Origin of the sequence: Microbacterium oleivorans, assembly GCF_023715745.1 — a bacterium.
GTDB lineage: Bacteria > Actinomycetota > Actinomycetes > Actinomycetales > Microbacteriaceae > Microbacterium > Microbacterium oleivorans_D.
Window position 1 is genome coordinate 169,942 of sequence record NZ_JAMBOV010000005.1, and the last position, 56,148, is coordinate 226,089.

The 56,148-nt window shown below is 69.9% G+C and carries 56 protein-coding genes (2 of these 56 cut by a window edge); 41 read left to right on the forward strand and 15 right to left on the reverse strand.

From position 1 onward, the window contains the following. Positions 1 to 2,042, reverse strand: the 5' portion of a protein-coding gene (locus tag M3190_RS13200) for a S9 family peptidase (RefSeq protein ID WP_439958036.1). 58 nt of this gene lie to the left of the window's left edge; the window shows 2,042 of its 2,100 coding nt (coding positions 1-2,042); the start codon lies at positions 2,040 to 2,042; its stop codon lies off the left edge, out of view. A gap of 185 nt (positions 2,043 to 2,227) precedes the next feature. Here M3190_RS13200 and M3190_RS13205 point away from each other — a divergent pair, with 185 nt between their 5' ends. The 7 genes from M3190_RS13205 (at position 2,228) to M3190_RS13235 (ending at position 8,217) form a co-directional block, all read left to right on the forward strand. Continuing rightward, positions 2,228 to 3,481, forward strand: a complete 1,254-nt coding sequence (locus M3190_RS13205; protein ID WP_251582459.1) for an inorganic phosphate transporter — start codon at positions 2,228 to 2,230, stop codon at positions 3,479 to 3,481. Further along, positions 3,478 to 3,813, forward strand: coding sequence for a peptidase (locus M3190_RS13210; RefSeq protein WP_251582461.1), 336 nt, complete (start codon positions 3,478 to 3,480; stop codon positions 3,811 to 3,813). The genes M3190_RS13205 and M3190_RS13210 overlap by 4 nt, the downstream gene beginning before the upstream one ends. Before the next feature lie 36 nt (positions 3,814 to 3,849). After that, a complete protein-coding gene (locus M3190_RS13215; RefSeq protein WP_251582463.1) occupies positions 3,850 to 4,752 on the forward strand; it encodes a phosphodiesterase in 903 nt (300 codons plus the stop codon). Positions 4,753 to 4,794: 42 nt separating this feature from the next. Beyond that, complete coding sequence (locus M3190_RS13220) at positions 4,795 to 5,184, forward strand: MerR family transcriptional regulator (protein ID WP_251582465.1); 390 nt, start codon at positions 4,795 to 4,797, stop codon at positions 5,182 to 5,184. After that, positions 5,181 to 6,164, forward strand: coding sequence for an aldo/keto reductase (locus tag M3190_RS13225; RefSeq protein ID WP_251582467.1), 984 nt, complete (start codon positions 5,181 to 5,183; stop codon positions 6,162 to 6,164). The genes M3190_RS13220 and M3190_RS13225 overlap by 4 nt, the downstream gene beginning before the upstream one ends. A gap of 71 nt (positions 6,165 to 6,235) precedes the next feature. Continuing rightward, a complete protein-coding gene (locus M3190_RS13230) occupies positions 6,236 to 7,693 on the forward strand; it encodes an aspartate ammonia-lyase (protein ID WP_251582469.1) in 1,458 nt (485 codons plus the stop codon). A gap of 80 nt (positions 7,694 to 7,773) precedes the next feature. Further along, positions 7,774 to 8,217 (forward strand): DUF4190 domain-containing protein, encoded by a 444-nt coding sequence (locus M3190_RS13235; protein ID WP_251582471.1) that lies wholly within the window; start codon positions 7,774 to 7,776, stop codon positions 8,215 to 8,217. Between the two features lie 55 nt (positions 8,218 to 8,272). Here the strand turns inward: M3190_RS13235 and M3190_RS13240 are convergent, their stop codons facing one another. Next, a complete protein-coding gene (locus tag M3190_RS13240; protein WP_251582472.1) occupies positions 8,273 to 9,142 on the reverse strand; it encodes a fumarylacetoacetate hydrolase family protein in 870 nt (289 codons plus the stop codon). A 74-nt stretch (positions 9,143 to 9,216) separates the two neighbouring features. Here M3190_RS13240 and M3190_RS13245 point away from each other — a divergent pair, with 74 nt between their 5' ends. The 5 genes from M3190_RS13245 to rpsO all read left to right on the forward strand — a co-directional run bounded on the left by M3190_RS13245 (position 9,217) and on the right by rpsO (position 13,595). Next, a complete protein-coding gene (locus M3190_RS13245) occupies positions 9,217 to 10,374 on the forward strand; it encodes a PrsW family intramembrane metalloprotease (RefSeq protein WP_251582480.1) in 1,158 nt (385 codons plus the stop codon). 222 nt (positions 10,375 to 10,596) lie between these two features. Next, positions 10,597 to 11,160, forward strand: a complete 564-nt coding sequence (locus tag M3190_RS13250; protein WP_251582488.1) for a YceI family protein — start codon at positions 10,597 to 10,599, stop codon at positions 11,158 to 11,160. 41 nt (positions 11,161 to 11,201) lie between these two features. Continuing rightward, a complete protein-coding gene (locus M3190_RS13255) occupies positions 11,202 to 11,570 on the forward strand; it encodes an FKBP-type peptidyl-prolyl cis-trans isomerase (protein WP_251582490.1) in 369 nt (122 codons plus the stop codon). A gap of 79 nt (positions 11,571 to 11,649) precedes the next feature. After that, on the forward strand, positions 11,650 to 13,200 hold the full coding sequence (locus M3190_RS13260) for a M15 family metallopeptidase (protein ID WP_251582492.1): 1,551 nt from the start codon (positions 11,650 to 11,652) through the stop codon (positions 13,198 to 13,200). A 125-nt stretch (positions 13,201 to 13,325) separates the two neighbouring features. Next, positions 13,326 to 13,595, forward strand: coding sequence for a 30S ribosomal protein S15 (rpsO, locus tag M3190_RS13265; protein ID WP_018187174.1), 270 nt, complete (start codon positions 13,326 to 13,328; stop codon positions 13,593 to 13,595). An 82-nt stretch (positions 13,596 to 13,677) separates the two neighbouring features. On the opposite strand, the gene M3190_RS13270 is transcribed toward rpsO, so the two are convergent. Further along, entirely contained in the window at positions 13,678 to 14,688 is a 1,011-nt protein-coding gene (locus tag M3190_RS13270) for an isopenicillin N synthase family dioxygenase (protein WP_251582494.1), read from the reverse strand. A 59-nt stretch (positions 14,689 to 14,747) separates the two neighbouring features. After that, positions 14,748 to 15,257 carry an Lrp/AsnC family transcriptional regulator gene (locus M3190_RS13275; RefSeq protein ID WP_251582496.1) on the reverse strand — a complete coding sequence of 170 codons (510 nt, stop codon included), beginning with the start codon at positions 15,255 to 15,257 and terminating at the stop codon, positions 14,748 to 14,750. A gap of 119 nt (positions 15,258 to 15,376) precedes the next feature. On the opposite strand from M3190_RS13275, the gene ald reads away from it, so the two are divergent. Then, a complete protein-coding gene (ald, locus tag M3190_RS13280; RefSeq protein ID WP_251582498.1) occupies positions 15,377 to 16,474 on the forward strand; it encodes an alanine dehydrogenase in 1,098 nt (365 codons plus the stop codon). Here the strand turns inward: ald and M3190_RS13285 are convergent, their stop codons facing one another. Continuing rightward, positions 16,475 to 17,599 carry an acyltransferase family protein gene (locus M3190_RS13285; protein ID WP_251582500.1) on the reverse strand — a complete coding sequence of 375 codons (1,125 nt, stop codon included), beginning with the start codon at positions 17,597 to 17,599 and terminating at the stop codon, positions 16,475 to 16,477. Between the two features lie 143 nt (positions 17,600 to 17,742). Here M3190_RS13285 and M3190_RS13290 point away from each other — a divergent pair, with 143 nt between their 5' ends. Both M3190_RS13290 and M3190_RS13295 read left to right on the forward strand, forming a co-directional pair. Next, positions 17,743 to 18,939, forward strand: coding sequence for an LLM class flavin-dependent oxidoreductase (locus M3190_RS13290; RefSeq protein ID WP_439958037.1), 1,197 nt, complete (start codon positions 17,743 to 17,745; stop codon positions 18,937 to 18,939). Then, entirely contained in the window at positions 18,936 to 19,580 is a 645-nt protein-coding gene (locus tag M3190_RS13295; protein ID WP_251582504.1) for an FMN reductase, read from the forward strand. Before M3190_RS13290 ends, M3190_RS13295 begins: the two co-directional genes overlap by 4 nt. Before the next feature lie 5 nt (positions 19,581 to 19,585). Here M3190_RS13295 and M3190_RS13300 read toward each other — a convergent pair whose 3' ends face one another. Then, positions 19,586 to 20,182 (reverse strand): DedA family protein, encoded by a 597-nt coding sequence (locus M3190_RS13300; RefSeq protein WP_251582506.1) that lies wholly within the window; start codon positions 20,180 to 20,182, stop codon positions 19,586 to 19,588. Between the two features lie 151 nt (positions 20,183 to 20,333). Between M3190_RS13300 and M3190_RS13305 the strand changes: the two genes are divergently transcribed. Then, positions 20,334 to 22,292 carry a glycosyltransferase gene (locus M3190_RS13305; protein ID WP_251582508.1) on the forward strand — a complete coding sequence of 653 codons (1,959 nt, stop codon included), beginning with the start codon at positions 20,334 to 20,336 and terminating at the stop codon, positions 22,290 to 22,292. Here M3190_RS13305 and M3190_RS13310 read toward each other — a convergent pair. Together M3190_RS13310 and M3190_RS13315 are read right to left on the reverse strand one after the other, a co-directional pair. Continuing rightward, positions 22,289 to 22,981: a response regulator gene (locus M3190_RS13310; protein WP_251582510.1), complete on the reverse strand. Its 693-nt coding sequence runs from the start codon at positions 22,979 to 22,981 to the stop codon at positions 22,289 to 22,291. The two genes, M3190_RS13305 and M3190_RS13310, sit on opposite strands and share 4 nt — an antisense overlap. Then, positions 22,978 to 24,243 carry a sensor histidine kinase gene (locus M3190_RS13315; RefSeq protein ID WP_251582512.1) on the reverse strand — a complete coding sequence of 422 codons (1,266 nt, stop codon included), beginning with the start codon at positions 24,241 to 24,243 and terminating at the stop codon, positions 22,978 to 22,980. Before M3190_RS13315 ends, M3190_RS13310 begins: the two co-directional genes overlap by 4 nt. A gap of 127 nt (positions 24,244 to 24,370) precedes the next feature. Here M3190_RS13315 and M3190_RS13320 point away from each other — a divergent pair, with 127 nt between their 5' ends. Then, positions 24,371 to 25,810 carry a cation:dicarboxylate symporter family transporter gene (locus M3190_RS13320; protein ID WP_251582514.1) on the forward strand — a complete coding sequence of 480 codons (1,440 nt, stop codon included), beginning with the start codon at positions 24,371 to 24,373 and terminating at the stop codon, positions 25,808 to 25,810. A 91-nt stretch (positions 25,811 to 25,901) separates the two neighbouring features. On the opposite strand, the gene M3190_RS13325 is transcribed toward M3190_RS13320, so the two are convergent. After that, positions 25,902 to 26,084: a DUF5302 domain-containing protein gene (locus M3190_RS13325; RefSeq protein ID WP_251582516.1), complete on the reverse strand. Its 183-nt coding sequence runs from the start codon at positions 26,082 to 26,084 to the stop codon at positions 25,902 to 25,904. Positions 26,085 to 26,379: 295 nt separating this feature from the next. Between M3190_RS13325 and M3190_RS13330 the strand changes: the two genes are divergently transcribed. The 6 genes from M3190_RS13330 to M3190_RS13355 all read left to right on the forward strand — a co-directional run bounded on the left by M3190_RS13330 (position 26,380) and on the right by M3190_RS13355 (position 32,621). Next, positions 26,380 to 28,644, forward strand: a complete 2,265-nt coding sequence (locus M3190_RS13330; RefSeq protein ID WP_251582518.1) for a polyribonucleotide nucleotidyltransferase — start codon at positions 26,380 to 26,382, stop codon at positions 28,642 to 28,644. Positions 28,645 to 28,845: 201 nt separating this feature from the next. Next, complete coding sequence (locus tag M3190_RS13335; protein WP_251582520.1) at positions 28,846 to 29,865, forward strand: aldo/keto reductase; 1,020 nt, start codon at positions 28,846 to 28,848, stop codon at positions 29,863 to 29,865. Between the two features lie 65 nt (positions 29,866 to 29,930). After that, positions 29,931 to 30,530, forward strand: a complete 600-nt coding sequence (locus M3190_RS13340) for a histidine phosphatase family protein (RefSeq protein ID WP_308222257.1) — start codon at positions 29,931 to 29,933, stop codon at positions 30,528 to 30,530. A gap of 1 nt (position 30,531) precedes the next feature. After that, positions 30,532 to 31,353 (forward strand): TSUP family transporter, encoded by an 822-nt coding sequence (locus M3190_RS13345; RefSeq protein WP_251582528.1) that lies wholly within the window; start codon positions 30,532 to 30,534, stop codon positions 31,351 to 31,353. Positions 31,354 to 31,362: 9 nt separating this feature from the next. After that, positions 31,363 to 32,175, forward strand: a complete 813-nt coding sequence (gene dapB, locus M3190_RS13350) for a 4-hydroxy-tetrahydrodipicolinate reductase (protein ID WP_251582537.1) — start codon at positions 31,363 to 31,365, stop codon at positions 32,173 to 32,175. Further along, positions 32,172 to 32,621, forward strand: a complete 450-nt coding sequence (locus M3190_RS13355; protein WP_251582538.1) for a tetratricopeptide repeat protein — start codon at positions 32,172 to 32,174, stop codon at positions 32,619 to 32,621. Before dapB ends, M3190_RS13355 begins: the two co-directional genes overlap by 4 nt. Before the next feature lie 4 nt (positions 32,622 to 32,625). Here the strand turns inward: M3190_RS13355 and M3190_RS13360 are convergent, their stop codons facing one another. From M3190_RS13360 to M3190_RS13375, 4 genes are all read right to left on the reverse strand, one after another. Continuing rightward, positions 32,626 to 33,516: a TIGR01777 family oxidoreductase gene (locus M3190_RS13360; protein ID WP_251582540.1), complete on the reverse strand. Its 891-nt coding sequence runs from the start codon at positions 33,514 to 33,516 to the stop codon at positions 32,626 to 32,628. Continuing rightward, positions 33,509 to 33,934, reverse strand: coding sequence for an OsmC family peroxiredoxin (locus tag M3190_RS13365; RefSeq protein ID WP_251582542.1), 426 nt, complete (start codon positions 33,932 to 33,934; stop codon positions 33,509 to 33,511). Before M3190_RS13365 ends, M3190_RS13360 begins: the two co-directional genes overlap by 8 nt. A gap of 94 nt (positions 33,935 to 34,028) precedes the next feature. After that, complete coding sequence (locus tag M3190_RS13370; RefSeq protein ID WP_251582544.1) at positions 34,029 to 34,595, reverse strand: DUF4395 domain-containing protein; 567 nt, start codon at positions 34,593 to 34,595, stop codon at positions 34,029 to 34,031. Next, positions 34,588 to 35,025 carry a TlpA family protein disulfide reductase gene (locus M3190_RS13375; RefSeq protein ID WP_251582546.1) on the reverse strand — a complete coding sequence of 146 codons (438 nt, stop codon included), beginning with the start codon at positions 35,023 to 35,025 and terminating at the stop codon, positions 34,588 to 34,590. Before M3190_RS13375 ends, M3190_RS13370 begins: the two co-directional genes overlap by 8 nt. 84 nt (positions 35,026 to 35,109) lie before the next feature. Between M3190_RS13375 and thyX the strand changes: the two genes are divergently transcribed. The 17 genes from thyX (at position 35,110) to dapF (ending at position 52,074) form a co-directional block, all read left to right on the forward strand. Beyond that, positions 35,110 to 35,853 (forward strand): FAD-dependent thymidylate synthase, encoded by a 744-nt coding sequence (gene thyX / locus M3190_RS13380; protein ID WP_251582548.1) that lies wholly within the window; start codon positions 35,110 to 35,112, stop codon positions 35,851 to 35,853. Between the two features lie 21 nt (positions 35,854 to 35,874). Next, positions 35,875 to 36,627 carry an SDR family NAD(P)-dependent oxidoreductase gene (locus M3190_RS13385; RefSeq protein WP_251582557.1) on the forward strand — a complete coding sequence of 251 codons (753 nt, stop codon included), beginning with the start codon at positions 35,875 to 35,877 and terminating at the stop codon, positions 36,625 to 36,627. A 364-nt stretch (positions 36,628 to 36,991) separates the two neighbouring features. After that, entirely contained in the window at positions 36,992 to 37,969 is a 978-nt protein-coding gene (gene dapA / locus M3190_RS13390; RefSeq protein ID WP_251582559.1) for a 4-hydroxy-tetrahydrodipicolinate synthase, read from the forward strand. After that, positions 37,966 to 39,642 carry a ribonuclease J gene (locus tag M3190_RS13395; RefSeq protein WP_251582561.1) on the forward strand — a complete coding sequence of 559 codons (1,677 nt, stop codon included), beginning with the start codon at positions 37,966 to 37,968 and terminating at the stop codon, positions 39,640 to 39,642. The genes dapA and M3190_RS13395 overlap by 4 nt, the downstream gene beginning before the upstream one ends. A 21-nt stretch (positions 39,643 to 39,663) precedes the next feature. Then, positions 39,664 to 40,155 carry a GNAT family N-acetyltransferase gene (locus M3190_RS13400; RefSeq protein WP_251582563.1) on the forward strand — a complete coding sequence of 164 codons (492 nt, stop codon included), beginning with the start codon at positions 39,664 to 39,666 and terminating at the stop codon, positions 40,153 to 40,155. 68 nt (positions 40,156 to 40,223) lie between these two features. Continuing rightward, positions 40,224 to 42,920, forward strand: coding sequence for an FtsK/SpoIIIE family DNA translocase (locus M3190_RS13405; protein WP_251582565.1), 2,697 nt, complete (start codon positions 40,224 to 40,226; stop codon positions 42,918 to 42,920). 34 nt (positions 42,921 to 42,954) lie between these two features. Continuing rightward, entirely contained in the window at positions 42,955 to 43,521 is a 567-nt protein-coding gene (pgsA, locus tag M3190_RS13410; RefSeq protein ID WP_251582567.1) for a CDP-diacylglycerol--glycerol-3-phosphate 3-phosphatidyltransferase, read from the forward strand. Continuing rightward, the gene (locus tag M3190_RS13415; protein ID WP_251582736.1) at positions 43,521 to 44,057 is read left to right on the forward strand and encodes a CinA family protein; all 537 of its coding nucleotides are present in this window, start codon (positions 43,521 to 43,523) and stop codon (positions 44,055 to 44,057) included. The genes pgsA and M3190_RS13415 overlap by 1 nt, the downstream gene beginning before the upstream one ends. Before the next feature lie 149 nt (positions 44,058 to 44,206). After that, positions 44,207 to 44,527, forward strand: coding sequence for a helix-turn-helix domain-containing protein (locus M3190_RS13420; RefSeq protein ID WP_064003188.1), 321 nt, complete (start codon positions 44,207 to 44,209; stop codon positions 44,525 to 44,527). Positions 44,528 to 44,533: 6 nt separating this feature from the next. Next, positions 44,534 to 44,755 carry a DUF3046 domain-containing protein gene (locus M3190_RS13425; RefSeq protein ID WP_251582569.1) on the forward strand — a complete coding sequence of 74 codons (222 nt, stop codon included), beginning with the start codon at positions 44,534 to 44,536 and terminating at the stop codon, positions 44,753 to 44,755. Positions 44,756 to 44,981: 226 nt separating this feature from the next. Continuing rightward, positions 44,982 to 46,040, forward strand: coding sequence for a recombinase RecA (recA, locus tag M3190_RS13430; RefSeq protein ID WP_251582579.1), 1,059 nt, complete (start codon positions 44,982 to 44,984; stop codon positions 46,038 to 46,040). A gap of 2 nt (positions 46,041 to 46,042) precedes the next feature. Continuing rightward, positions 46,043 to 46,753 carry a regulatory protein RecX gene (locus M3190_RS13435; protein ID WP_251582581.1) on the forward strand — a complete coding sequence of 237 codons (711 nt, stop codon included), beginning with the start codon at positions 46,043 to 46,045 and terminating at the stop codon, positions 46,751 to 46,753. A gap of 84 nt (positions 46,754 to 46,837) precedes the next feature. Further along, positions 46,838 to 47,758, forward strand: a complete 921-nt coding sequence (locus M3190_RS13440) for an ABC transporter ATP-binding protein (RefSeq protein ID WP_251582583.1) — start codon at positions 46,838 to 46,840, stop codon at positions 47,756 to 47,758. Further along, a complete protein-coding gene (locus M3190_RS13445; protein WP_251582585.1) occupies positions 47,755 to 48,633 on the forward strand; it encodes an ABC transporter permease in 879 nt (292 codons plus the stop codon). Before M3190_RS13440 ends, M3190_RS13445 begins: the two co-directional genes overlap by 4 nt. A gap of 48 nt (positions 48,634 to 48,681) precedes the next feature. Further along, positions 48,682 to 50,238, forward strand: coding sequence for a tRNA (N6-isopentenyl adenosine(37)-C2)-methylthiotransferase MiaB (miaB, locus tag M3190_RS13450; protein WP_251582594.1), 1,557 nt, complete (start codon positions 48,682 to 48,684; stop codon positions 50,236 to 50,238). Positions 50,239 to 50,242: 4 nt separating this feature from the next. Further along, on the forward strand, positions 50,243 to 51,169 hold the full coding sequence (gene miaA, locus M3190_RS13455) for a tRNA (adenosine(37)-N6)-dimethylallyltransferase MiaA (RefSeq protein ID WP_251582596.1): 927 nt from the start codon (positions 50,243 to 50,245) through the stop codon (positions 51,167 to 51,169). 38 nt (positions 51,170 to 51,207) lie between these two features. Continuing rightward, positions 51,208 to 52,074, forward strand: a complete 867-nt coding sequence (gene dapF / locus M3190_RS13460; protein ID WP_251582610.1) for a diaminopimelate epimerase — start codon at positions 51,208 to 51,210, stop codon at positions 52,072 to 52,074. A 13-nt stretch (positions 52,075 to 52,087) separates the two neighbouring features. On the opposite strand, the gene M3190_RS13465 is transcribed toward dapF, so the two are convergent. Beyond that, positions 52,088 to 52,729: a class I SAM-dependent methyltransferase gene (locus M3190_RS13465; protein WP_251582613.1), complete on the reverse strand. Its 642-nt coding sequence runs from the start codon at positions 52,727 to 52,729 to the stop codon at positions 52,088 to 52,090. Positions 52,730 to 52,807: 78 nt separating this feature from the next. Between M3190_RS13465 and hflX the strand changes: the two genes are divergently transcribed. Beyond that, positions 52,808 to 54,322, forward strand: a complete 1,515-nt coding sequence (gene hflX / locus M3190_RS13470) for a GTPase HflX (RefSeq protein WP_251582620.1) — start codon at positions 52,808 to 52,810, stop codon at positions 54,320 to 54,322. A 12-nt stretch (positions 54,323 to 54,334) separates the two neighbouring features. Here hflX and M3190_RS13475 read toward each other — a convergent pair whose 3' ends face one another. Further along, on the reverse strand, positions 54,335 to 56,148 hold the 3' portion of the coding sequence (locus M3190_RS13475; RefSeq protein WP_251582622.1) for a prolyl oligopeptidase family serine peptidase. It continues 76 nt past the right edge of the window; only the last 1,814 of its 1,890 coding nucleotides appear in the window; the start codon falls outside the window, past its right edge; its stop codon occupies positions 54,335 to 54,337.

The window sequence follows — 56,148 nt, forward strand, 5'->3', positions numbered from 1 at the left end:
TCACGCCAGGAGTTGTACCGCCCGCTGACACCACCGTGACCCGCGACCATCTCGCACTTGAGCAGCGCGTCCGCACCGACCTCGCGCAGGCGCGCGACCCACTTCGCCGGCTCGACGTAGAGGACACGCGTGTCGTTGAGCGATGTGACGGCGAGGATGCGGGGATACCGGACACCCGCCTGCACGTTCTCATAGGGGGTGTACGACTTCATGTAGGCGTAGACATCCGCGTCGTGGAGGGGGTCGCCCCACTCGTCCCACTCGATCACGGTGAGGGGCAGTGACGGGTCGAGGATCGTCGTCAGCGCGTCGACGAACGGGACGCCGGCGAGGACGCCCGCGAACAGGTCGGGGGCGAGGTTCGCCACCGCCCCCATCAGCAGACCACCGGCGGAGCCGCCCTCGGCGACCAACCGGTCGGGGGAGGTGTAGCCCCCGGCGACGAGGTGGCGCCCCACCGCGACGAAGTCGGTGAAGGTGTTGCGCTTGTGGAGCAGCTTCCCCTCCTCGTACCACTGACGTCCCATCTCGCCGCCGCCGCGGACGTGGGCGATCGCGAAGATCACGCCGCGGTCGAGCAGCGTCAGGCGGGCGACGGAGAACCCGGGCTCGATCGAGTGCTCGTACGAGCCGTAGCCGTAGAGGTGCAGGGGTCGAGGCGACGATGCGGGCTCGCCGAACGAGCGCTTCCAGACGAGCGAGACGGGGATGCGCGTGCCGTCGTCGGCGGTCGCCCAGACCCGCTCCTGTCCATAGTCGGTCGACTCGTACCCGCCGAGGACGGGCTGACTCTTGCGCAGCAGGAGCTCGCCGGTCGCCACGACGTAGTCGTAGACGGTGCCGGGTGTCACGAACGACGCGTAGCCGAGGCGGATGACGGGCGGTGCCCACTCCGAGGACCCGCTCGCACCGACGGCGTACAGCGGCTCCTCGAAGGCGATCTCGGTGACCGCGTCGGTCGCATAGTCGAGGATCCCGACCCGGGCGAGTCCCTCCCGGCGGTACTCGACGACCGCCCAGTCGCGGTAGGCGGACGCATCGAGCAGCCGGCGTCCGGGCTGGTGCGGCAGCACCACGTGGCGCTCGCCGGTCGGATCGGATGCGGAGACCCGCACCACCTCGAAGTCGAGGGCGTCGTCGTTGTGGAGGATGTACAGCACGTCCTCACCGTCCACGACCGCGTGTGTGAGCGAGTACTCGACCCCTTCGCGGCGCGGCCACACCGATCGCGGCTCCGCCGTGAGGTCGTCGGCGGGGACGAGGAACTCCTCCGAGGTGATGGAGGATCCCACCCCGATGACGAGGTAGCGGTCACTGCGCGTGAAGCCCGCGCCGACCCAGTACCGCTCGTCGGGTTCGGTGAAGATGACGCGATCGGATGCCGCATCCGTCCCCACTTCGTGCAGCCACACGGTGTCGGGACGCCACGCGTCGTCGACCGTCGTGTAGACGACGTGACGGCCGTCGGGGGAGAAGACCGCCCCGGAGAAGGTGTTCTCGATCACGTCGTCGAGATCGTCGCCCGTCTCGAGGTCGCGGATCCGCAGGGTGTACCGCTCATCACCGGAGACGTCGACGCCGTAGAGCATGCGCGCGCCGTCGTTCGATACGTCGAGGCTGCCCAGGGAGAAGAACTCGTGTCCCTCCGCTTCGACGTTTCCGTCGAGGAGCACCTGCTCGCCGACGACCTCGGCGTCCGGGGAGAGCACGGGGGGCGTCCAGTCGGCGACGTCCGCGATCGGAGCGCGGCAGTTGATGCCGTACTGCTTGCCCTCCACGGTCCGCCCGTAGTACCACCACTGCCCACGGCGCGACGGCACGGAGAGGTCCGTTTCGAGGGTGCGGCCCTTGATCTCCTCGAAGATCGTCTCGCGCAGCCCCTCGAGGTGCGCCGTGCGGCCGTCGGTGTACGCGTTCTCCGCTTCGAGGTGCGTGATGACGGTCTCGTCCTCCTTTGCGCGCAGCCACTCGTACGGGTCCGAGACGGCGTCTCCGTGGTGCGTGCGGGTGAACGGGCGGCGGTCGGCGACGGGCGGTGTCACGGCTTCGGAGGTCACCCGACCACGCTAACCGACCCTCGCGGGCGCGCGCGGGTTATGCCATGGCGGATCGTGTGCGAGGATTTCCCAGGCCCGATTGAACCCCTGGTGACGTCTGGGTGAACTTTTCGTTCGCAACGCCGATCGCCGCGGCACCCGTTCCCCCGATTCCCGACGGAAAGCGAACTGTGGAGACCGCAGCCCTCATCGTCGTCCTGGTCATCGCACTGGCACTCTTCTTCGATTTCACCAACGGCTTCCACGACACGGCGAACGCGATGGCGACGCCGATCGCGACCGGCGCGCTGAAGCCCAAGGTCGCTGTGCTCCTGGCCGCCATCCTCAACCTCGTCGGAGCGTTCCTGTCGACCGAGGTCGCCAAGACCATCTCGGGCGGCATGATCCGCGAGGATCAGCTCTCACCCTCGATCTTCCCTGCGATCATCTTCGCCGGCCTGATCGGCGCCATCACGTGGAACATGCTCACGTGGCTGCTCGGCCTCCCCTCGAGCTCGTCGCACGCGCTCTTCGGCGGGCTCATCGGTGCGACCATCGTCGGGGCGTCCGTCAGCGCGATCAACGTCGGTGTCGTCCTGTCGAAGGTCGTCCTCCCGGCCCTGATCGCGCCGCTGACGGCGGGCATCATCGCGTTCGCCGCCACGAAGATCGCGTACGCCGTCACCCGTCGATACGACAACAAGCCGGACGGCCGCGACGGCTTCCGCTGGGGACAGATCTTCACCTCGTCGCTCGTCGCCCTCGCGCACGGCACGAACGATGCGCAGAAGACGATGGGCGTCATCACTCTCGCTCTCATCACGGTCGGATGGCAGACGCAGTCCGAGCCCGAACTGTGGGTCATCTTCGCCTGCGCCCTCACCATCGCCCTGGGCACCTACATGGGCGGATGGCGGATCATCCGCACGCTCGGCAAGGGTCTGACCGACGTCAAGCCCGCCCAGGGCTTCTCGGCGGAGGCGTCGACCGCGTCGACCATCCTCGCCTCGAGCGCTCTCGGCTTCGCCCTGTCGACGACGCAGGTCGCGTCGGGCTCCGTGATCGGGTCGGGACTCGGCCGTCGCGGATCGAGCGTGAGGTGGCGGACCGTCGGCCGGATCACGGTCGGCTGGGTGCTCACGCTGCCGGCAGCCGGCGTCGTCGGCGCGCTCGCGGCCCTCCTCATCGTGGGGCTCGAGAACATCTTCGGCGAGGGTCCGGGCGAGCTGATCGGCGTCATCATCGGCGCCGTCGTGGCTGTCGCGGTCGTCCTCGCGATCTTCCTGCGGTCGCGCCGCAACGAGGTCACCGCGGCGAACGCGATGAGCAGCGAGGTGGCCGATTCGGGTGCCGCCGTCGACCTGACGGAGGAGCCGCCGCCCACGCGACGTCAGCAGCGCGTCGCCCAGTCGGCATCCGCGTCCGACGAGGAGGGGACCCGATGAGCGTCGACGTGAACTGGCTCGCCTTCGTCCAGGTGTTCGTGGCGGCACTCCTGGCCGCCTCGACGGTGGTCGCGTTCTACGCGATCGGACTCCGACTGCTCGTGCGGGCCGGTCGGGTTCCGGTGGTCATCCCGGCGACCTTCACCGACGCCCTCACGGTCATGACTCCGAAGGAGCAGAAGCGCGCCGCCAAGGCGGCCAAGAAGGCCGCGAGAAAGAACCCGCTGAGCCCGGTCCAGAAGCGCATCGCGCTGATCGGCGCGTACGCCGCGTTCGCGGTGTGCGGGCTCGTCGTCCTGGGCGGGCTCCTCCTGATCCTCTTCAACCACTGAGCGCGTCCGTCCGCGGCCGTCAATAGGCTGGGCCGCATGCAGCCCGTCTCCTTCGGCCGCCACGCGCCCGCCTCCCGCACGATCGTCCACCTGAGCGACACCCATCTGCTCGCGGGCGACCGTCCGCTGGGCGGCACCTATGACTCCACGGGCGGTGTCGCGGCGGCTCTCGCCGCCATCGAGCGCACCGGCATCCGTCCCGACGCCCTCGTCGTCACGGGTGACCTCACCGATCTGGGTGAGCCGGCCGCGTACCGCCGACTCCGCGAGCTCGTCGAACCGATGGCCGCCCGCCTCGGCGCGCCGGTGGTGTGGGTGGCGGGCAATCACGACGAGCGGCCCGCCCTGCGCGAAGGACTGCTCGACGAGGCGGGCTCCGAGGCCCCGGTGACCGCCGTGCACGACCTCGACGGACTCCGACTCGTCGTGCTCGACTCCACTGTCCCGGGCTGGCACCACGGGCTCGTCGACGCGGCGCAGCGCGACTGGCTGCGCGAGGTGCTCGCCGAGCCGGCGCCGCTCGGCACGCTGCTCGCCCTGCACCACCCGCCCATCCCGAGCCACATCCCGTTCTTCGACATCCTCGAGCTGCAGGAGCAGGACGAACTGGCCGACGTCCTCGCGGGCACCGACGTGCGCGGCATCCTCGCCGGTCACCTCCACTACTCGACGTCGGGGACCTTCGCGGGCATCCCCGTGAGCGTCGCATCGGCCACCTGCTACACGATGAACCTGCAGCGACCAGCCACCGAGGTGAACGGGATGGATGCCGGTCAGTCCTTCCATCTCGTGCACGTCTACGAGGACACGATCACCCACACCGTCGTACCGGTCGTGGAGGCTCCGACGGGTGACTACTTCTCGGCGGAATGGGTGGCCCGGATGGCGGCCCTGACGCCCGAGGAGCGACTCGAGGCGTTCTCCCGTAAGCCTGTGTGAGCCTCTTGACTTCGAGCGCACTCGAAGTCCTACCGTGAGGGCATGTCCCTCCTCACCACCTCCGCGGGCGCATCGATCGCCGAAGCGGCTGACGCCACGGGCGTCAGCGCGCACACCCTCCGCTACTACGAGCGCGCGGGACTGATGCTGCAGCCCGTGGACCGGACCTCCTCCACCCACCGGCGCTACTCGGATGGGGACCTCGCATGGATCCGCTTCCTCACGCGGCTGCGGTGGACGGGGATGCCGATCGCCACGATGCGTCGCTACACGGAGCTCGTGCGCGAGGGGGACACGACGATCGCGGAGCGGCGCAGACTGCTCGTCGAGCACCGGGAGGCCGTCCGCCGCCGGCTCGAGGAGGTCACGATGAGCCTCGCCGCCATCGACCACAAGATCGACATCTACGACAAGGAGATCACCGCATCATGAAGACCACCACACTCGGCGCGAACGGTCCCGAGGTCGGCCGCGTCGGCCTCGGGCTCATGGGCATCAGCGCCTTCTATACGGGCGCCGGGCAAGACGACGCCGGCGGAGCCCGCACGATCCTCGGCGCGTTGGACCGCGGCGTCACCTTCCTCGACACGGCGGAGATCTACGGCCCCTACGCCAACGAGGAACTCCTGGGACGCACTCTCGCCGAAACCGGACGGCGCGACGAGGTCGTGATCGCGACGAAGTTCGGGACGATCCGCCACACGGCGGGCGACGAGCCCGGCCTCGACGGCAGCGCCGAGAACGTCCGGCTCTCCGTGGAAGGGTCGCTCCGCCGGCTGCAGACCGACCGCATCGACCTGTACTACCAGCATCGAATGGACCCGGCGGTCCCGATCGAGGAGACCGTCGGCGCCCTGGCCGAGCTCATCAGCGAGGGGAAGATCCGCGCCTACGGGCTCTCGGAGGCTTCCGTGGCGACCATCCGACGCGCTCACGCCGTGCACCCGGTGACCGCTGTCCAGACCGAGTACTCGCTCTGGACCCGCGATCCCGAGGCTGAGCTGCTGCCCGTGCTGCGAGAGCTCGGCATCGGCTTCGTGCCGTACTCGCCGCTCGGTCGCGGTTTCCTGACAGGTCAGATCCGTTCGGTCGACCAGCTCGACGAGAACGACTTCCGCCGGAACAACCCCCGGTTCGAGGGCGACGCGCTCGCCGCCAATCTGCGGATCGTGGAGGTGATCGAAGGCGTCGCGCGGGATGCGGACGCGACACCGGCGCAGGTGGCGCTCGCCTGGCTGCTCGCGCAGGGTGAGGACATCGTGCCGATCCCGGGTACCCGCAAGCTCGAGCGTGTGGACGAGAACATCGGCGCCACCGAACTCGCGCTCTCGGACGACCAGGTGCGTCGACTGAGCGAGGTGGCGCCGCCCGTCGGAGATCGGTACGCCGACATGTCGAGCGTCAACCGCTGAGGTGCGCGGGGTGCGGGGATAGGCTCGTCCTATCCCTACCCCCCCACCCCGTGACCCACAAGGACACCGCAATGGCATCTGACGCGATGACGCGTACCGAGACCGACTCCCTGGGATCGAGGGAGATCCCCGCCGACGCCTACTGGGGCATCCACACCGCCAGAGCCCTCGAGAACTTCCCGATCTCGATGCGACCCATCTCGGTCTACCGCGACCTCGTCGTCGCTCTCGCGATGGTGAAGCAGGCCTCCGCCCGCGCCAACAAGGAGATCGGCGTCCTCGAGGCATCCCGGGCCGACCTCATCGACCACGCGGCCCAGCGTGTCATCGACGGCGAGTTCCACGACCAGTTCGTCGTGGGCGTCATCCAGGGCGGCGCCGGGACCTCGACCAACATGAACGCGAACGAGGTCATCACCAACATCGCGCTCGAGATGGCCGGCCGCGAGAAGGGCGACTACGCCTTCCTCTCGCCCATCGACCACACCAACCGCAGCCAGTCGACGAACGACGTGTACCCGACGGCCATCAAGGTGGGTCTCGGCCTCGACCTTCAGTCGCTGCTCGAGGAGCTCGACCTGCTGCGTCAGGCCTTCCTGAAGAAGGCCGACGAGTTCCACGACGTCCTGAAGGTGGGGCGCACCCAGTTGCAGGATGCCGTGCCCATGACGCTCGGGCAGGAGTTCCACGGTTTCGCCACCACGCTGGGGGAGGACTACCACCGTCTGCGCGAGAACGCCTACCTCCTCTACGAGATCAACATGGGCGCCACGGCCATCGGCACCGGTATCACGACGCACCCCGACTACTCGGGCGCGGTGCTGCGCCACCTGCGGGAGGTCAGCGGTCTCGACCTCGAGACCGCGGAGGACCTCGTCGAATCGACGAGCGACACCGGCGCCTTCATGTCGTTCTCCTCGTCCCTCAAGCGGAACGCGATCAAGCTCTCGAAGATCAGCAACGACCTGCGGCTGCTCTCGAGCGGCCCCCAGGCGGGATTCGGCGAGATCAACCTGCCGCCGCGGCAGGCGGGATCGAGCATCATGCCCGGCAAGGTCAACCCGGTGATCCCCGAGGTCGTGAACCAGGTGGCGTTCGCCGTCGCGGGCGCCGACCTGACGGTGACGATGGCCGTCGAGGGCGGCCAGCTGCAGTTGAACGCCTTCGAGCCGGTGATCGCGCACTCGATCTTCCAATCGATCACCTGGATGCGGCGCGGCATGCGCACGCTCCGCGTCAACTGCGTCGACGGGATCACCGCCAACCGGGAACGCCTGGGGACCATGGTCGGATCCTCGGTCGGCGTCATCACCGCGTTGACGCCCTTCATCGGCTACACGGCGGCCGCCGCGCTCGCCAAGACCGCTCTGCTCACCAAACGCAACGTCGGTGACCTCGTCGTCGAGGCGGGCCTGATGTCGCGCGAAGAGGTGGACAAGCAGCTGTCCCCGGCACGCCTGTCGGGGCTGCAGGCGGTCACCCGCGCCATCCCCGTTATCACAAAGCCGGGTGACGTGGAGCAGCACTGATTGCCGGTTGTCTGGGAGAACGGTGAACGCTAGCGTCGGGGTCGTAATCCCGGCCGATGACCGACCAGAAGGACACTCCCATGACTGATCCCAACCAGCCGAACTCTCAGAACGTCCCGCCCGCGCCGCCGGCCTACGAAGCTCCTGCCTACAACAACGCTCCGCAGTACAACGGCGCTCCCTCGGGCGGCTCGACGCCCGGTCGCACGATGGCGATCGTCGCCCTGATCCTCGCGATCATCCCCGGTACGCAGCTCATCGGTCTGATCCTCGGCATCATCGCCCTCGTCCAGAGCCGCAAGGCGGGTGTGAAGAACGGTCTGGCGATCGCCGCGATCATCGTGAGCATCGTGCTGATGATCATCGCGATCATCATCATCGTCGCCCTCGTCTCGGCGCTCGCCGGTGCAGGCGGCGACCTCGTCAATCAGGTGAACGCGTGCATGGAGGACCCCTCCGGCACCGTCACTTGGCAGGGCGTCACCATGTCCTGCCAGGAGCTGTTGGAGCAGAGCGGGTACTGAGTCCCCGCACAGTGGGCCCCGGATGCGCGGCATCCGGGGCCCTCTGTCGTCCGCGTCAGTCGGTGATGCGGCAGAACGTCGTCAGCTCGCCGATCCCGTCGATGCCGACCGTGACGGTCGAGCGGTCGCGGAGGAATATCTGCGGATCGCGGGAGTAGCCCGCGCCCCCGGGGGAGCCGGTGGAGATGAGGGTGCCCGGGAGCAGGGTCGCCGACCGCGACAGGTAGGACACGAGTTTCGCGACGGGGTGGATCATCTGTCCCGTCGAGGCGTCCTGGACCGTCTGCCCGTCGACCACAGCCCAGATGTGCAGATCCTGCGGATCGGAGATCTCATCAGCCGTCACGACGAACGGGCCCGTCGGGGTGAACCCGTCGAACGACTTGCAGCGGGACCACTGCGCCTCCGAGAACTGGATGTCGCGCGCCGTGATGTCGTTGACGACTGTGTACCCCCATACGTGGTCCAGAGCGTCCTCGAGTGCGACGTCGCGGGCGGCGGGACCGATGACGACACCGAGCTCCGCCTCGTAGTCGACCGACTGGCTCAGGGAACGGGGCCAGCTGGTGGTCTGCCGGTGCCCGCCGAGCGAGCCGGGCCAGAGGGTGAAGATCGTCGGCGCGGCATCGGCCTTGAGGCCGAGCTCGCTGGAGTGGGCGGCATAGTTCAAGCCGACGGCGATCGTGACGGGGGTGTCGAGGATCGCGGACGCGAACACGGGGGAGCCGAGCGGCATCCACTCGACGTCGGTCGCGGAGGCCGCCTCGCGGACCCGGTCGAGGAGGGGGTCGCCTCCTTCGACGAGCGGCTGCAGACGCGAGGGTGCACCGTCGAACAGTCGCGACACGATCGTGGCACGATCCTCTTCGACCAGGACCAGCTGCGGCTCGTCGACTCCGTCGGGGACAACGTGGGCGAAGCGCATGCCCCCAGGCTATCGCCCCGGTGCGCGGCGATGCCCCGCGACGACCCGCGACGACCCGCCCCTAGGCTGAGCGCATGACGTTCCCGTCGCCGCTTGCGCAGCCGACCCACTCGACGCCGGCTCCGCCGCCGCCGGCCCCGCCGCGCCCGGAGCTTCGTGTCCCGGCATCGACCGGCGGGCGGATCGTGCTGTGGCTGGCGGCGATCGTGCTCGGCTTCATCGCGCTCGGTCTCGCGGCCTACTTCCTGACCTTCCTCGGCCCCGTGGCCGCGGTGCTCGCAGCGATCCTGGCGTTGATCCCGTTGACCCTCGTGCTCCTCGCCATCCGCATCGTCGACCGCTGGGAGCCGGAGCCGAAGGGGCTGGTGGCCCTCGCGCTGGCGTGGGGCGCGGTGGGATCCGTCGCGATCGCGCTGGGTGTGGATCTCATGGTCGGTCTGGTGGTCCCGGAGGTCCCCGAGACCCTGTCGGCCGTTCTGCAGGCGCCGATCGTCGAAGAGCTCGCCAAGGGCGCTGGTGTCCTCCTCATCTTCGTCGCCGCGCGCCGCGCTTTCGACGGACCGGTCGACGGCGTCGTCTACGGCGCACTCATCGGTGCGGGGTTCGCCTTCACCGAGAACATCCTCTACTTCGCCGACAGCCTCATCACGGGAGGCGTCGAGAGCGCCGCCTACACGTTCTTCCTGCGCGGCGTCCTCTCTCCGTTCGCCCACGTCATGTTCACCGCCGTCACCGGGTACGCGCTCGGCCGAGCCGCACGGAAGGGGCTCCGTGGCGGAGCGGGCAGCGGTCACTGGATCGTGGGTGTCGGCGGTGCGATCGCCCTCCACGCGCTCTGGAACGGCTCCGCTGTCTTCGCGGACTTCTTCGCGCTCTACGCGATGCTCCAGGTCCCGCTCTTCGTCCTGTTCGTCGTGGCGGTGGTCCTGCTCCGTCGCGAGGAGGCGCGACTGACCCGTGTGCGACTCGGCGAATACGCGGCGGCCGGGTGGTTCTCCGCCGGTGAGGTCGACATGCTCGCGACCCGCGCGGGTCGTGCCCGAGCCGTCGCATGGTCGCACACCCTGCCGGGGGACCGGTCCGCCGCCATGCGGCGGTTCATCGCCGAGGCGACGTCCCTGGCAGCTGCCCGCCAGCGCGTGGTGACCGGCCGCGACCCGGACGCGGCGGCGGACGAACGCGTGTACCTCGAGCGCGCAACACGCGCTCGCGCCGACGTCCTCGCGCGCTGACCGCGGGCATCCGAGAAAAGACTCAGCGCCCGGTGCCGCGGCGATGCCTGCGAGTCTTCCGGGCGCTGAGTTGGCCTGGAAAAATGATCCCGCTCCCGTCCGGCGCTGTCAAGAGTGCTCGCGGCGCGACGATTTTTGTATTCATGGGAATAGGGTCGGATGCGGCGACGTTTCGCCTTCACGACCGCCGGAGCACTCCGGACCTCCAGACGAAGGACCACCATGACCGATTCCACTGCGACCCTCGACATCCCCGGCTACAAGGCGGGGACCTGGATCCTCGACGCCTCGCACAGCGAGGTCGGTTTCAGCGTCCGCCACATGATGATCTCGAAGGTCCGCGGCCACTTCAACGTCAAGGAGGCGATCCTCGTCGCCCCCGAGAACCCGCTCGAGGCCACCCTCGAGGCCAAGGTCGACGCGTCGTCCCTCGACACGAAGGACGAGGGCCGCGATGGTCACCTCCGCAGCGCCGACTTCTTCGACGTCGAGAACTACCCCGAGATCACCTTCACCTCGACCGGCGTGCGCGTCGAGGGCGGCGACTTCCTCGTCGACGGTGACCTCACGATCAAGGACGTCACCAAGCCCGTCACCTTCGAGGTCGACTTCGGCGGCTTCGGCACCGACCCGTGGGGCAACTACAAGGCCGGCGCGACCGCGAAGACCGTGATCAACCGCGAGGACTTCGGCCTGACCTGGAACGCGGCGCTCGAGACCGGTGGCGTGCTCGTCGGCAAGGACGTCACCATCGAGCTCGACCTGCAGGGTTCCGTCCAGGCCTGATCCGCTTTGACCACGGAATGGACCTCGGCTTGGATGGACTCATGACTGCAGACCGCACCAAGCCCGAGATCGACGCCCCCGAGGGGCCCGCACCCGCCGACCTGGTCGTGCGCGACCTGATCGAGGGGGATGGCGCCGAGGCGAAGCCGGGCGACACCGTCACCGTCCACTACGTGGGTGTCGAGTACACCACCGGCGAGGAGTTCGACTCGTCCTGGAACCGCGGCGAGAGCATCCAGTTCCCCCTCCGCGGGCTGATCCAGGGGTGGCAGGACGGCATCCCGGGCATGAAGGTGGGCGGTCGGCGCGAGCTCGTCATCCCGCCGCACCTCGCCTACGGACCCGCCGGTGGGCACTTCCTCGGTGGCAAGACGCTGATCTTCATCATCGATCTGCTCGACGTCGCCTGAATCGACACCGCGACGTGTGGCCCGACCGGTCTCCGGTCGGGCCACACGTGCGTCCGGCTCCTGCCCTATGGTGGGCAGCATGGGGAACGTCGGCCTGCGGGCGCGATCGATGGCGGTGCTCGCCGCCGTACTGGTGGTGCTGACAGGCGTCCTGACGCCGGGCGTGGCGACCGCGCAGACCTCGACGTCGAGCAGCGGACCAGCCGCGTCGGCAGCGACACCGACGCCGACACCGACGCCCGCACCCACACCCACACCCACGGAGACCCCCGCCCCTCCCATCACGGTGCACGGCTATTACCGCACCCCGTGGACCACGGACCCGCGGATCTATCGGACCCGCACGGACGGCAGCGTCACGGCGCTCTCGAGGGAGCAGTGGAAGGCGGCGGGCAGCCCGCGCCTCCGCATCCTCCCGGTGGAGTACGGTCGGGCGACCTGGTCGCCGCAGGTCTACGCGCTGATCATCTGGCCCGACGGAGGCGACGACCGCCGCGTCGACAAAGTCGTCGCGCTGGACCGCGCGTCGTTCGTGAGCGCCGGCTCCCCGAAGGTTCGCCTGATGGGCCACGTGCCGACCACGCGCTACCTGCGCTACCAGTCCGGGCCCGGGGACCTGTACGCCCGCACACCCGACGGCAAGACCAAGAAGATGACGTCCGCCGAACGGTCCGCAGCCGGGTCTCCGCGCGCCGACCGGGTCATCGCAGGCGGCTGGTACCGCGCGGTCTGGTCGCCAGCCGTGCATTTCGTCCGGCCCGATGGCTCCCACCGTGTGATCACCGCGGACGAATACCGGCGCGCGGGAAAGCCGCACGTGGCTCGAGCCCCCGTGGTCTACGCGAAGACGTCCTGGTCGCCGGTGGTCTACGGGCTCGTCTCCTGGCCGACGTCCGACACCGATCGGACCGTGGACACCGTCGAGGCGCTCAGCGCCGCCGAGTTCGCGCGCGCAGGGCGACCGAAGGTGACCGTCCGGCCGCGCATCCCCGGCGATTCGTTCGTGCGCCTGTCGACCGGATCCTCGATCCTGCACCGTATGAAGGGCTACTTCTCGCCTGTGACGACGGCCCAGTGGCGATCCGCTGGGTCGCCGAAAGTGACGACGGTCGCCCCGGCGAAGCCCATGCACATCCGCGGCATCCTGATCGTCAACAAGTCGATCCCGCTCCCGTCGTCCTATGGGAACGGCCTCCGTCCGGAGCTGACGAGCGCGTGGTCCAGGATGCGGGCCGACGCGAAGAAGGACGGCATCTCGTTGTCGATCATCTCGGGCTTCCGCTCCTACGCCTCGCAGCAGAGCGTCTTCGCGAGCAAGGTGCGTCAGCACGGCAGGGCGGAGGCCGAACGGCGTTCGGCGCGCCCCGGTCACAGCGAGCACCAGACGGGGCTGGCCATCGACGTCAACTCGATCTCGCAGTCCTGGGGCGAGACCCGCGCCGGTCGATGGGTGGCGGCGAACGCTCACCGGTACGGCTTCATCGTCCGGTATCCCAAAGGCAAGGAGAAGGTGACCGGGTACCGGTGGGAGCCCTGGCACCTGCGATACGTCGGCACCGGAACGGCGACGCACCTGAAGAAGACCGGACTCACCTTGGACGAGTACCTGGGTGTGACCTCGCGCTACTGACCGCGCGCGGTGGGGCGGGCTCCCGTCGTGTAGACTCCTGTGGTTGCCGTTCGATCGGCCGCGGATAAAGAGAGCCCACGCATCAGGCGTCGGGCGCCGCGCAACGAAGAGGAAGGGGATCACCTATGGCACTGGAAGCAGACGTCAAGAAGGCGATCATCGAAGAGTACGCGACGCACCCCGGTGACACCGGATCCCCCGAGGTGCAGGTCGCGATGCTGACGCAGCGCATCAAGGACCTCACCGAGCACCTCAAGGAGCACAAGCACGACCACCACTCGCGTCGTGGGCTGTTCCTGCTCGTCGGTCAGCGCCGCCGTCTCCTGGGCTACCTCCAGGACGTCGACATCAACCGTTACCGCTCGCTCATCGAGCGCCTCGGCCTCCGTCGATAAGGCATCGCACCCAGCGTTCAATCGCGCAAAACATTCTTGAGAAGGCCGCCCCACGGTGTGGGGCGGCCTTCATCGTTCCGGCTCAGGCGCGCGCGGCGACGAGATCCGGATGCCAGATCGCGGCGACGTCCGGGTGCGCCCGCAGTCGCGACTTGAGGGCGTTCTCGCCGTGCAGGCCGTGGATCGGATTCCGAGGGTCCTGCGACACGCCGCGCGCCTGCGCGGCCAGTTCGGCAGGCAGTTCGATCGCCGGCAGTTCGGCGTCCAGCGACGGGTTGAAGAAGAACGGGACCGAGATGCGGTCCTCGGGCGCGCGCGGCGAGACGACGCGGTGGTGGGTGGCGGTCAGATAGCCTCCGGTCGCGTGCTCGAGCAGCTCGCCGATGTTGACGACGAAGGAGCCGGGAACAGCGGGTGCGTCGATCCACTCGCCGTCGCGCTCGACCTGCAGGCCCCCCTTGCCGGGCTCCACCCAGAGCAGCGTGAGGACACCGGCATCCTTGTGCGCGCCGACGCCCTGCTGGGGCTCAGGTGCGGTGGAGCCCGGGTACCGCACGATCTTGAGCAAGGTCTGGGCTTCGCCGAAGTGGTCGTCGAAGTAGGTGGCCGGTGCCCCCAGGGCTTCGGCCCAGGCGCGCAGAAGCGTGCGGGCGACCTCGGAGAGGATCGCCGTCCATTCCTCGGCGATCTCGCGCAGCTCCGGCTGCGCGCTCGGCCACAGGTTGGGTCCGACGAGCGCGGCGTAGGCCGGGGCACCCGGATCGGTGATGGCGGGACGTTCGGGTCCGATGTCGATCTGCTCGCGCCAGTCCACAAGGCCCTGCGTGCGTTCGCCGCCGATACGCGTGTACCCGCGGAAGTGCGGGCTCTTCACATTCTCGATCTCGAGCTTCGCCTCGTCGGGGAGCGCGAAGAACGTGCGGGCGGCGCGGTGGAGTCGGTCCTCGAGTTCGGGGGAGACCCCGGTCCCGGTGAGGTAGAAGAATCCGACTTCGTGGGTTGCCCGGCGCAATTCGGCGCGGAACGTCGACGCGGCATCAGGACCCTGATGGAGCAGGGAGAGGTCGAGGACGGGGAGGGTCTGGGCGGACATGGTCCGAGGATAAGCAGGGGTCCCGCAGGCGGTCGTCAATGTTGCAGGTCGTTACCGGGTCAGTGGAAGGGGGCCGCCACGCGGTTGCGGTGGTAATCGAAGATGATGCTCGTCCGGGTGTTCGCAACGCTGCGCTGGGCGGAGAGGTGCTCCACGACGAAGGCGCGCACCTCGCTCGAGTCGGCAACCGCGATGTGGATGAGGAAGTCGTCGGATCCGCCGAGGAAGAACATCTGGATGACCTGCGGCAGGCCACGCACCTCGTGCGCGAACTCCGTGATGCTCTCGTGCCGTGACCCCGGTCGGAGGGTCACGTGGACGATCGCCTGGAGTCCGGCGCCGACCACGCGTTGGTCGACGCTTGCGTGGAACCCCGTGAGGACGCCGCGGTCCACGAGTGCGCGCGTGCGAGCGTGGGCGGTGGAGGGCGCCACACCGACACGCGCGGCGAGTTCCGCATTCGTCAGGCGGGCGTCGACGGCCAGCGCGTCGACGATCGACCGGTCGACGTCGTCGAGCATCACCGGTGGCCGAAGATCCTTCGTCGCAACGTGCTCCACGTTCGTCATTTCGCTCCTCTGGGAACTGATCTGAACATCTTCACCGAGGGATCTTCGTGTGTCACGCGATCGTAACGAATGATCTGCAGGATGAATCCACATCACTCGCAGACGAGGAGCGTGGCGCCATGCGCATCGGGGTCCCCACTGAGATCAAAAACAACGAGAACCGGGTGGCGATCACCCCCGCCGGGGTGGACGCTCTGGTCGCTCGCGGCCACGAGGTCCTCGTGCAGGCCGGCGCCGGAGCCGGATCCCGGCTCTCGGACGAGGCCTTCGCGGCCGCCGGCGCGAGGATCACCCCCGACGCCGCGTCGACCTGGGATCAGGCCGAACTCGTGGTGAAGGTGAAGGAACCCATCGCCGCCGAGTACGGCCACCTGCGCGACGATCTCACGCTGTTCGCCTATCTGCACCTCGCCGCAGACCGGCCGTTGACCGAGGCGCTCATCGCCGCCGGGACCACGGCGGTCGCGTACGAGACGGTGCAGGCCGCGGATCGATCGCTGCCGCTGCTCTCGCCGATGAGCGAGGTCGCGGGGCGCATCTCCATCACCGTCGGCGCCCACACGCTGATGAGCGCGGCCGGTGGGCGCGGAACGCTTCTCGGCGGTGTCGCCGGAACGCCGAAGGCGAAGGTCGTCGTCATCGGCGGGGGCGTGGCCGGCGAGCACGCCGCCGCGAACGCGCTCGGGATGGGTGCCGACGTCACCGTCATCGATGTCTCCCTGCCGCGACTGCGCGAGCTCGAGAAGCGTTACGCCGGCCTCCACACCCGTGCGTCGAGCCGCTACGAGATCGCGGAACAGGTGGCATCCGCCGATCTCGTCATCGGGTCGGTCCTCATCCCCGGTGCTGCGGCGCCGAAGCTCGTGACACTCGACATGGTGGCGGGGATGAAGGCGGGTGCGGTCCTCGTCGACATCGCGATCGACCAGGGCGGCTGCTTCGAAGGGTCCCGCCCGACGACGCACGACGACCCGACCTTCGCCGTCCACGACGCCGTCTATTACTGCGTCGCCAACATGCCCGGTGCCGTGCCCGAGACCTCCACGCGCGCGCTGACCAACGCGACGCTGCCGTTCGTGACGGCCCTCGCCGACAAGGGGTGGGATGCCGCGGCCGCGGCCGATCCGGCGTTGGCGAAGGGGCTCAACGTGCGCGCGGGGCACGTCACCAACGACGGTGTCGCCGCGGCGTTCGGGTTGCCCTCCGCGCCCGCCTGATCAGGCGCTCGGTCGTGCACCGCCCGGAAGGGGCGGTCGGCGCGATCCCGTCGGGTCGTTGCGGCGCTCGTCGCTCCGAGTGAGGACGGGGTCCGCGAACAGCCATCCCGGGCGCGGCTCGATGAGCGGGCGGAAGATCCGCCGGACGGGTCGCGACGCCAGGAGCACCGTGATCGCCACCGAGAGCAGCGACACGAGCGGGAGCCACAGCCACGTCGGGTCGAGACCTCGCAGGACACCCGACTCCCGGAAGGGGTAGAGGACGAAGGAGTGCAGGAGGTAGACGTACATCGTGTACCGCCCGACCGTCGTCCAGCGGTACTCGCCGCGGGGGATGAGGACGAAGAACGACACGCTGAGCACCAGTGCCAGGGCCATGAGGAGCAGGCGGACGCCGCCGGCCCACCACTGCCATCCGACGAGATCGACGTAATTCTCCTCGTAGAAGAGCCACTGGCTGAGGTTCATCTCCTTCAGGGGCGTGACGAACGCCCACGCACACAGGCCTGCGATGACGAGGATCGCTGCGGCGGCGATCCGCAACGAGAGCCTCCGCTGTTGCAGGAGGCCGTGGCGTTCGAGGACCCGGTGGTGGCTCAGCCACCACCCGAGCGTGAAGAAGGGCAACAGGCCCAGCGTGCGTGAGAGCGACAGTGTGGCGTCGACGTTGGGGAAGTAGCCGACGGTGATCGAGATGACGAGCGTCCACAGCAGCGGCATCCGGAGCAGAGAGAGGTACGGCAGCACGAGCCGGAAGATGGCGAGGGCGAGCAGAAACCACAGGGTCCATGACGGCTGGGTCAGGTTCGGGTTGGCCTGCCCCTCGACGAGGAACTTCGTGAGAGTCCACAGCCCCTCGAAGATCACGTACGGCACGACGATGTCGGTGATGAGGCGGGTCATGCGTCGTCTGCTGGGCGGGTCGGAGCGGGAGAAGTAGCCCGAGATGAGCGCGAACGCCGGCATGTGGAACGCGTAGATGAGGTAGTACAGGCTCTGCGCGATGTCCGAGTCGTACGTGAGCCGCTGGATGGCGTGCCCGAGGACGACGAGGAGGATGCACGCGGCGCGGGCGTTGTCCCAGATGGGGATGCGGCGTGTGCTGCCGGAGGCGGCGGTTCTCATCGGGGCCAGAGTACCCGTCGGGAATAACGTGGACAGGGAGGCGTTTACACCGGTACATTCATTTGCATGAATCGGACGCGATCCGTCCGGGAATCGAGAGGGACATCGTGAGCGACACCAACGGCACCACCAGCTGGCCCGGGGTGCAGTTCGGAATCTTCACCGTCACCGACATCACGCAGGACCCCACCACGGGCCACACCCCGAGTGAGCGGGAGCGCATCGCCGCGACGGTAGAGATCGCCAAGCACGCGGAGGAGGTCGGTCTCGACGTCTTCGCCATCGGTGAGCACCACAACCCGCCGTTCTGGTCCTCGTCCCCGACGACGACGCTCGCGTACATCGCGGCGCAGACCGAACGCCTCATCCTCTCCACCTCGACGACGCTCATCACGACGAACGACCCGGTGAAGATCGCCGAGGACTACGCGATGCTGCAGCACCTGTCGGGCGGCCGCATGGACCTCATGCTCGGCCGCGGCAACACCGGACCGGTCTACCCGTGGTTCGGCAAGGACATCCGTCAGGGCGTGCCGCTCGCAATCGAGAACTACGCCCTGCTGCACAAGCTGTGGCGTGAGGACGTCGTCGACTTCGAGGGGAAGTTCCGCACCCCGCTGCAGGGCTTCACCTCGACGCCGCGTCCCCTCGACGGCGTGCCGCCGTTCGTGTGGCACGGGTCGATCCGCACCCCCGAGATCGCCGAGCAGGCCGCGTACTACGGTGACGGCTTCTTCGCGAACAACATCTTCTGGCCCGCTGAGCACTACCAGCGCCTCATCGGTCTCTACCGCCAGCGGTGGGAGCACTACGGACACGGCGCTCCCGAGACGGCGATCGTCGGCATCGGCGGCCAGGCGTTCATGGCGAAGAACTCGCAGGATGCCGTGGCGCAGTTCCGACCGTACTTCGACAACGCCCCCGTCTACGGTCACGGACCGTCGATGGAGGACTTCGCCGAGATGACCCCGCTCACCGTCGGATCGCCGCAGCAGGTCATCGACCGGTACGCCGGCATGCGCGACCTGTTCGGGGACTTCCAGCGTCAGCTGTTCCTCGTCGACCACGCGGGCCTCCCGCTCAAGATGGTCCTCGAGCAGCTCGACTTCCTCGGCGGGGAGGTCGTGCCGGTGCTGCGCAAGGAGCTCGCACAGGATCGCCCCGCGATCGTCCCCGACGCCCCGACCCACGCCGCACGGGTCGTCGCCACCTACGGCGACGGGCCCGTTCGTGAGGCACGTCCCCGCGCGAACCGCGGCGACAACCTCTCGGGCCCGAGCCCGTACCAGGACACCCCGGCTCCCGTCGGCGCCGCCTTCGGTCTCGGCGGTGCGCGATGACCGGCCGTCGGATCGCGGTCGTCTCGGCCGGGCTGTCGAACCCCTCTTCGACCCGCATGCTCGCCGACAAGCTCGCGGCGGCCGTGCTGGCCGACCTGCGCGAGCGGGACGTCGAGGCATCCGTCGACACGTTCGAGCTGCGCGAGTACGCCCACGACATCACCAACAACCTGCTGACCGGCTTCGCTCCGCCCGCACTGGAGGCGATGATCAACACGGTCGTCTCGGCGGACGCCCTCATCGTCGTCACACCGATCTTCTCGACGAGCTACTCGGGTCTGTTCAAGTCGTTCATCGACGTCCTCGACCCGGATGCGCTGCAGGGGAAGCCCGTGCTCATCGGCGCGAACGCGGGGACCGCGCGTCACTCGCTCGCGATCGACTATGCGATCCGCCCGCTGTTCGCCTACCTGCATGCGGAGGCCGTGTCGACCGGTGTGTTCGCCGCGTCGTCGGACTGGGGCGCCCGTGCCGACGACGTCTCGCCCCTGTCGGCCCGCATCGAGCGGGGTGCGCGGGAACTGGCGGATGCCGTGACGCGCCGTCCGGCCGGTGAGACGCTCGACCCGTTCGACCCCGAGTCGTACCTCGGCAAGGGCGGTTCGTTCGGCCACCTGCTGGGCGGTCTCACCGGGGAGTGACCCGATCAGCGTGAGCGGCGGCCCGCCCAGCGGGTCGCCGCCGCGTCGATCACGATCCCGAGCGCGATTGCCACGGCGATCGAGAGCACGACGGCCAGCAGCGGTTCGCCGGGCAGGAGGCTCCCCACCGCCGCGCCCACGAGCGCCTGATAGACCGCCCACGCCGTCGCCGCGATCGCTACCGTCACGAGGTAGCGCGCCGCGGGGACCCGCGTCGCGCCGGCGGTCAGGTTGACGGCGAGCCGCGCGAACGGGATGAAGCGTGCCGTGAAGACGACGGTCGCCGTCCCCCTCGAGAGCCGCGCACCGGCCCACGCGACGGCGGCACGGATGCGGGGGCGCCGCATCCATCGCCACCGGTCGACACCCACGATCCGCCCGACGCCGTAGCAGAGCGCGTCGCCGCAGAACGCGGCCAGGGCCGCAACGGCGATGACGGCCGCGAGGGCGGGCGTCCCTGTGGTCGCGGCGAGCGCTCCTGTCGCGGTCACGGCGATCTCACCCGGGACGACGACCAGCACGGCATCGGCGAACACCAGAGCGAACAGCGCCGGAAGCGCCCAGGGACCCCCGGCGACACCGGCGAGCAGATCGGCGAACACGCGGCCTGTGTACCAGGCAGCGGTGAACGTCGGGCGAACGGGGGACGGCCCGGGAACGGCGCGGTGGACGCGCGGCGAGAGGTGGATGAACACTCGACGATCCGGGGCCGGGACACTCGGTGCGGGCTCCTGCTCCCGGCACCCTGGTGCTGTGAGAGTCGCGGTCGTCACCGAGTCCTTCCTCCCGCACATGAACGGGGTCACCGGGTCCGTCCTCCAGATCCGGGAGCATCTCGAGCGGCGCGGGCACGAGGTGTTCGTCATCGCGCCCGGCGTCGGCCGCCACGATCTCGGGATGCCGGGCCGCTCCGTCCCGTCTGTGCCGCTGCCCGGATATCCCGCCGTCCGCCTCGCCGTACCGCCGGTCGCCTCCATCGCACGGGACCTCGCACGATTCGACGCCGACGTCGTCCACCTCGCCTCGCCGTTCCTGCTGGGATGGCAGGGTCTCGTCGCCGCGGAGTCGCGCCGGCTCCCCACGGTCGCCGTCTATCAGACCGACGTCGTCGCCTACGTCGGCAGGTACGGGCTGCCGCAGGGGGCCGCGCTCGCCGAGGCCCACGTGCGCCGACTGCACCGGCGCGCGACGCTCACCCTGGCTCCCTCGGCGTCGGCGCGCGCGCAACTCGAGGGGTTCGGCGTCGACCGCGTCGCCCTGTGGGGTCGGGGCGTCGACGGCGACCGGTTCACTCCGGATCGACGCGATGACCGCTGGCGGGAGGGCATGGCGCCCGGCGAGGTGATCATCGGATACGTCGGGCGGCTCGCGCCCGAGAAGCAGGTGGAGGACCTCGCTGCGCTGCGCGGGGTCCCCGGCATCCGACTCGTGATCGTCGGCGACGGTCCCGCACGTCCCGCGCTCGAACAGCTGATGCCGGAGGCGGTCTTCCTCGGCCACCTCGACGGTGACGAGCTCGCGACGGTGCTCGCCTCGTTCGACGTGTTCGTGCACCCGGGCGAGAGCGAGACGTTCGGCCAGACGATCCAGGAGGCCCAGGCCAGTGGTGTTCCGGTCGTGGCGACCGGGTCCGGCGGCCCGCTCGATCTCGTCTGCAGCAGTGTCGACGGATGGCTGTACCGGCCCGGTGACACCGCCGACCTGCGCGCCCGTGTGACCGACCTGGCCGGCGACGACGCCAAGCGTCACGCCTTCGGCCGCGCCGCCCGGGACGCCGTGTCAGGGCGCACCTGGGACGCGCTGGCGGACCGCCTCGTCGGACACTACGAGCGGGCCGTGATGCTGCACCGGACGGATGCCGGGCGTCGCGTCCATGCGTGGCCGCGCCCCGACGTCTCGGCACCGACCCGGGAGGGAGCGCGGTCGTGGTCGCGCTACGTCGCGCTGGGGGACTCGATCACCGAGGGCCTCTGCGATGCCTCGCGCATGCCGGCGGGGGCCTTCCGAGGGTGGGCGGACCGGCTCGCCCATCTGCTCGCGCTCGGCGGCGGCGACCGGCGACCCTTCCGCTACGCGAATCTGGCCGTGCGCAGTCGTCGGGTCGGGCACCTGGTGGACGAGCAGCTGCCCCGGTGCCTGGACATGCGCCCCGATCTGGTGTCGGTGCTGATCGGCGCCAACGACCTCACCCGATGGCACTGCGACCCCCTCGTCCTGGCCGCGCAGGTGGAGGAGGCCGTCACCCGACTCCGTGCCGCCGGCTGCGACGTGCTGCTCGCGACCGTGTTCCTCCCTGACCGGGTCGCGGCCGGGTTGTTCGCTCGGCGGTTCGCGCTGTACAACGCCCATCTGCGCCGCGCGGCTGCGCGCACGGGGGCGATCCTCCTCGACCTCGCCGCGCTTCCCGAGCTCTCCCGCGTCGATCTGTGGGCGGACGACAAGGTGCACCTGCGCTCCCGCGGGCACCGGTACGTCGCCTATCGCGCCGCGGACGCGCTCGGGGTCCCCGACGCGGAGGCGCTCGCGGGGCTCGACGAGGCCTTCCACGTCGACGAGGACCCGCCGGCGGGCGGCTCATGGCTGCGCCGTGACGCCCTGCCGTGGATGTGGCGTCGCCTGCGCGGACGGACGGCGGGCGACGGTCTCACGGCCAAGGTCCCCGAATACGTCGTGGTGGGACGGCCGAGCGGGCGGGCGAACCTCAACCGCTAGCGGTCGCCCGCCTGGGACCATCGGTACTCCGTCTCGGGGCGTCCCGGTGTCCCGTACCGCTGCGCGCGCTCTGCGCGTCCCGCATCGGCGAGGTGCTCGAGGTAGCGGCGCGCGGCGACGCGGGACATCCCCAGGCGCTCCGCCGCCTCGCGTGCAGACGCGGGACCCGAGCGCAGCAGGGCGCTCACGCGGCCGAGGGTCTCGGGCGACAGCCCCTTGGGGAGCGTGGGCGCCGGCGCGGTGCGCAGCGCCCCGAGCATCGCATCGATCTCGGCCTGCGTCGCCGCCCCGGCCGCCTGCGACACCTGGTCGCGGAAGCGTCGGTACTGCTGCATCCGGTCCTGGAAGTCGCCGAATGTGAAGGGCTTCACGAGATACTGCACGGCACCCAGCGTGATCGCCTGGCGCACGACTTCGGCGTCGCGGACCGAGGTGATCGCGATGACGTCCACGGCACCCGCGCGGGCTCGGAGGTGGCGCAGGACGTCCAGTCCCGAACCGTCGGGCATCGTCATGTCGAGCAGGACGAGGTCGATCTCGGACGCCCGCGGGCTGTCGAGGAGGGCGGCGACCGCGGCCCGCGCCCCCGAACACTCGGCGATGACCTCGAAGCCGGCGAGCCGTTCGACGTAGTGCCGGTGGAGTTCCAGGGTCAGGGCGTCGTCGTCGACGACCAGGACGCCGATCACGCGTCCCGCCGCGGGAGGATGACCGAGAAGGTCGTCGGATCGGAGCTCACCGAGATCGTGCCCTCGGCCTCCTCGACGATCGAGCGGACGAGGGCGAGCCCCACGCCGCGTCCGAACTCACCTGCGGGCTTGGTCGAGAAGCCGTGCTCGAAGATCCGGTCCGCGATCTCGCTCGGCACACCTCGCCCGCTATCGGCGACCTCGACCGCCAGCTCGTCCTCGGCGGTGCGGGTCATGCGCACGTCCACCCAGCGCGGTGCGGGACCGGATGCCGCGGCATCCACCGCGTTGTCGATGAGATTCCCGACGACCGACACCGCGTCGACGGGGGAGAGGACCGACCGCGGTGCGTCTGCATCGATCCGAGCGCGCCACTCCACGCCGCGCTCGGCGGCCTGCGACGCCTTGCCGAGCAGCAGTGCGCCCACCGTCGGATCGCCTTCGCGGCGGGCGGCGACCTGGTCGACGAGCAGCTGGCTCTGTCGTGCGTCCTCCGAGAGGATCTCGATCGCCTCGCCGGTGCGTCCGAGTTCGAGCAGCGCGATCGCGGTGTGCAGCCGGTTGCCGTGCTCATGGGTCTGCGCCCGCAGGGCCTCGCCGAGGGTGCGCATGGACTCGTACGACGAGACGGCGTCGCGCACAGCGCCCGCGGGGAGGTCGCCGGTCACCCTGCGGGTCGCCCGGCGGGCGAAGATCGCGCCCGCCAGACCCGCTGCCGCCAGGACGACGGCGATGCCCACCGCCACCAGCACGCGCGGTCCCAGGGTCTCGGCGATCGACCCGATCGTGACACCCACCGACACACGTCCGACCACCTCGCCGTCCGCGAGGACCGGCACGATCGTGCGCACGGACGGGCCGAGCGTCCCGGTGAACTCCTCCGTGAGGGTCCTGGTGCCCTCGGGGATGGTCCCGAGGTAGCGTTCGCCGATCCGAGCCGGATCGGCGTGGGTGACGCGGATGCCGGACGGGTCCATCACCGTCACGAAGTCGACGTCGGCGTCGGCGATGACCGTCTCGATCTCGGGCTGCAGCAGGCGGGATGCCGCACCGCGGTCGCCCTCGGCGAGCGCATCGATGACACCCGTGCTGTCGGCGATGGTCTCGGCGACGGCGCGCGTCACCCGCTCGGCCTCCGCCCGGACGGCGCGCTGCCCCTCCCAGAGCAGGATCCCGGCCATCGCAAGGGACAGGACCACGACGGCAGCCGACACGGCGACGAAGACGCGGGAGGCCGCGCTCGTCGGTCGGGGTCGCGCCACACTGCACTCCTCTCGCCGTCCTGGGAACAATACGACCACAACTGGGGGAGCGGAGCGCACAGGCGCACGCTGGTCCCCGTCGACACAGCCGTCGGCTCACGACAACGACTGTCACGCAGGAGAGATCATGGCCCTCACAACCTCGTTCCGGCTTCCCGGATACAACCCGCGCCGCGGCAAGCAGGCCTGGGACAAGCACACCTGGCTGTACGTCTCGGTGATCATCGCGGTCGTCCTCGGCTGCGTGGTCGGACTCGTCTGGCCGACCTTCGCCGTCGAGCTCGAGCCGGTCGGCAAGGCGTTCGTCAACCTCATCAAGATGATGATCGCGCCGATCATCTTCTGCACGATCGTCGTCGGGGTCGGCTCCATCGCGAAGGCCGCGACCGTCGGCCGCATCGGCGGCCTCGCGCTGCTCTACTTCATGGCGATGTCGACGTTCGCCCTGGCGATCGGCCTCGTCGTCGGCAACATCATCCACCCGGGTGAGGGCCTGAACATGCAGAACGCCCAGTACGACACCGGCTCGCTGCCCGAAGCGAAGACGACGACCGAGTTCCTCCTCGGCATCATCCCCACGACCTTCTTCTCGGCTTTCACGGGCGAGAGCGTCCTGCAGGTCCTGTTCATCGCTCTCCTGGTCGGCTTCGCACTGCAGAAGATGGGTGCCAAGGGCGAGCCCATCATGAACGCGGTCAAGAACCTCCAGGCGCTCGTCTTCCGCATCCTCGGCATGATCCTCTGGCTCGCCCCGATCGGAGCGTTCGGTGCGATCGCCGCCGTCGTCGGCAAGACCGGTGTCGCCGCGATCCTGAGCCTCGGCCTGCTGATGGTCGCCTTCTACATCACCTGCATCGTCTTCATCGTCGGCGTGCTCGGTACGCTCCTCTACGCCGTCGCCCGGGTCAACATCTTCCAGGTCATGAAGTACCTCGGCCGCGAGTACCTGCTCATCGTCGGCACCTCCTCGAGCGAGTCGGCCCTGCCGCGTCTGATCGCCAAGATGGAGCACCTCGGCGTCTCGAAGCCCGTCGTGGGCATCACGGTCCCGACCGGCTACTCCTTCAACCTGGACGGCACCGCGATCTACCTGACGATGGCATCGCTGTTCATCGCCTCGGGGATGGGTGCGCCGATGTCGATCCCCGAGCAGATCGGCCTCCTGGTCTTCATGATCATCGCCTCCAAGGGCGCCGCCGGCGTCACCGGCGCCGGTCTCGCGACCCTCGCCGGCGGTCTGCAGGCCTACCGTCCCGACCTCGTCAACGGCGTCGGCGTCATCGTCGGCATCGACCGGTTCATGTCCGAGGGCCGTGCGCTCACGAACTTCACCGGCAACGCCGTCGCGACGCTCCTCATCGGCACCTGGACCAAGCAGATCGACCGCGAGCAGGTCGCGGCCGTCCTCGCCGGCCAGCGTCCCTTCGACGAGTCCACCCTCTCCGGCCACGGGGTCTCCGACGACACCGACGCGGTGGACACCACGGGGCTGGGCGACGCAGCGCTCGACGAGGCCGCCGCCAAGGAGGAGCGCGCACGCCGCCGCGCGGAGGCGGCCACGCACTGACGCTCCCACGAACGCGGCGGGCCCGGACAGCCAGAAGGCGTCCGGGCCCGCCGTCATGCCGGGCCCGCCGTCATGCTGGGGTCGCTAGGGCTCAGCCGCTCTTGCGCCGGAACTCGCGCTTGGTGACGGCGCCGTGCGTTCCGTGCACGGCGGAGTCGCCGTCGAGGTGGGCCTCACCCTTCCGGCTGTGCGCGTTCTTCTTCTCGAGCGCCTCGCGGAACTTCCGCTTCATGTCTTCGGATGCCGCATCCGCGGTCTTCTCGTCGTCGCTCATGCCGCCACGATACGCACCCGGAAGGGCCCGCTGATAGGGTGGGGAGGGTTGCCCGCGGTCCTCACCGCGGCATCCGCTCAACTTCACAGTGAGCTCATGGAGCAGGCCCGGCAGGAAGCTGGTCCCCTGTGGTGGATTCCCATCCCGTTCCCGCGGATGGTGGTCTTCGACTGGTGGCCAGCGCAGGCGGTCCTCGCGGATGTGTCCGCGCGCCCATATCTGCCTGTTCCTGCTCCTTCGCACGATCTCGCTCGCGAAACGCGCGTGCGAGTCTAAACAAAGAAGGAGAGACCTCTTGGAAGGTCCTGAAATCACCGCCGCCGAAGCCGTCCTCGACAACGGACGCTTCGGCACCCGCACCGTCCGGTTCGAGACCGGACGCCTCGCCCAGCAGGCGCAGGGCGCCGTCGCCGCCTACCTCGACGAGGAGACGATGCTCCTGTCGGCCACCAGCGCCGGCAAGCACCCCCGTGAGGGCTTCGACTTCTTCCCGCTGACCGTCGACGTCGAAGAGCGTTCGTACGCGGCGGGCAAGATCCCCGGCTCGTTCTTCCGTCGCGAGGGGCGCCCCTCCACCGAGGCGATCCTCGTCTGCCGCCTCATCGACCGGCCGCTGCGCCCGTCGTTCGTCGACGGCCTGCGCAACGAGGTCCAGATCGTCGTCACGGTCCTCTCCATCGCTCCCGGCGAGTACTACGACGCCCTCGCGATCAACGCCGCCTCGGCGTCGACGCAGATCTCGGGTCTGCCGTTCTCCGGTCCGATCGCGGGTGTGCGCCTGGCGCTCATCCCCGGCCACGGCGAGCACGCCGACCAGTGGGTCGCGTTCCCGAACCAGAAGCAGGTCGAGGAGGCCGTGTTCGACCTGATGGTCGCCGGTCGCGTCCTGCCCGACGGCGACGTCGCGATCATGATGGTCGAGGCCGAGGCGACCGAGAACTCGTGGAACCTCATCAAGGGCGGCGCCGTCAAGCCCAGCGAGGACATCGTCGCCGGGGGTCTCGAGGCCGCCAAGCCGTTCCTCAAGCAGCTCGTCGAGGCGCAGGCGCAGATGGCAGCCGAGTCCTCGCGCGAGCCGGGCGTCTACCCCGTCTTCCCGCCGTACAGCTCCGAGGTCTACGACTTCGTGGCCGGTCGCGCCTACGACGACCTGGTGAACGTCTACCAGATCGCCGACAAGCAGGAGCGCCAGGCGGCCGATGACGCCGTCAAGGACCGCGTCAAGGCCGAGCTCATCGCCGCCGTCGAGGCGGAGCAGCTGCCCGCCGGCGCGCCGATCGAGTTCTCCGCCGCCTACAAGTCCGTGACGAAGGTCGTCGTCCGCGGTCGCATCCTCTCCGAGGGTGTCCGCATGGACGGTCGCGGGCTCGCCGACATCCGTCCGCTCGACGCCGAGGTGCAGGTCATCCCGCGCGTCCACGGCTCGGCGATCTTCCAGCGCGGCGAGACCCAGATCCTGGGTGTCACCACGCTGAACATGCTCAAGATGGAGCAGCAGATCGACTCGCTGTCGCCCACGACGAGCAAGCGCTACATGCACCACTACAACTTCCCGCCCTACTCGACCGGTGAGACCGGCCGTGTGGGCAGCCCGAAGCGTCGCGAGATCGGGCACGGCTTCCTCGCCGAGCGCGCCCTCGTGCCCGTGCTGCCCAGCCGTGAGGAGTTCCCGTACGCGATCCGTCAGGTGTCCGAGGCTCTCGGCTCCAACGGCTCGACGTCGATGGGCTCGGTGTGCGCCTCGACCCTGTCGCTGCTGAACGCGGGTGTGCCGCTGCGCGCCCCCGTCGCCGGTATCGCGATGGGTCTCGTGACCGACGAGGTCGACGGCCAGACGCGCTATGCCGCGCTGACCGACATCCTCGGCGCCGAGGACGCCCTCGGTGACATGGACTTCAAGGTCGCCGGTACGAGTGAGTTCATCACCGCGATCCAGCTCGACACGAAGCTCGACGGCATTCCGTCGTCGGTCCTCGCTGCCGCGCTGACGCAGGCGAAGGACGCCCGCCTCACGATCCTGAACGTCCTGAACTCGGCGATCGACGCCCCCGACGAGATGGCGCCGACCGCGCCGCGCGTCATCAGCGTCCAGATCCCGGTCGACAAGATCGGCGAGCTGATCGGCCCCAAGGGCAAGACGATCAACGCGATCCAGGACGAGACCGGAGCGCAGATCTCGATCGAGGACGACGGCACCGTCTACATCGGAGCCGTCGACGGACCTTCGGCCGAGGCCGCCCGCGCACAGGTCAACGCGATCGCCAACCCGACCAACCCCGAGGTCGGCGAGCAGTTCCTGGGCACGGTCGTCAAGATCGCGACCTTCGGTGCGTTCGTCTCGCTCCTGCCGGGCAAGGACGGGCTGCTGCACGTCAGCGAGGTCCGCAAGCTCGCCGGCGGCAAGCGCGTCGAGAACGTCGAGGACGTCCTCGGCGTCGGTCAGAAGATCCTGGTGCGCATCACCAAGATCGACGACCGCGGCAAGCTGTCGCTCGAGCCCGTGGTCGAGGAGTCGGCTCCGGCCGCCGACGCGGCCGCTGAGGCGCCCGCCGAGGCCTGATCCCGCACGTCGCGAACGCCCGTCCTCCTCGGAGGGCGGGCGTTCGCCGTCGCGGGCCCCGCGCGGACAACCGTTATCGAAACGTCATCGATCGCCGCGCGGACGCGCACGTCCAGTCCGAGGGCTGCTCTACCCTCGGAGTGAGCGCATCCGGCGGTGCGTGGACACATGTCTTCCGGAACGCTCTGCAAGGAGACGGGCATGGCAGCGTTCGAGACGGCGGATCCGACGTCGCCGACCACCGCGCCCACGCTGCATCCCTCCGGCCCGCTGCCGGTCCACGGCGCTCCGCTGGGCCGCGCCGTCCGTGTCCCCCTCGGCGAGACCGGCCTCACGGTGTTCCCGCTCATCCTGGGGGGTGGGGAGTTCGGGTGGCACATCGACATCGCGGCGGCCCACGCCATCCTGGACCGCTACGTCGAACGCGGCGGCAACGCGCTCCACACCTCCGACAGCTACGCCGCAGGTCGCAGCGAGCACGCCATCGGCCGGTGGATGGCCGCGCGCCGCAACCGCGACGACGTGGTTCTCACGGTGCGTGTCGGCCGAGGTGCCGACAACCCCGGGCTCGGCCCCGTGAACCTCGTGCGTGCCGTGGAGGCGTCACTCATCCGTCTGGGCACGGACCGCATCGATGTGCTCTCCCTCGACGGGACGTCCGACCGGACGACCCTGCTCGAGGACACCCTCGCGACGGCGGAGTGGCTCGTCGAATCCGGGAAGGTGCGCACGATCGGCGCCGCGGGGTACCGGGCCGCGCAGCTCGTCGAGGCCCGCATCCTGTCGGCGGCGGGCTATCCGCGGTTCACGGTGCTGGATGTCCCCTACAACGTGCTCCGCCGCGACGAGTTCGACGGCGATCTGCGGCTGGTCGCAGGAGCGCAGGACATCGCGGTCACGCCGTCGCAGGCGCTCGAGCACGGCTACCTGTCGGGCGTGCACCGCGACCGTGAACACGTCAGCGGAACCGTGCGCGGACGCCAGCTGGCGGCGAGCATGAACCGTCGCGGCGCGCGGACCTTGCGGGCGATGGACCGGATCGCCGGCGAGCTCGCGGTGCCGCCCGCCGCTGTCGCCATCGCCTGGCTGCTCGCGCAACGGATCGTCGCGGCGCCGATCGTCAACGCCTACGCCGTCGCCCACGTCGACGAACTCGTGCAGGGTGTCGGCGTGCACCTCAGTCGAGCGCACCTCGCCGAGATCGCGCGGGCCACCGACTGAGGCTGGTTTAGGGTGGAAGGAGCCGGGGGAACGCCCGGCGCACTTTCGACGAAGCGAGCAGACACGTGACGCACTATCTGTATCTGGTGCGGCACGGCGAACACCTCGACGCCGAGCACGGGCTGGCCGACGGACCGCTCTCGCCGCGCGGTCGCCGCCAGGCCGAGCTGCTCGCCGACCGCCTGTCGGGTGTCCCGCTCACCGCCGTGTGGCACTCGCCGCTGCTGCGTGCGGCCGAGACCGCTCGCGCGGTCGCCGAGCGCTTGCCGGCCGTCGACCCCGAGCCCACCGCCCTGCTGTTCGACTGTGTGCCGAGCGGGATGACACCGGACACCCCGCACGTCTACGAGCCGTTCTTCGGGGGAGTGACCGAGGCCGAGGCCGACGCCGGTGCGGCGCAGATGGCGGATGCCGGGGCGGAGTTCCTCGCCCACCGTCCCCACGCGCACGAACTCCTCATCACGCACAACTTCGTCATCGCCTGGTTCGTCCGCGAGGTCCTGCAGGCGCCGGAGTGGCGCTGGCTCACGATCAACCAGGCCCACTGCGGTCTGACGGTCCTCGCGCAGCGTCCGGGGCGCCCGTGGACCCTCGTGGCCCACAACGACCTCGCACACCTCCCGGTCGAGCTGCGGACGGGTCTGCCCGACATCCTCTCGGTGTGAGGTGCTGACCGGACCTGCCGTCGCCGAGTGGCTCCCCGTCTCGGCCAGTGCACTCCTGTTCCTCGTGGTCGCTGCCGGCGTCGCCGGGTGGGTCGATGCCGTCGTGGGCGGGGGCGGCCTCATCCAGCTGCCGGCGCTCGTGATCGGTGTGCCGAAGGATGTCGGCACGCCGTTCATCCTCGGCACGAACAAGCTGTCGTCCTTCTTCGGCACCCTCTCGGCGAGCTGGGTGTATCTCCGGCGAGTCCGGGTCCATCTGACGCTCCTGATCCCGCTCGTGGCGGGCGCCTTCGCCGGGTCCGCCGTCGGCGCGGCACTGTCGCGCTATGTGCCTCGCGAGCTCTTGACCCCGGTCGTGCTGATCGCGGTCGTGGCGGTCGGCGTGTACACGCTGCTGCGGCCGCGGATGGGGCTGCACCACGAGCCGCGGCACACCGCCCGAGCGGCCGTCGTGTGGCGCTCGGGCCTCATCGGGCTCGCCGTGGGCTTCTACGACGGCATCCTCGGTCCGGGCACCGGATCGTTCTTCGTGATCCTCCTCGTCGGCGTCCTCGGCTTCGGCTTCCTGCAGGCGAGTGTCAACGCGAAGATCGCCAACCTCACGACGAACCTCGCCGCGCTCATCGTCTACGGCGTGCACGGCGAGATCATCCTCGTACTCGGACTCCTCATGGCGTGCGCCAACGTCGCCGGCGGCTTCATCGGTGCTCGGATGGCCACACGAGGCGGCAACGGCTTCGTGCGCGTCGTGTTCCTGGTGGTGCTGGGCCTGCTCATCGTCAAGCTCGCCTGGGACACGATCGCCTCCCCGCTGCCCGCCTAGGCTGGAGGCATGACGACGCGTGTGGCCCTCGTGGGCGGGACCGGCAAGCTCGGCGGCATCATCGCCGACGTGATCGCAGCGACGGACGGCTACGAGACCGTCGCTGTCCTCGGGTCATCGAGCGACCTCAGCGAGATCGACGGCGCCGACCTCGTCGTCGACGCGTCGACCCCCGCCGTCTCCATCGACGTCGTCCGTGCCGCGATCGAGCGTGGCAAGAACGTGCTCGTCGGCACATCGGGGTGGTCCGCCGAACGCATCGCGCTCATCCGCCCGCTGGTGGATGCCGCGGGCACCGGCGCCGTCTTCATCCCCAACTTCTCGCTCGGCTCGGTGATCGGTTCCGCGCTCGCCGCGGCATCCGCCCCGTTCTTCCCTTCCATCGAGATCGTCGAGACGCACCGCGAGACCAAGGTCGACTCACCCAGCGGGACGGCCGTGCGCACGGCGGAGCTCATCGCCGCGGCACGCTCGGAGGTCGGCCCGGTCGAGGCGCCGCACGTCGATCAGCGTGCGCGGGGCCAGCAGATCGCCAGCGTCCCCGTCCACTCGCTGCGACGTCCGGGTGTCATCGCCCGGCAGGAGACGATCCTGTCGGGTCCGGGGGAGTCGCTCACGATCGTGCACGACACCGTCGACCCCGCCGCGGCCTACGCCCCCGGCATCCGTGTCGCCCTCGACGCAGCGCGGGACACGACCGGCATCGTGATCGGTCTCGACGCGATGATCGACATCGGCATCCGGATGCCGCAGACACCGCGGACCTCACCCGTCGCCGACGGCGCCGTGTCCGGTCAGGTCGCCGCGACGACCGCGCCATGAGGACACGCATCGCCGTCGCGATCGTCGCCGCCGTCCTCGTCCTCTACATCGCCCTCGTCGCCCAGCGCGCCGTCCTGCTCGTCTCGAGCGGCGATCCGGTGGGCATCGCCATGGGGATCGCGCTCGTGCTGCTGCCCGTGGTCGCGGTGTGGGCGCTCTGGCGCGAGCTGAGCTTCGGTCTGGGCGCGCAGCGGTTGGGTCGTCGGCTCGAGGCCGAGGGCGGGCTGCCGGAGGAGGAGCTCACCCTCCGTCCCAGCGGCCGACCGGTCCAGGCGGAGGCCGACGCACTGTTCCCCGCCTATCGGGACGCCGTCGAGGAGAACCCCGACGACTGGCGCGCCTGGTACCGGATGGGACTCCTCTACGACGGCGCGGGGGACCGTCGGCGGGCGCGCGGCGCGATCCGCACCGCCATATCGCGCGAGCGAGCCCAGCGTCGCGGCTGAGCCGTCAGACGGCGGCCGCGACGGCGTCCTCGACGGTCGGATGCCGGAACGTGAACCCCGACGCGAGCAGCGCCGCCGGGACGACGTGCGTGTCGTTCGCGAGCAGCGCCTCGACGGCGTCCTTTCCGAGGACGAGGCGCACCGCCCACAACGGGGCGCGCAGGATGTAGGGCCGGTTCAGACGTCGTGCCAGGGCGAAACCGAGGTCGTTCGCCGTCGCGCGCTCGGGACCCGTGAGGTTGACGGGTCCGGTGATCCTGCGGTCGATGACATGGCGGATCGCGCCGATCTCGTCGTCGAGCGAGATCCACGGCCACACCTGCGTCCCGCGGCCGAGCGGGCCGGACAGGCCCAGCTTGGTCAGCAGGAGCAGGGGCTTCAGCACGCCGTCGCGATGGACGACAGGGGCCGTGCGCAAGAGGGCTGTGGGGGCACCCGAGGCGACCGCGGCCGACTCCCACTCGCCGCAGAGATCGGAGAGGAAGGCGTCGCCCCGTGGGCCCGATTCGTCGAAGGTCCGGCCGTGCGCGTCCGGCGGATAGTAGCCGGTGGCCGATGAGCTCACGAACAGCGGCGCGTCCTCGCCGAGTTCGCGCAACGCTCGCGCGAGCGTCTGCGTCGGATGGATCCGCGACCAGACGAGCTGCTTCTTGTACGAGGGGGTCCACGGGAATCGGCCGATCGTCGCGCCGTTGAAGTTCACGACCGCCTCGGCACCCGCGAGCACCTGCGGATCGAGCGGCGACTCGCCGGGCGCCCAGGTGACCTCGTCCGGCGCCTGGGCAGCGTGCCGGACGAGCCGCGTCACGGCGTACCCGTCCGCCCGCAGGGAGTCGACGAGGGCGCGCCCGATCAGTCCCGACGCCCCCGAGACGACGACCCGGCGATCAGGCAAGCGTCGCCTCGAGCGTGATCTCGATGCCGGAGAGGGCGGCCGAGACCGGGCATCCCGCCTTCGCCTCGTTCGCGATGCGGTCGAAGTCCTCCGCCGAGAGTCCGGGGACCGAGGCGTTGACGTTGAGGTGGGACCCGGTGATGCCCGTGCCGGGGATGAAGGTGACGGATGCCGTCGTCTCGACGCTCTCCGGCGGAGTCCCGTTCTCGGCCAGGGCGTTCGACAGGGCCATGCTGAAGCACGAGGAGTGCGCGGCGGCGATGAGCTCCTCCGGAGTCGTCACCGAGGTGGACCCCTCGCTCCGCGCCTTCCAGTTGACCGCGAACGGTCCCTGGTTGGAGCTCTCGAGGGCGATCTCGCCCGACCCTTCGAAGAGGGTTCCCTTCCAGCTGGTGGTGGCTTCGCTCGTGACGCTCATGGTCTCTCCTCGGTCGTGGTCGTGACGGAACGGTGCCGAGCCTAAACCTCGCGGATGAGCGCGCGATACGACTTGACGCGGCTTCGGGGGAGCGTCAGGCGGTGCGGCCCACGAGGCCTGCGCGCTGCAGGATCAGCCACAACTGGCATCCGAGACACAGGCCGAACACGGCGTTGAGGAACGCCGCCATGAACGCGAGCCCTGCCGCGATCGGCAGCGCGAGCGGGACGCCGAGGAGGTGCAGCAGGAGTCCCACCGTGGTGACGAACAGGCCCACGCCCTGCGCGAAGCGCGGCGGGCGAGGGTCTTCGAGGTCCGTCGGCGGGGCGAGACGCGGCTGGACGATGCGCCGGTAGAGGGCGCCCCACGGAGCGGTGCGGGGCGAGACGACGCCCCACAGGAACAGCAGGGCGATGACGAGGACGGCGAGGAAGCCCGGGTCGAGGATACGCATGGACAGCGGGGTGAATGGGAGCACCCAGCCGCTGATCGGAACGATGAACATGCCACCGCCGAGTGGGGCGAGCCAGCCGAATCCCGCATCGGTGTGAGCCGTCGAGCTGCCCAGCAGGGCCAGCAGCGTCGCGATCAGCAGCAGCACCGACGTGACGGATGCCGCGAACCGCGGGCCGCGCGGGTCGATCCCGCGGACCTCAGCCACGGTCCGCTCCTGCGGTCACGCGGTCGAGCTCCATCTCGACGACCTGCCGCCCCGGCGTCCCGCCGAATCGCGAGTGCACGACTCCGTGCCGGTCGAGGATGAGGGTCGTCGGTGTCTGGAGCACCTGGAAGTGCTTGGCGATGTCGACCCTGTGGGTGAGGTCGACGTCGAGGTGCAGCACGCCGTCGCGGTCGTCGGCGATCTCGCGGAGGGTGCGGTGGACGCCGGGGCACCTACTGCACATCTCGGTGCTGAACTGCAGCAGGGTCGCCTTCTCGCCGAGTCGCTCCGCGCCCAGGCGGGTGGGTTCGACGACCTCGTGGGGATCGACCGCGCGGGGGCGGTTCTGCTGCCGACGAAGGACGAGTCCGATGCCGACGGTGACCACGAGCAGGGCGGTCAGCACGACGATGGCGGGAAGGAGTTCCATGACCGCTCCACAGTAGTGCTGTCCGGTGCGTACGGGCGCTGCCAGGCGTCATCCCGCGTCACCTCGACGGGTAGTGTGTGAGCCGTGAGTGAGCGCGCCGACAGCCCCGAGATCGAGTTCCGCAGCGATGTCACCGTCGAGCTGGTGCGCTCGTCGGCATCCGACAGTGACGTGCTCTTCGCGGCCCGCGTCTCGACGCAGGGTGAGCAGACCCTCGAAGCCGCGGCCGAGGGCACCGAGGCGACGGGGCGCGACCGCGGCCTCATCAACTACCTCATGCGTGACCGCCACGGATCGCCCTTCGAGCACAACTCGATGACGTTCTACGTGCAGGCGCCGATCTTCGTCTTCCGCGAGTTCATGCGCCACCGGATGGCCTCGTACAACGAGGAGTCGGGCCGCTACCGCGAGCTGCGGCCCGTCTTCTACGTCCCCGCACCCGAGCGCAACCTCGTGCAGGTCGGCAAGCCCGGCGCGTACCAGTTCCTGCCCGGATCGGAGGAGCAGGTCGAGCTCGTCGCACGTGAGACGCGCGAGGCATCCGTCGCGGCCTTCGAGAGCTACCAGCGGATGCTGGACGCCGGCATCGCCCGCGAGGTCGCCCGCATCGTCCTCCCGCTGAACATCATGTCCTCCATGTACGTGACGGTGAACGCGCGATCCCTCATGAACTTCCTTTCCCTGCGCACGACGCGGGAGGGCACGCACTTCCCGTCGTTCCCGCAGCGGGAGATCGAGATGTGCGCCGAGAAGATGGAGAACGTGTGGCGCGAGCTCATGCCGCTCACGTACGCCGCCTTCAACGCGAACGGTCGCGTCGCCCCCTGACCCGCTCCTAGGCTGACGCGCATGAGTCGCACAGCCCTCGTCACCGGCGCGAGCTCCGGGATCGGAGCCGAGTACGCCCGCCAGCTCTCGTCCCGGGGCGCCGAGGTCGTCCTCGTGGGACGGGACGAATCCGCGCTGCGCTCCCTGGCCGATGAGATCGGGGCGCGCGGCGGCCGCGCGGATGTGCTGGTGACCGACCTGCTGGATGCGGCGCAGCGCAGCCGCGTCGAAGAGCGTCTGGCGGCCGGGGTCGATGTCCTCGTCAACTGCGCCGGCTACGGCCTGCGCCGTGCCTTCGAGGAGAGCGACATCGACGACGAGGCCCGGCACCTCGAGCTCCACGCGGAGGTCACGATGCGCCTGACCCGCGCTGCTCTCCCCGTCATGCTCGACCGTCGCCGCGGACGCATCCTGAACGTCGCCTCGGTCGCCGGTCTCGTGCCGCGCGGCACGTACGGGGCGGCCAAGGCGTGGGTCGTGAGCTTCAGCCGCTGGGCCGACGCGGTCTACGCGCCGCGCGGGGTGACGGTCACAGCCGTGTGTCCCGGCTTCGTCCACACCAACTTCCACGAGCGACTCGGTCTGCCGCCGGGGCAGGAAGGGGTCCCCGGGTGGATGTGGCTCGACGCTCCCGCAGTGGTCCGCGCCTCCCTCCGCGACGCCGCCCGCGGCCGTGCCGTCAGCATCCCCTCGTTCCGGTACAAGGCCCTCGTCGCCCTCTCGCGGCTCCTCCCGGACCGCGTCGTCGTCCCCGCCGCGTCCCGCGGTCGCTGAGAGCGGACGACCGCCTCGGCGGGATCCCGCGGACGTTGCAGCCGTGCCGCCGTGGGGGGACGCGGGCGCAGCTCGCGCGAGCGGTGGATCGCGGAAACCTCATCCGAGTGCGCAGCGGCGTGTGCGCGGTCCGGGAAGCCGCCCCATCGACGCGGATCGCGGCTGCGCGCGGCGGCGAGCTCCGCTGCGCATCCGCGCCGCGCCACCACGGAGTCTGGGTCCTCGAGCATCCCGTCCGCCTGCACGTGTGGGTGGGGCCGGTCGACAGTCCGGGGGTGTCAGTCGGCATGCGTCACTCGGATCGTGCATGCGTCACCTGCCGACCCCGCACGACCCGAGGAGCCCGACCGGTACCCTGGGAACCATGACGCACTCCGCCAATCCCTTCGGTCAGGTGCTCGTCGCGCTCGTCACCCCCATGACGGCCGACGGCGAGGTCGATTGGCCCGCAGTCGAGAAGCACATCGACGACGTCATCACGGGCGGTGCCGACGGCATCGTCGTGACCGGCACGACCGGTGAGACCAGTACGTTGACGGATGCCGAGAAGCTGAAGCTCGTCGAGGTGGGCAAGTCCGTCTCCTCGGGGCGCGCGAAGATCATCACAGGCGGCGGATCGAACGAGACCGCCCACGCCATCGAGCTCTACAAGGCCAGCGAGAAGGCCGGCGCCGACGGCATCATGATCGTCACGCCGTACTACAACAAGCCGACGCAGGCCGGCATCCTGACGCACTTCCGCCTCGTCGCCGACGCGACGGATCTGCCCGTCATCCTCTACGACATCCCCGGGCGTACGGGGGTGCCCATCACATACGAGACGATCCTTCGCCTCGCGAAGCACCCCAACATCCTCGCGGTGAAGGACGCCAAGGGCGATTTCAGCGAGGTGAGCCGCGTCCTCAACCAGACCGACCTGCTCTACTTCTCCGGCGACGACGCGAACGTCCTGCCGCACCTGTCGATCGGCGCGGCCGGACTCATCGGTGTGACCGCCAACATCACATCGGCGCCGTACCGCGTGATCGTGGATGCCGTGAACCGTGGCGACCTGAAGACCGCGACCGCTGCCCACCAGAAGCTCGAGCCGCTCGTCCGCGCCGTCATGACCCATGTGCCGGGCACAGTGAGCGCGAAGTACATCCTCCACGGTCTCGGCCGCATCTCCAGCCCCCGCGTCCGACTTCCCCTGGTCGGCCCCGAGGAGTGGGAAGCCGCCCTCATCGAGGACGAACTCGCCCTCGTGAAGGATGTCGACGGTGCCGACTTCTCCAACTTCAGACCCGACCGCAACGCCGCCGCCGGCGGCGCCCTTCCGAAGGTGCATGGAACAACTCGATGAGCACGACCGTCTCCGCGCCTGAGGCGCTCGCATCCGGCACGCTCCGGGTCACCCCCGTCGGCGGACTCGGCGAGGTCGGCCGAAACATGACGGTCTTCGAGTTCGACGGGAAGCTGCTCATCGTCGACTGCGGCGTGCTGTTCCCCGAGGAGCACCAGCCGGGTGTCGACCTGATCCTCCCGGACTTCGAGGCGATCCGCGGGCGGCTCGACGACATCGTCGGTGTCGTGCTCACGCACGGTCACGAGGATCACATCGGCGCGGTGCCGTACCTCCTCAAGCGCAAGGGGGACATCCCCCTCATCGGCTCGCAGCTGACCCTCGCCCTCGTCGAGGCGAAGCTCAAGGAGCACCGGATCAAGCCGTACACGCTGACGGTGAAGGAGGGGCAGCGCGAACAGGTCGGACCCTTCGACCTCGAGTTCGTCGCGGTCAACCACTCCATTCCCGACGCGCTGGCCGTCGGCATCCGCACCCCCGCAGGGCTGGTGCTGGCGACGGGCGACTTCAAGATGGACCAGCTCCCGCTCGACGGTCGCCTGACCGACCTGCGCGCCTTCGCCCGGCTGGGGGAGGAGGGCGTGGACCTCTTCCTCGTCGACTCTACGAACGCCGACGTCCCCGGCTTCACGCCGCTCGAGCGCGCGATCGGGCCGGTCCTCGACCAGGTCATCGGCAAGGCACCGCGTCGCGTGATCGTGGCGAGCTTCTCGAGTCACGTCCACCGGGTCCAGCAGGTCATCGACGCCGCCGCCGCGCACGGTCGCCGGGTCGCCTTCCTCGGCCGCTCGATGGTGCGCAACATGACGATCGCCGAGCAGCTCGGCTACCTCCACGTCCCCGACGGCGTCCTCATCGACTACAAGAAAGCCAAGGACCTCCCGGACGACCGCATCGTCTACATGTCGACGGGGTCGCAGGGCGAGCCGATGGCGGTCCTGTCCCGGATGGCGAACCTCGACCACGCCATCGAGCCGGGGGAGGGGGACACCGTCATCCTCGCCTCGAGCCTCATCCCGGGCAACGAGAACGCCGTCTACCGCGTGATCGACGGGCTCACCAAGCTCGGTGCGAACGTCGTGCACAAGGCGAACGCGAAGGTCCACGTCTCGGGCCACGCCGCCGCCGGTGAGCTCCTCTACTGCTACAACATCCTGAAGCCGAAGAACGTCCTGCCCGTGCACGGCGAGTACCGGCACCTGATGGCCAACGCGAAGCTCGCTCAGGACAGCGGCATCCCGGCGGAGAACACCATCCTGGCCGAGAACGGCACCGTCATCGACCTGAAGGACGGCGTCGCCCGCGTCGTCGGCCAGCTCGACCTGGGGTTCGTCTACGTCGACGGTTCGTCGGTCGGCGAGATCACGGATGCGGACCTCAAAGACCGGCGGATCCTCGGCGAGGAGGGGTTCATCTCCGTCATCGTCGTGGTGGATGCCGCGACGGGCCGGATCGTCACGGGGCCCGAGATTCACGCCCGGGGTGTCGCGGAGGACGACGCGGTGTTCGACTCCGTCAAGCCCAAGATCGCTCAGGCGCTGACCGAGGCCGCTCAGTCCGGGGTCCGCGATCAGCACGCGCTGCAGCAGGTCGTGCGCCGGACGATCGGTCGGTGGGTCAACCAGTCGCTGCGCCGTCGTCCGATGATCGTCCCCATGGTGATCGAGGCCTGACGGGGCCGCTACCATTCGGGCATGCCCGAGTCGTGGTCGCTGCGTCCTGCCGTGCAGGCCGACGGGGTCTTCCTCGGCGACATGGTCGTCGAGGCCGCCAACTGGCGCCCCGGCGCGGCGCGGCCGCGACATGAGATCCTGTCGCACCCCGACCACAGCAAGTACCTGTCCGGATGGATGCGGCCGGGGGACGTCGGGTTCATCGCCGTCGCGGGCGCGGAGCCCATCGGGGCGGCGTGGTACCGCACGATGCCCCGTACCGAACCGGGATTCGCCTACGTCGGCACCGGGGTGCCCGAGCTCATCATCGGAGTGAAGCCGCTGTGGCGCTCGCACGGCGTGGGTCGCGCCCTCGTGCGACGACTGTGCGACGAGGCCCGCGCCGAGGGACGCGCCCGCATCAGCCTGTCGGTCGAGCGCGGCAACTTCGCCCAGGTCCTCTACCGCAGCGAAGGGTTCGCCGTCACCCGGAGCGGCATCGGGCGGGACACGATGGTGAAGCGTCTCGGCTGAGCACCGATCCGGGCCAGGGGTCGCGTCAATCCGGGCACATGTCGGTCCTCGCGCCTACCGTGGAAGGTATGCCCAGGAGCAGCAGTCCGGCCAGTAAACCCCGCGCCTCCGCGTCGGGCTCCTCGGCGCGCGCGAAGAAGGCCGAACCCACGCCGCGGCGCAAAGCCGAACCCGCCCCGAAGCGCTACGTCGACGACGTCGAGCGCCCCCCGGTCGTGGTCCGGGCATGGCTCGGGCTGGCCCACATCGCGGGCGGCATGTTCCGGGCGTTCGGTTCCGAGTCGCTCGAGAAGGATCAGCGTCGCGACGGGTTCCCGTTCCTGCTCGTCCTCATGGCGATCGCCGGAGCAGTCGTGGAATGGTTCCTCATCGGGACCGAGGTCGGCACGAACATCAGCGCCTACACGGTCGGCGCCCTGATCGGCCGCGAGGCCTTCGTCTTCCCGGTGATCCTGCTCCTGCTCGCCGGGTGGCTCTTCCGGCATCCGCCGTCCGTCCACGACAACGGCCGGATCGGCATCGGTGCCGGCCTGTTCGTGCTGGCGGTCGCCGGGTTCTGCCATGTCGTCGCGGATCGGCCGCAGCCCAGCCAGGGTCTCGCGGCCCTGAGCGCGGCGGGCGGCCTCTTCGGATGGGCGATCGGCGAGCCGCTGACGGTGCTCACCGAGATCGGTGCCGGTGTCGTCCTCGCCCTCCTCGCCTTCTTGAGCGTGCTGATCCTCACCAAGACGCCGCCGAACCGCATCGGTCGCCGCCTCGGGGATCTGTACGCGTGGATGTTCGGTGCGGAGCGCGTCGAGCGCGACGAGACGTCGGACGCGGCGGGGACGGGCCCGACGGTGGCCTTCGACGCTCCCGAGGACGAGGGCGACTCTCTGCCCTGGTGGCGGCGCAACAAGTCCGGCCGCGAGGAGGACGCCGACGGCGGCCTGGGCGCCGACGACCTGACGGCGCTCCTGGAGGCCAGCGGCGACGGCAGCTTCGACAACCCCGTCACCACGCCGACTCCCGAGGTGATGCCGGATGCGGTGACGGAGATCATCGCGCCCGCCGCGCCGCGCACGCCGGGTCGCAAGCGAGACGCCGCGGCCGCTGAGGTCCCGCCCGTTCCGCCGCTGCCGGACTTCGTGGCCGCGAACCTCGATTCCGTCGACCCGGATGCCGCCGACTACCGCCTCCCGTCCGCCGACGCGCTCGCGGCGGGCACACCGCACAAGGCCCGTTCCGAGGCGAACGATGCCATGGTCCGCGCCATCATGGGCGTCTTCGAGCAGTTCTCCATCGACGCGAAGGTGACGGGCTTCTCGCGCGGTCCGACAGTGACGCAGTACGAGATCGCCCTCGGCTCCGGCGTCAAGGTCGAGCGCATCACGGCACTCACGAACAACATCGCCTACGCCGTGGCATCCAACGAGGTGCGCATCCTCGCGCCGATCCCCGGCAAGAGCGCGATCGGCGTCGAGATCCCGAACACCGACCGCGAGATCGTCACCCTCGGTGACGTCCTGCGCTCGCCCAACGCCCAGCAGGCGACGCACCCCATGACGATCGGGATCGGGAAGGACGTCGGCGGCGGCTACGTCGTCGCGAACCTCGCCAAGATGCCCCACCTGCTGGTGGCGGGATCGACCGGCTCCGGCAAGTCGAGTTTCGTCAACTCGATGATCACGAGCCTGCTCATGCGCGCCAAGCCGTCGGACGTCCGCATGGTGCTGATCGACCCGAAGCGGGTCGAGCTGACCTCCTACGCGGGTGTGCCGCACCTGATCACGCCCATCATCACGAACCCCAAGAAGGCCGCCGAAGCGCTGCAGTGGGTCGTGAAGGAGATGGACATGCGGTACGACGACCTCGCGTCGTTCGGTTTCCGCCACATCGACGACTTCAACAGGGCGGTCGTGGCGGGGGAGATCCAGCTCCCCGCGGGCAGCGAGCGCGTGCTGAAGCCGTACCCGTACCTCCTCGTCGTGGTCGACGAGCTCGCCGACCTGATGATGGTCGCCCCGCGCGACGTCGAGGACTCGATCGTCCGCATCACGCAGCTCGCCCGAGCCTCCGGCATCCACCTCGTCCTCGCGACGCAGCGGCCATCGGTCGACGTCGTCACGGGTCTCATCAAGGCGAACGTGCCGTCCCGACTCGCCTTCGCCGTCACGAGCGTCACCGACTCCCGCGTCATCCTCGACCAGCCGGGCGCCGACCGTCTCATCGGTCAGGGCGACGGTCTCTTCCTCCCCATGGGCGCGTCCAAGGCGGTGCGTGTGCAGGGCGCCTGGGTCGCCGAGAAGGAGATCGAGAAGGTCGTCGCGCACGTCAAGAACCAGGCGCGGCCCGAGTACCGCAAGGACGTCGAGGCGATCGTCGAGAAGAAGGAGATCGACGCCGACATCGGTGACGACCTCGAGCTCCTCCTCGCGGCCGCCGAGCAGATCATCACGACTCAGTTCGGCTCGACCTCGATGCTGCAGCGCAAGCTCCGGGTCGGCTTCGCCAAGGCGGGCCGCCTCATGGACCTGCTCGAAGCGCGCGAGATCGTCGGGCCGTCCGAAGGATCGAAGGCCCGCGACGTCCTCGTGACTCCCGACGAGCTGCCCGCCGTGCTCGCCCGACTGCGCGGCGAGGAGCCCCCCGTTTCGGAGGCCGCCGTCTCGACACCTCCGGCCGACCCGTACGGCCCCGACGCGGTGACGCAGCAGTTCGAGGGCTACGAGGTCGTCGAGGCCGAAGGGGACGAGGATGCCTGGGGTCTCACGGGCCGTGACTGAGCGCGCCCCCGCCACGGCTCGGTAGGCTCGGACCGTGACGATCCCGCGGCAGTTACCGAACGCGATCACGATCGTGCGCATCCTGTGCGCGCCCGTGTTCGTCTGGCTGCTCCTGGCCGACGGCGGCGCGGACGGCGCCCTCCGCTGGTGGGCGGCGGCGCTGTTCATCGTCGCGATCGCGTCGGACGGCGTCGACGGATACCTCGCCCGACGCCACGACATCGTGACGGATCTCGGGAAGCTGCTCGACCCGATCGCGGACAAGGTTCTCACGGGTGCCGCTTTCGTCTCCCTTTCGATCCTCGGCGAACTGCCCGTGTGGGTGGTCGTCCTCGTCCTCGTCCGAGAACTCGGCATCACGGTCCACCGGCTGATCGTCGCGACGGACCACGTCGTGGCCGCCGCGTGGATGGGGAAGCTGAAGACAGTTGCACAGGCGGTCGCGCTGTCCCTCGCCCTCCTCCCGCTGTGGACGGTCGTGGGGGAGTGGGTCCACGTCGTCAACACGATCGCCATGACGATCGCGGTCGTGCTGACCGTCGCCAGCGGCGTCGATTACGTCGTCACCGCTGTGCGCCCGAGGCAGCCTCGGAAGGCATGATGCGTCGGGAACCGAGCGAGCTCCCCGAGGAGCTGGAGGAGACCGCGGTCGCGAGCGGCCCGAGGTCCGAGCCGGAGCGCCTCGTCGAGCGGCTGAAGGAGCTGGGGTGGACGCTCGGGGTCGCGGAGTCGCTCACGGGGGGTCTCGTCGCGGCGTCCGTCGTCGCGGTGCCGGGCGCCTCGGCCGTGTTCCGCGGTGGCATCGTCGCCTACGCGACCGACCTCAAGGAGCGGCTGCTCGGCGTCGACGAGACTCTGCTCGACGCCCACGGCCCCGTCCACCCGCGTGTGGCACGTCAGATGGCGGACGGCGTCCGCCGTGCGGTCGGCACGGAGGACCCCGCCGACGTCGGCATCGCGACGACCGGGATCGCAGGTCCGGTGTCCTCCGACGGCCAGCCGGTGGGAACCGTGCACATCGCCGTCTCGACCCCGCTCGGGTCGCGAGTCGAGTCGCTTCTCCTGGAGGGTGATCGGGACGAGATCCGCACGGCCGCGACGGCCCGCGCGATCGCCCTCGCCGTCGACGCCCTGTGAGTCGGGAATAGCGCCCGTTCCGAGCATGTTACGTATCGGTGATTCCCATCCATTCCCCAGCGCTCGGGGTCTAGGGTGACATCGAACGTGTTGTACCGTGGTTCCCCCGCAAGGGATTCGGTGGATCGCAGCAGAGGGAGGGCCCACGCATGATCCTGGTTCGTCAAGAGATCGGTGATGTCCTCCGCGACTTCCGTCTGCAGAAGGGTCACACCCTCCGTCAGGTGTCGGGCAAGGCCAGTGTCGCCCTCGGCTACCTGAGCGAGGTCGAGCGCGGTCAGAAAGAGGCATCGAGCGAGATCCTCGCCGCCGTCGCCGAGGCACTGGACGTTCCCATCTCCGCCATCATGCGCGAGGTGGGCGAGCGCATCTCCGTTCTGGAGGGCCTGCACTCGTTGAGCGACGTCGTCCCCGACGACCTCGCCTCGCTCGGGGAGGACGTCCCCGCCCCCGAGCTGTCGCTGCGCTGACGGTCGATGCGCCACAGCGAGTTCGATCGCGCCGTCGCCGATGAGTTCGGTGCGGGTGGACCGGCTCTGGTGTCGGACCTGGTCCTGACCGCGGTCGGCAACAAGACCGCGCGAGAGGCCCTCGCCGCCGGCATCCCGCCCCGGGACGTCTGGTACGCGCTGTGCGCAGAGACGGACGTCCCCGTCTCCCGTCGTCACGGTGCAGGCCGGCTCGACCCGCGCCGGTGATCGGCGTGTCGCATCGAAGATGCGTTCGATAAGGGCGTAGTGTCCTTCACAGCGGGTGTCGTAGAGACGTCATCCACGGAGGCGGGCGCCGGCATCTCGATGTCGGAGGGTCCTCCTAACGTGAACAGCGTCAGATGACACCCCCGCCCTGTCGCAGAATCCGAACCGTCGGTGACGATCGCGACAGCCTATGGGCGACGGAACCGCGAGCACGAAGGAGCACGACATGCCATCACCTGCCGACCGCGAAAAGGCCCTCGAATCGGCCCTCGCCCAGATCGACCGCCAGTTCGGCAAGGGATCGATCATGCGACTGGGGAGCGACGAACGCGCTCCCGTCGAGGTCATCCCGACCGGCTCCATCGCTCTCGACGTCGCCCTCGGCATCGGCGGGATCCCGCGGGGTCGCGTCGTCGAGATCTACGGTCCGGAGTCCTCCGGTAAGACGACCCTGACCCTGCACGCGATCGCGAACACGCAGCGCGCCGGTGGCATCGCCGCCTTCATCGATGCGGAGCACGCCCTCGACCCGGCCTATGCCGAGAAGCTGGGCGTCGACATCGATGCCCTCCTCGTCTCCCAGCCCGACACGGGTGAGCAGGCGCTCGAGATCGCGGACATGCTGATCCGTTCCGGTGCGATCGACCTCGTCGTGATCGACTCCGTCGCCGCGCTCGTCCCCGAGGCCGAGATCAAGGGTGAGATGGGTGACTCCCACGTGGGTCTTCAGGCCCGCCTCATGTCCCAGGCGCTCCGCAAGATCACCGGTGGTCTGAACCAGACGAAGACGACCGCGATCTTCATCAACCAGCTCCGAGAGAAGATCGGTGTCTTCTTCGGCTCGCCCGAGACGACCGCAGGCGGTAAGGCACTCAAGTTCTACGCCTCCGTCCGCCTCGACATCCGTCGCATCGAGACGCTGAAGGACGGTTCCGAGGCGGTCGGCAACCGGACCCGCGTCAAGGTCGTCAAGAACAAGATGGCGCCGCCGTTCAAGCAGGCGGAGTTCGACATCCTGTACGGCGTCGGGATCTCACGCGAGGGCAGTCTCATCGACTTCGGTGTCGAGCACGGGATCGTCAAGAAGTCGGGCGCCTGGTACACCTACGAGGGTGAGCAGCTCGGACAGGGCAAGGAGAACTCGCGCAACTTCCTGCTGAAGAACACCGATGTCGCCGCCGAGATCGAGACCAAGATCAAGCAGAAGCTCGGCATCGGTCAGCCGAAGCAGGCCGCGGAGGACGCTGCAACCTCTGACGAGCTGGCGGCTCGCCGCCCGGCCTGATCATGACGGAAGCGAACGGGGGCGAGCGAGACGCGCTCGCCCCCGTCATCCCGCTCTTCGGCAATCGCGGACAGCAGAACGCTGACCCGGCGGACGACGCGGAGAGCAGACCGTGGCACGCGACGTGGATCGGTGATCGACCGGAGTCGGAGCGGACGGCCGCGCGCGCCGCACATCCGGCGACCGGCAACGTCCCGATCGTCGTTCCGGTGGAGGACGACGACACCCCAGCGATGGCGGAGCGGGTGTTGTTGCGCAAGCTCCGCACGCGGTCGTTGTCGGTTCGTGAGGCCCGGTCGGTTCTGGGCGAGCATGACCTCGACGGAGCGACATCCGACGGCATCATCGACCGGTTCGTGTCGCTCGGGTACCTCGACGATTTCGCCCTCGCCGAGCAGCTCATCGACAAGGCGACATCACGGAAGGCTCAGGGACGGCAGGCCGTCGCGCAGACGCTCGCACAGCGCGGCATCCCGCGCGAGGTGGTCGATGAGGCGCTCGCGCTGCTGCCGGACGACGAGGCTGAGCGCGCGCTCGAGTTCGCGCGGTCCAAAGCGCGCGGTCTGGCGGACGTGGAACGGGATGCCGCGTTGCGGCGCCTCGCAGGGCAGCTCGCCCGCAGAGGGTACGGAGCCGTCGCGCTGTCTGCGGCCCGCCAGGCGCTCGACGAGCTCAGCGCGGCTCCACGGCGCGGGGTTCGTTTCGAGCCGTGACTCCCGTGGGAACGGTGTCGCCGAGCCGGCCGGTCTGACAGACTCGGGCGCACGTGCGCGTCGCACGTCGGGGGAGGGCGTGCCGTGGCGATCGAGGTCGAGGGACTCGTGAAGTCGTACCGGTCGGTGCGCGCAGTGGACGGCATCTCCCTGAGCGTCCCCGACGGCCAGCTCTTCGCCTTCCTCGGCGCCAACGGTGCCGGCAAGTCGACGACGATCGGATGCCTCACGACCCTTCTTCGCGCGGATGCCGGTCGGGTCCACGTGGCGGGCCGCGATGTCGCCGCGGACGGCGAGGCCGTCCGATCCGCCATCGGCGTGGTCTTCCAGCATTCGCTGCTGGACGACGCCCTCACGGTGCGCGAGAACCTCGCTCTCCGGGCGACGCTCTCGGGTGTGTCCCGGCGGCGCTTCGGGGCTCGTCTGGCGGAACTGTCGGATCTCATCGCACTCGAGGACGTCCTCGGCCGCCCGTACGGCCGGCTCTCCGGCGGGCAGCGTCGACGGGCGGACATCGCTCGCGCCCTCCTCCACGACCCGGCGATCCTCTTCCTCGACGAGCCGACGGCCGGACTCGACCCCGCCAGCAGAGTGGCGGTCTGGACCGCCATCGGCGGCCTCCGTCGGGAGCGGGGTCTCACCGTCTTCCTCACGACGCATTACATGGAGGAGACGGAGGAGGCCGACCAGGTCAGCATCATCGACTCCGGTCGCATCGTCGCCGAGGGAACGCCGACCGAGCTCCGAGCGCGGTTCAGTCGCAGCATCCTCACCGTCACCACGGATGATGCGGCGGCGGTGCTCGCGCATCCGGACGTCGACCCGGCGACGGTGGAGCGCGACGGCGAGGTGCTCGTCGTTCCCGTGACCGGGGCGGACCAGGCCCGACGCATCCTTGCCGCGCTCGGCGACGGCGCCCGCGACTTCGAGTTCCGCCACGGCCGGATGGACGACGTGTTCCTGGCCCTCACCGGCCGCCGCGACCACGGGGAGCACGCGGCATGAGAATCGTCGCGGCCATCGTCCGCCGCAACCTCGCCCTGTTCTTCCGCGACCGTCTCAACGTCTTCTTCTCGTTGCTCAGCGGCCTCATCCTCTTCCTGCTCTACACCCTCTTCCTCGCCCGACTCCAGGTCGACGGACTCGAGCAGACCCTGTCCCGCGCGACGCGCGGTGACATCGAGGCCTTCGTCGACAGTTGGATGCTGTCGGGCATCGTCCTGCTCACGACGGTCACGTCGGGCATCGGCGCCGTGTCGGTGTTCGTCGACGATCGGGCGACGGGACGGTTCGGGGACTTCCTGGTCGCGCCGATCCGTCGCACGCACCTGGTGCTCGGGTATCTGATCTCGTCCGTGACCGTCGCCGTCCTCATGTCGGGGATCATCTTCGTCCTCACCCTCCTCCACCTCGGGCTCGTGCGCGGCACCTGGCTGAGCGCGGGGCAGATCGCGGCGGCACTCGGGGCGATGCTGCTCTGCTGTGCGGCGTTCACGACGCTGGGCTGCTTCGGCGCGTCGTTCCTGACCACCACCGGTGCCTACTCGGCGTTCTCCACCGTCGTCGGGACGGTGCTCGGCTTCGTCGCCGGCTCCTACATCCCGGTCGGCTCGCTGCCCGAGACCGTCGCGGACGTCATCAACGCACTGCCGTTCGCACAGGGGGCGATGCTCCTACGTCGCCCCTTCACCGAGGAGACCCTCCAAGCGGTGACGGACGGCGACACGGCGGCGGTCGCCGAACTCTCGGACTTCTACGGCATCGACATCGCCGTCGGATCCGCAGCGGTGCCCGCCTGGGCGGCCGTGACGATCCTCGTCGCCGTCGCCGTCGTCTTCAGCGCGATCTCGGCCGGCCGCATCCGTTCCCTCCTGCGCTGAGCGCGGCCGCCTCCCGCACCGGGGTGCGGCTCGTAGAATGGCCTGATCATGACCAGCCCCTCCGCTGCCCCCACCCTCATCTCCCCGTCCGATGCCGCCGTCGGTGCCGACGGCCGTCCCCGCACGTACGAAGTGCGCACGTTCGGGTGCCAGATGAACGTCCACGACTCCGAGCGCCTCTCGGGCTCGCTCGAGTCCGCCGGCTACGTCCGTGCCGACGCGGGCACCGAGGCCGACGTCGTCGTGATCAACACGTGCGCGGTGCGCGACAATGCGGCGGGCAAGCTCTACGGCACCCTCGGACACCTGAAGAGCCGCAAGGACAAGCACGACGGCATGCAGATCGCCGTCGGCGGCTGCCTCGCGCAGATGGACAAGGACGCCGTCCAGCAGAAGGCCCCCTGGGTCGATGTCGTCTTCGGCACCCACAACATGGGTTCCCTCCCGAGCCTGCTCGAACGCGCCCGTCACAACGGTGAGGCGGAGCTCGAGATCCTCGAATCGCTCGAGGTCTTCCCCTCGACCCTTCCCACCAAGCGCGACTCGGCGCACAGCGGCTGGGTCTCCATCTCGGTGGGCTGCAACAACACCTGCACGTTCTGCATCGTCCCGAGCCTGCGCGGTAAGGAGAAGGACCGTCGCCCCGGCGACATCCTCAACGAGATCCGTCTGCTCGTCGAGGACGGGGCCATCGAGGTCACCCTGCTCGGCCAGAACGTCAACAGCTACGGCGTCGAGTTCGGCGACCGGCAGGCGTTCAGCAAGCTGCTGCGCGCCGCCGGCGAGATCCCCGGCCTCGAGCGCGTGCGCTTCACGAGCCCGCACCCGGCTGCCTTCACGGACGACGTGATCGACGCGATGGCTGAGACGCCGGCGGTCATGCCTCAGCTGCACATGCCGCTGCAGTCGGGGTCGGACCGCATCCTGAAGGCGATGCGCCGCTCGTACCGCAGCGAGCGCTTCCTCGGCATCCTCGACCGCGTGCGCGAGAAGATGCCGCACGCCGCCATCTCGACGGACATCATCGTCGGGTTCCCCGGTGAGACGGACGAGGACTTCGAGGACACGATGCGTGTCGTCGAGCAGGCACGCTTCGCCGGCGCGTTCACGTTCCAGTACTCGATCCGTGAGGGCACACCCGCGGCGACCATGCCCGATCAGGTGCCGAAGCAGGTCGTCCAGGAGCGCTACAACCGCCTCGTCGCCCTCCAGGAGCGCATCTCGCTCGAGGAGAACCAGGCCCAGCTCGGTCGCACGGTCGAGGTGCTCGTCTCCACGGGTGAGGGGAAGAAGGATGCCGCGACCCGGCGCCTGACCGGCCGCGCCGAGGACAACCGTCTCGTCCACTTCGAGATCCCCGACGGGTCGCCCACGCCGCGGCCCGGCGACGTGGTCACGACGGTGATCACGCACGCGGCGCCCTTCCACCTCCTGGCCGACAGCCCGGACGGGGCACCCCTCCGCATCCGCCGCACCCGCGCCGGAGACGCGTGGAATCGCGCGCAGGCCGACTCGTGCGGAGTTTCGGCTCCGGCGGGCGACGCGGGCCCGCGCGCCGTATCGCTCGGGCTGCCGGTCCTGCGCACGGCCACCCCCGGACTCTGACCCCGTGGGCGCCCCGCGCCTGTGGGTGATCGTCGGGGCGACCGGCACCGGCAAGACCTCCCTCTCGCTCGATCTCGCGGAGCAGCTGACGCGTCGCGGGCGGCGAGCCGAGATCGTCAACGGCGACGCCATGCAGCTGTACCGGGGGATGGACATCGGGACGGCGAAGCTCCCGGTGTCGGAGCGTCGCGGCATCCCGCACCATCTCTTCGACGAGTTCGAGGTGACGGAGGACGTCGCGGTCGCCGTGTACCAGGAGCGTGCGCGGACGGCGATCCGCGGGATCTTCGACCGTGGCGGCGATGCGATCCTCGTCGGCGGCTCCGGTCTCTACGTCTCGAGCGTCGTCTTCGACTTCCGTTTCCCGCCTCGAGACCCGGCCCTGCGCGCCCGCCTCGAGACCGATCTGAGCGAACAGGGAGCCGACGCGATGATCGAGCGCATCCGCGAGGTCGACCCGGGGTCCGCCGACCGACTGGACCCGCGCAACGGTCGGCGCATCGTCCGCGCCCTCGAGGTGCTCCTCCAGGGCGCTGAGACGCACGGGGCCGCGCTTCCGGACGCGCCAGTCCTGTGGCATCCCGACACCACGATCGTGGGCGTGCACCTCGACCGCGCGGCGCTCGTCGAGCGGCTCGACGAGCGGGTACGGGGGATGTGGAGCGGCGGCCTGCTCGCCGAGGTGGAATCCCTCCGCGCCGGAGGACTCGAGGCGGGCCCGACCGCCCCGCGGGCGATCGGATACGCACAGGCTCTCGCGCAGCTGGCCGGTCGCATGACGGAGGACGAGGCGGTGGCCGAGACGCAGGCGCTCACGCGCCGGTACGCCCGCCGTCAGGTGTCGTGGTTCCGCCGCTACCCAGACCTCCTGTGGGTGGATGCCGGGACGCCCGCCGCACGCGTCATCGACGAGGCGCGGGACCGCTCCTGACCGGAGGCCGCGCAGCCGTCCGCGCCTAGACTGGACGGGTGTCGACGATCGCATTCACGAAGGGCCACGGGACGGGCAACGACTTCGTCGTGGTCGCCGATCCCGACGGTGAGCTGCACCTGACGGGCGAGCAGGTCGCTGCTCTCACCGATCGCCGCTTCGGCATCGGTGGCGACGGCCTGCTGCGTGTGGTCCGCTCCGCGGCGATCGATGCGGGCGCCCAGACGCCCGATGCCGACTGGTTCATGGACTACCGCAACGCCGACGGATCCATCGCCGAGATGTGCGGCAACGGGGTCCGCGTCTTCGTGAAGTACCTGCTCAGCGCCGGGTTCGCGACGCTCGCCCCCGGCGAGACGCTCCGCATCGGCACCCGCGCCGGGACGAAGACGGTCACTCTCGCCGACAACGGGTTCGAGGTCGACCTCGGGCTCTGGCGCCCGACCGCGGACGAGGTGCTCGTGCGCGCCCGCGGGCTGAAGGTCGCCCGGCCCGGGCTCGGCATCGACGTCGGCAACCCGCACGTCGTCGTCGCCCTCTCGAGCGAGGACGAGCTCGCCGGCCTCGATCTCTCCGTGCAGCCTCTTCTCGACCCCGTGCCGACGGCCGGTGCGAACGTCGAGTTCGTCGTCCCCGAGGAGCCCCTGGTCACCGACGGAGTGGGCGCGATCCGGATGCGCGTGTTCGAGCGCGGTGTGGGCGAAACCCTGTCGTGCGGAACGGGCGTCGCGGCATCCGCGCTCGCCGTCCGTCACTGGGCCGGTGCCGGCGCACCCGACCGCTGGACCGTCGACGTGCCGGGTGGTCGCCTGGGAGTCCGGGTGGTCCGGACGGATGTCGGCGAGCGGGTCCTCCTGTCGGGCCCGGCATCCCTCGTCTTCTCCGGCGAGATCTCCCTCGCCTGACGCGGCCGGGGCGTCAGGGGAGCGGGATGGTCCCCGTCGCAGGGGAGCCGTGCCGCCGCACCTTCAGCACCCGGAAGCCGCGTCCCGTCGCCGCACGCGTGACCGAGTAGCCGCGGTCGAGCGAGGCTGCGAGCCAGCGTTGCAGCGAGTCGGAGCCGAGGTTGCGCTGCACGACCAGCCAGGCGTCGCTCCGCTCGGACAGCCGCGGGATCCAGGTCTCGAGCAGTCCGTGCAGCACGTCCTTGCCCACCCGGATCGGCGGATTGGACCGGATCGTGCGGAAGGAGATGTCCGCCGGAACATCTTCGGGCAGCACGGCGTTGACATTGGTGACGCCCAATTCGGCTGCATTGCGGCGGACGAGGTCGAGGGCTCGCTCGTTGACGTCGACGGCCCAGACCGTTGCGTGAGGGGAGTCGAGCGCGAGTGAGAGCGCGATCGGACCCCAGCCGCATCCGAGGTCCAGCAGATGACCGCCGGGCGGCGGCGGGGGAGTGTTGGCCAGCAGCACTGCCGTCCCGCCGTCGACGTGGTCGGGACTGAACACCCCGCCCGCCGTCGTCACCTCGACGTCGCGACCGGCGAGGGACACACGGATGCGGCGGAAGTTCTCAGAGCTGGACGGGGACGCGCTGAAGTAATGGTCGCTCCCCATGCGACGAGCGTAGCGGAGGCGGTCCGCAGCGCGGGAAGCTAGAGTTCACGGATGGCCGCGAGGCCGCGAAAGGATCACATGACAGACACCACCACCCCTGCCACGACGGACGAACCGGTGGATCCGGTCGACCGCGTGCTCGCGCGCGCTGAAGCGCGTTCGGGGGTGCGCGTGTTCGGCGCCGCACAGGCGTTGCAGGACGAGAGCACCGTCGCCTACGGCGACACCGACGGCGAGCAGTGGGACCGCGAGGAGCGTGCTGCGCTGCGCCGCGTGCCGGGTCTCTCCACCGAGCTCGAGGACGTCACCGAGGTCGAGTACCGGCAGCTGCGCCTGGAGAACGTCGTCCTGGTGGGCGTCTACCCGCAGGGGTCGACGGAGGATGCCGAGAACTCGCTGCGCGAGCTCGCCGCACTCGCCGAGACCGCCGGCGCCGTCGTCCTGGACGGTGTGCTGCAGCGCCGCCCGCACCCCGACCCGGCGACCTACATCGGTCGCGGCAAGGCCGCCGAGCTGCGCGACCTCGTCGTCGCCGTCGGCGCGGACACCGTCATCGCCGACACCGAGCTCGCCCCCAGCCAGCGGCGTGCCCTCGAGGACGTCGTCAAGGTCAAGGTGATCGACCGCACCACTGTCATCCTCGACATCTTCAGCCAGCATGCGAAGAGCCGTGAGGGCAAAGCGCAGGTCGAGCTCGCACAGCTCGAGTACCTGCTGCCGCGCCTGCGCGGGTGGGGTGACTCGATGAGCCGCCAGGCCGGTGGTCAGGTCGGTGCCGGTGGCGCGGGAATGGGCTCCCGAGGTCCGGGTGAGACCAAGATCGAGCTCGACCGCCGCCGCATCCGCACCCGGATGGCGATGCTCCGGCGCCAGATCCGCGACTTCGCACCCGCCCGCGACGCGAAGCGGGCCGAGCGCAAGCGCAACACGATCCCCTCGGTGGCGATCGCCGGGTACACCAACGCCGGCAAGTCGAGCCTGCTCAACAAGCTGACGAGCGCGGGTGTCCTCGTGGAGAACGCGCTGTTCGCGACGCTGGATGCCACGGTCCGCCGTGCCCAGGCCGCGGACGGGCGGGTCTACACGCTGACCGACACGGTCGGGTTCGTGCGCAACCTCCCGCACCAGCTCGTCGAGGCGTTCCGCTCGACGCTCGAGGAGGTCGGCGACGCCGACGTCATCGTCCACGTCGTGGACGGGTCCCACCCCGACCCCGCGGCGCAGCTCGCGACCGTCCGTGACGTCATGGGTGACGTCGGTGCGCGCTCGACGAACGAGATCGTGGTGTTCAACAAGGCTGACCTCATCGATCCCGACACGCGCCTGGTGCTTCGCGGGCTCGAGCCGAAGGCGCACTTCGTCTCGTCACGCACCGGCGAGGGGATCGCTGAGCTCCGCGCCACGATCGAGGACGCCCTCCCGTTGCCGGCGGTCGAGGTCCACGCCCTCGTGCCCTACGACCGGGGCGACCTCGTCAGCGCGGTCCACGAGTCCGGTCACATCCTCTCCACGCGTCACGAGGAGGGTGGCACCGCCGTGCACGCCCACGTGTCCGAGCGGCTGGCGGCGGAACTGGCGCCCTTCACCCGATGACGGTCCGGGCGGTCACGCGAGCGTGATCGCCGGGACGCCCGGCGTCTCGAACCCGAACGCCTGGCCGAGGAAGGCGAGCTCGGACTCCAGCGCGTGGACGACGGTCTCCGCGCGCCGGAACCCGTGTCCCTCACCGTCGTACAGCACGTAGGCGTGAGGCACGCCCTTCCCCGCCAGCGCATCGCGGATCGCCTCCGCCTGCGACGGCGGCACGACGGCGTCCTCCGCGCCCTGCAGGAGGAGGACGGGAACGCGGAAGCGGTCGGTGTGACTGAGCGGTGACCGCTCCCGGTACAGCGCCTCGGCGTCCGGCAGGGGACCGATCAGCCCGTCGAGGTAACGCGCCTCGAAGTCGTGGGTGTCGGTCGCGAGCAGCCGCGCGTCGCCCACCCCGTAGCGCGAGATCCCCGCCGAGAACACGTCGGCGCCGACGAGTGCCGCGAGGACCGTCCAGCCACCGGCCGAGCCTCCGGCGATCGCGATGCGGGCGGCATCCGCTCGTCTCTCCGCGGCGAGACCGGATGCCGCGGCCGCGACGTCGTCGCGGTCGACGATGCCCCATTGCCCCCGGAGGCGCTCACGATAGGCGCGCCCGTAGCCGGTCGAGCCGCCGTAGTTGACCTCGAGGACGCCGATGCCGCGGCTCGTGAAGAACGTGATCCGGCTGTCGGCGACACCGCCCACGTGCGCGGTCGGACCGCCGTGCACCAGGACGAGGTAGGGCGGCAGTTCGCCCTCCGGTGCCGAGAAGAAGGGGTTGGTGGGCGGATGGTCGAACGCGTGGACCTCGCCGTGCGGTCCGGGGACCGTCAGGCGGCGTACGGCGGGGATCCACTCGTCGCCGAGGCCGGAGCGCGTTCCGCGGACGAGAGAGACGGTCCCGTCCTCGCCGATCTCCCAGATGCCGGTGATTCCGGGGCCCGTCCCCGAGACCAGCGTGCGTGAGTCCGCGACGTCCTCGACGACGACGCGGGACCGGGCCGGCACATCGACGAGGGCGACCGCACCGTCCGCGTCGATCCGGACGACCTCGTCCGCGCCGTTCGTCCGGACCGCGACGGTCCCGCCGTCGGCGAGCGGCGCGTACCACCGCGTGCCCAGCACCCACAGTCCGCCGCCTGTATCGGCATCTGCGGGGGCCAGCGCGAGTGACCCGGCCGCGTCCTTCTGCCGGAGGTTCCAGCGTCCCGTCGGCTCGTCGAGGTAGACGAGACGACCCGCGGCGTCCCACTCCGGCTGCAGGGCGGACGTCTCGCCGGAGGTCACCGTCTCCCACCCCGACACGACACCGTCGTGGACGTCGCCGACGCGGATCTCCGTGCGGTCCCAGGGCATGTCGGGGTGGTTCCAGGACACCCATGCGAGCCGCCGCCCATCGGGGGACAGTGCGGGCTGGGCGAGGAAGTCGCTGCCGGCGACGAGCTCGCGCGGGCCGGCACCGTCGAGCGGGATCGCGACGAGGGACCGACGAGGAACGGGGCGGCCGTCATGAACCTCGCGCACCGCCAGGAGGGTGCCCGCCTGCCAGCGGAGACCACCGTGGCGAGCGCGGTCGTCGACCGGGGTGAGCGGTACCGGGTCGTCCCCCGGACGCAGCATCCAGACGCGCTGGTCCGTCTTCTCGACGAAGAACAGTCGGCCGTCATCCGCCGCGGTCCACGATCCCCCGCCGTACTCGTGCACCCGGGATCCCGCATTCCACGGCGCGGGTAGGACGTCGACGGTGGTGCCGTCGGCGGCCACCCGGCGCACGGCGGTCCGTCCGCCCTCATCGGGCAGGGACTCGCCCCACCAGATCTCGTCTCCCACGAACCGGGCGCCGTCAT

What these genes read in the sequence shown, in the direction of transcription:
- hflX (WP_251582620.1), top strand. Translation starts at nt 52,808, where the DNA reads ATGACAGACACCACCACCCCTGCCACGACGGACGAACCGGTGGATCCG.
- M3190_RS13420 (WP_064003188.1), top strand. Translation starts at nt 44,207, where the DNA reads ATGATCCTGGTTCGTCAAGAGATCGGTGATGTCCTCCGCGACTTCCGT.
- M3190_RS13425 (WP_251582569.1), top strand. Translation starts at nt 44,534, where the DNA reads ATGCGCCACAGCGAGTTCGATCGCGCCGTCGCCGATGAGTTCGGTGCG.
- M3190_RS13220 (WP_251582465.1), top strand. Translation starts at nt 4,795, where the DNA reads ATGTCCCTCCTCACCACCTCCGCGGGCGCATCGATCGCCGAAGCGGCT.
- M3190_RS13230 (WP_251582469.1), top strand. Translation starts at nt 6,236, where the DNA reads ATGGCATCTGACGCGATGACGCGTACCGAGACCGACTCCCTGGGATCG.
- M3190_RS13375 (WP_251582546.1), bottom strand. Translation starts at nt 35,025, where the DNA reads ATGGAACTCCTTCCCGCCATCGTCGTGCTGACCGCCCTGCTCGTGGTC.
- M3190_RS13445 (WP_251582585.1), top strand. Translation starts at nt 47,755, where the DNA reads ATGAGAATCGTCGCGGCCATCGTCCGCCGCAACCTCGCCCTGTTCTTC.
- M3190_RS13270 (WP_251582494.1), bottom strand. Translation starts at nt 14,688, where the DNA reads ATGTCCGCCCAGACCCTCCCCGTCCTCGACCTCTCCCTGCTCCATCAG.
- M3190_RS13405 (WP_251582565.1), top strand. Translation starts at nt 40,224, where the DNA reads ATGCCCAGGAGCAGCAGTCCGGCCAGTAAACCCCGCGCCTCCGCGTCG.
- M3190_RS13320 (WP_251582514.1), top strand. Translation starts at nt 24,371, where the DNA reads ATGGCCCTCACAACCTCGTTCCGGCTTCCCGGATACAACCCGCGCCGC.
- M3190_RS13385 (WP_251582557.1), top strand. Translation starts at nt 35,875, where the DNA reads ATGAGTCGCACAGCCCTCGTCACCGGCGCGAGCTCCGGGATCGGAGCC.
- M3190_RS13395 (WP_251582561.1), top strand. Translation starts at nt 37,966, where the DNA reads ATGAGCACGACCGTCTCCGCGCCTGAGGCGCTCGCATCCGGCACGCTC.
- M3190_RS13435 (WP_251582581.1), top strand. Translation starts at nt 46,043, where the DNA reads ATGACGGAAGCGAACGGGGGCGAGCGAGACGCGCTCGCCCCCGTCATC.
- miaB (WP_251582594.1), top strand. Translation starts at nt 48,682, where the DNA reads ATGACCAGCCCCTCCGCTGCCCCCACCCTCATCTCCCCGTCCGATGCC.
- rpsO (WP_018187174.1), top strand. Translation starts at nt 13,326, where the DNA reads ATGGCACTGGAAGCAGACGTCAAGAAGGCGATCATCGAAGAGTACGCG.
- dapA (WP_251582559.1), top strand. Translation starts at nt 36,992, where the DNA reads ATGACGCACTCCGCCAATCCCTTCGGTCAGGTGCTCGTCGCGCTCGTC.
- dapB (WP_251582537.1), top strand. Translation starts at nt 31,363, where the DNA reads ATGACGACGCGTGTGGCCCTCGTGGGCGGGACCGGCAAGCTCGGCGGC.
- M3190_RS13325 (WP_251582516.1), bottom strand. Translation starts at nt 26,084, where the DNA reads ATGAGCGACGACGAGAAGACCGCGGATGCGGCATCCGAAGACATGAAG.
- M3190_RS13335 (WP_251582520.1), top strand. Translation starts at nt 28,846, where the DNA reads ATGGCAGCGTTCGAGACGGCGGATCCGACGTCGCCGACCACCGCGCCC.
- M3190_RS13400 (WP_251582563.1), top strand. Translation starts at nt 39,664, where the DNA reads ATGCCCGAGTCGTGGTCGCTGCGTCCTGCCGTGCAGGCCGACGGGGTC.
- M3190_RS13275 (WP_251582496.1), bottom strand. Translation starts at nt 15,257, where the DNA reads ATGACGAACGTGGAGCACGTTGCGACGAAGGATCTTCGGCCACCGGTG.
- ald (WP_251582498.1), top strand. Translation starts at nt 15,377, where the DNA reads ATGCGCATCGGGGTCCCCACTGAGATCAAAAACAACGAGAACCGGGTG.
- M3190_RS13260 (WP_251582492.1), top strand. Translation starts at nt 11,650, where the DNA reads ATGGGGAACGTCGGCCTGCGGGCGCGATCGATGGCGGTGCTCGCCGCC.
- M3190_RS13245 (WP_251582480.1), top strand. Translation starts at nt 9,217, where the DNA reads ATGACGTTCCCGTCGCCGCTTGCGCAGCCGACCCACTCGACGCCGGCT.
- M3190_RS13210 (WP_251582461.1), top strand. Translation starts at nt 3,478, where the DNA reads ATGAGCGTCGACGTGAACTGGCTCGCCTTCGTCCAGGTGTTCGTGGCG.
- M3190_RS13355 (WP_251582538.1), top strand. Translation starts at nt 32,172, where the DNA reads ATGAGGACACGCATCGCCGTCGCGATCGTCGCCGCCGTCCTCGTCCTC.
- M3190_RS13240 (WP_251582472.1), bottom strand. Translation starts at nt 9,142, where the DNA reads ATGCGCTTCGCCCACGTTGTCCCCGACGGAGTCGACGAGCCGCAGCTG.
- M3190_RS13365 (WP_251582542.1), bottom strand. Translation starts at nt 33,934, where the DNA reads ATGAGCGTCACGAGCGAAGCCACCACCAGCTGGAAGGGAACCCTCTTC.
- M3190_RS13415 (WP_251582736.1), top strand. Translation starts at nt 43,521, where the DNA reads ATGCGTCGGGAACCGAGCGAGCTCCCCGAGGAGCTGGAGGAGACCGCG.
- recA (WP_251582579.1), top strand. Translation starts at nt 44,982, where the DNA reads ATGCCATCACCTGCCGACCGCGAAAAGGCCCTCGAATCGGCCCTCGCC.
- M3190_RS13235 (WP_251582471.1), top strand. Translation starts at nt 7,774, where the DNA reads ATGACTGATCCCAACCAGCCGAACTCTCAGAACGTCCCGCCCGCGCCG.
- M3190_RS13285 (WP_251582500.1), bottom strand. Translation starts at nt 17,599, where the DNA reads ATGAGAACCGCCGCCTCCGGCAGCACACGCCGCATCCCCATCTGGGAC.
- M3190_RS13250 (WP_251582488.1), top strand. Translation starts at nt 10,597, where the DNA reads ATGACCGATTCCACTGCGACCCTCGACATCCCCGGCTACAAGGCGGGG.
- M3190_RS13215 (WP_251582463.1), top strand. Translation starts at nt 3,850, where the DNA reads ATGCAGCCCGTCTCCTTCGGCCGCCACGCGCCCGCCTCCCGCACGATC.
- M3190_RS13225 (WP_251582467.1), top strand. Translation starts at nt 5,181, where the DNA reads ATGAAGACCACCACACTCGGCGCGAACGGTCCCGAGGTCGGCCGCGTC.
- M3190_RS13295 (WP_251582504.1), top strand. Translation starts at nt 18,936, where the DNA reads ATGACCGGCCGTCGGATCGCGGTCGTCTCGGCCGGGCTGTCGAACCCC.
- M3190_RS13255 (WP_251582490.1), top strand. Translation starts at nt 11,202, where the DNA reads ATGACTGCAGACCGCACCAAGCCCGAGATCGACGCCCCCGAGGGGCCC.
- M3190_RS13465 (WP_251582613.1), bottom strand. Translation starts at nt 52,729, where the DNA reads ATGGGGAGCGACCATTACTTCAGCGCGTCCCCGTCCAGCTCTGAGAAC.